The sequence below is a fragment of the Paenibacillus sp. GCM10027629 genome, from assembly GCF_042676425.1.
In the GTDB taxonomy this organism is placed as follows: domain Bacteria; phylum Bacillota; class Bacilli; order Paenibacillales; family Paenibacillaceae; genus Paenibacillus_K; species Paenibacillus_K terrigena.
Genome location: NZ_JBHTGZ010000009.1, coordinates 969125 through 1013418, shown reverse-complemented (window position 1 = coordinate 1013418; position 44294 = coordinate 969125). Strand labels below are relative to the sequence as shown.

The 44294-nt window shown below is 43.4% G+C and carries 32 protein-coding genes and 2 pseudogenes; 26 read left to right on the top strand and 8 right to left on the bottom strand.

Going from position 1 to position 44294, the window contains the following annotated elements:
• The 6 genes from ACFQZR_RS14095 to ACFQZR_RS14070 all read left to right on the top strand — a co-directional run.
• Positions 1–236 (top strand): pentapeptide repeat-containing protein (locus ACFQZR_RS14095; RefSeq protein WP_379346831.1); only part of this gene is annotated, 236 nt, incomplete at its 5' end.
• Between the two features lie 338 nt (positions 237–574).
• Positions 575–985, top strand: coding sequence for a VOC family protein (locus ACFQZR_RS14090; protein WP_379346829.1), 411 nt, complete (start codon positions 575–577; stop codon positions 983–985).
• 257 nt (positions 986–1242) lie between these two features.
• Positions 1243–1641, top strand: coding sequence for a VOC family protein (locus ACFQZR_RS14085; protein ID WP_379346827.1), 399 nt, complete (start codon positions 1243–1245; stop codon positions 1639–1641).
• A gap of 14 nt (positions 1642–1655) precedes the next feature.
• Complete coding sequence (locus ACFQZR_RS14080) at positions 1656–2009, top strand: VOC family protein (protein WP_379346825.1); 354 nt, start codon at positions 1656–1658, stop codon at positions 2007–2009.
• Between the two features lie 269 nt (positions 2010–2278).
• On the top strand, positions 2279–3274 hold the full coding sequence (locus ACFQZR_RS14075) for a phosphotransferase (protein WP_379346823.1): 996 nt from the start codon (positions 2279–2281) through the stop codon (positions 3272–3274).
• A gap of 468 nt (positions 3275–3742) precedes the next feature.
• On the top strand, positions 3743–4294 hold the full coding sequence (locus tag ACFQZR_RS14070) for a hypothetical protein (protein ID WP_379346821.1): 552 nt from the start codon (positions 3743–3745) through the stop codon (positions 4292–4294).
• A 555-nt stretch (positions 4295–4849) separates the two neighbouring features.
• Here ACFQZR_RS14070 and ACFQZR_RS14065 read toward each other — a convergent pair.
• From ACFQZR_RS14065 to ACFQZR_RS14055, 3 genes are all read right to left on the bottom strand, one after another.
• A complete protein-coding gene (locus ACFQZR_RS14065) occupies positions 4850–5680 on the bottom strand; it encodes a carbohydrate ABC transporter permease (RefSeq protein ID WP_379346819.1) in 831 nt (276 codons plus the stop codon).
• 2 nt (positions 5681–5682) lie between these two features.
• Positions 5683–6570, bottom strand: a complete 888-nt coding sequence (locus tag ACFQZR_RS14060; protein WP_379346817.1) for a carbohydrate ABC transporter permease — start codon at positions 6568–6570, stop codon at positions 5683–5685.
• A gap of 67 nt (positions 6571–6637) precedes the next feature.
• Positions 6638–7927: an ABC transporter substrate-binding protein gene (locus tag ACFQZR_RS14055; protein ID WP_379346815.1), complete on the bottom strand. Its 1290-nt coding sequence runs from the start codon at positions 7925–7927 to the stop codon at positions 6638–6640.
• A gap of 228 nt (positions 7928–8155) precedes the next feature.
• Here ACFQZR_RS14055 and ACFQZR_RS14050 point away from each other — a divergent pair, with 228 nt between their 5' ends.
• From ACFQZR_RS14050 to ACFQZR_RS14005, 10 genes and pseudogenes are all read left to right on the top strand, one after another.
• On the top strand, positions 8156–9727 hold the full coding sequence (locus ACFQZR_RS14050; RefSeq protein WP_379346813.1) for a response regulator transcription factor: 1572 nt from the start codon (positions 8156–8158) through the stop codon (positions 9725–9727).
• Positions 9724–11424 carry a cache domain-containing sensor histidine kinase gene (locus ACFQZR_RS14045; protein WP_379346811.1) on the top strand — a complete coding sequence of 567 codons (1701 nt, stop codon included), beginning with the start codon at positions 9724–9726 and terminating at the stop codon, positions 11422–11424. Before ACFQZR_RS14050 ends, ACFQZR_RS14045 begins: the two co-directional genes overlap by 4 nt.
• A 342-nt stretch (positions 11425–11766) precedes the next feature.
• Positions 11767–17115: a glycoside hydrolase domain-containing protein gene (locus tag ACFQZR_RS14040; protein WP_379346809.1), complete on the top strand. Its 5349-nt coding sequence runs from the start codon at positions 11767–11769 to the stop codon at positions 17113–17115.
• 87 nt (positions 17116–17202) lie between these two features.
• A complete protein-coding gene (locus tag ACFQZR_RS14035) occupies positions 17203–18558 on the top strand; it encodes an ABC transporter substrate-binding protein (protein WP_379346807.1) in 1356 nt (451 codons plus the stop codon).
• A 148-nt stretch (positions 18559–18706) separates the two neighbouring features.
• Positions 18707–20125 (top strand): alpha-L-fucosidase, encoded by a 1419-nt coding sequence (locus tag ACFQZR_RS14030; RefSeq protein ID WP_379346805.1) that lies wholly within the window; start codon positions 18707–18709, stop codon positions 20123–20125.
• A 219-nt stretch (positions 20126–20344) separates the two neighbouring features.
• Positions 20345–20659: pseudogene (locus ACFQZR_RS14025) on the top strand (sensor histidine kinase); the annotation flags it as partial.
• Positions 20660–20944: 285 nt separating this feature from the next.
• Positions 20945–21268 (top strand): ArsR/SmtB family transcription factor, encoded by a 324-nt coding sequence (locus tag ACFQZR_RS14020; RefSeq protein ID WP_379346803.1) that lies wholly within the window; start codon positions 20945–20947, stop codon positions 21266–21268.
• Positions 21269–21364: 96 nt separating this feature from the next.
• On the top strand, positions 21365–22366 hold the full coding sequence (locus ACFQZR_RS14015) for an NADP-dependent oxidoreductase (RefSeq protein WP_379346801.1): 1002 nt from the start codon (positions 21365–21367) through the stop codon (positions 22364–22366).
• Positions 22367–22590: 224 nt separating this feature from the next.
• A complete protein-coding gene (locus ACFQZR_RS14010) occupies positions 22591–23037 on the top strand; it encodes a GNAT family N-acetyltransferase (RefSeq protein WP_379346799.1) in 447 nt (148 codons plus the stop codon).
• 202 nt (positions 23038–23239) lie between these two features.
• A complete protein-coding gene (locus tag ACFQZR_RS14005; RefSeq protein ID WP_379346797.1) occupies positions 23240–24136 on the top strand; it encodes a metallophosphoesterase family protein in 897 nt (298 codons plus the stop codon).
• Between the two features lie 503 nt (positions 24137–24639).
• Here ACFQZR_RS14005 and ACFQZR_RS14000 read toward each other — a convergent pair.
• A complete protein-coding gene (locus tag ACFQZR_RS14000) occupies positions 24640–25254 on the bottom strand; it encodes a C-terminal helicase domain-containing protein (protein ID WP_379346795.1) in 615 nt (204 codons plus the stop codon).
• Between the two features lie 280 nt (positions 25255–25534).
• Between ACFQZR_RS14000 and ACFQZR_RS13995 the strand changes: the two genes are divergently transcribed.
• The 6 genes from ACFQZR_RS13995 (at position 25535) to ACFQZR_RS13970 (ending at position 29947) form a co-directional block, all read left to right on the top strand.
• Positions 25535–25741, top strand: a complete 207-nt coding sequence (locus ACFQZR_RS13995) for a zinc ribbon domain-containing protein (protein WP_379346793.1) — start codon at positions 25535–25537, stop codon at positions 25739–25741.
• Between the two features lie 402 nt (positions 25742–26143).
• Positions 26144–26587 carry a cell wall hydrolase gene (locus ACFQZR_RS13990; RefSeq protein WP_379346791.1) on the top strand — a complete coding sequence of 148 codons (444 nt, stop codon included), beginning with the start codon at positions 26144–26146 and terminating at the stop codon, positions 26585–26587.
• Positions 26588–26982: 395 nt separating this feature from the next.
• Positions 26983–27396 carry a VOC family protein gene (locus ACFQZR_RS13985; RefSeq protein ID WP_379346789.1) on the top strand — a complete coding sequence of 138 codons (414 nt, stop codon included), beginning with the start codon at positions 26983–26985 and terminating at the stop codon, positions 27394–27396.
• 372 nt (positions 27397–27768) lie between these two features.
• Entirely contained in the window at positions 27769–27870 is a 102-nt protein-coding gene (locus ACFQZR_RS13980) for a YjcZ family sporulation protein (protein ID WP_379346787.1), read from the top strand.
• A gap of 667 nt (positions 27871–28537) precedes the next feature.
• Complete coding sequence (locus ACFQZR_RS13975) at positions 28538–29488, top strand: phosphotransferase family protein (protein WP_379346785.1); 951 nt, start codon at positions 28538–28540, stop codon at positions 29486–29488.
• Between the two features lie 39 nt (positions 29489–29527).
• The gene (locus ACFQZR_RS13970) at positions 29528–29947 is read left to right on the top strand and encodes a VOC family protein (protein ID WP_379346783.1); all 420 of its coding nucleotides are present in this window, start codon (positions 29528–29530) and stop codon (positions 29945–29947) included.
• A gap of 122 nt (positions 29948–30069) precedes the next feature.
• Here the strand turns inward: ACFQZR_RS13970 and ACFQZR_RS13965 are convergent, their stop codons facing one another.
• Both ACFQZR_RS13965 and ACFQZR_RS13960 read right to left on the bottom strand, forming a co-directional pair.
• A complete protein-coding gene (locus tag ACFQZR_RS13965) occupies positions 30070–32061 on the bottom strand; it encodes a serine hydrolase domain-containing protein (protein WP_379346781.1) in 1992 nt (663 codons plus the stop codon).
• A gap of 40 nt (positions 32062–32101) precedes the next feature.
• Positions 32102–32194, bottom strand: a pseudogene (locus tag ACFQZR_RS13960) (ABC transporter ATP-binding protein); the annotation flags it as partial.
• A 391-nt stretch (positions 32195–32585) separates the two neighbouring features.
• Here ACFQZR_RS13960 and poxB point away from each other — a divergent pair.
• Complete coding sequence (poxB, locus tag ACFQZR_RS13955) at positions 32586–34307, top strand: ubiquinone-dependent pyruvate dehydrogenase (RefSeq protein ID WP_379346779.1); 1722 nt, start codon at positions 32586–32588, stop codon at positions 34305–34307.
• Between the two features lie 411 nt (positions 34308–34718).
• On the opposite strand, the gene ACFQZR_RS13950 is transcribed toward poxB, so the two are convergent.
• Positions 34719–36218 (bottom strand): stalk domain-containing protein, encoded by a 1500-nt coding sequence (locus ACFQZR_RS13950; protein ID WP_379346777.1) that lies wholly within the window; start codon positions 36216–36218, stop codon positions 34719–34721.
• Between the two features lie 371 nt (positions 36219–36589).
• Between ACFQZR_RS13950 and ACFQZR_RS13945 the strand changes: the two genes are divergently transcribed.
• Positions 36590–36790 (top strand): GNAT family N-acetyltransferase, encoded by a 201-nt coding sequence (locus ACFQZR_RS13945; protein WP_379346775.1) that lies wholly within the window; start codon positions 36590–36592, stop codon positions 36788–36790.
• Between the two features lie 58 nt (positions 36791–36848).
• On the opposite strand, the gene ACFQZR_RS13940 is transcribed toward ACFQZR_RS13945, so the two are convergent.
• Positions 36849–37175 carry a hypothetical protein gene (locus ACFQZR_RS13940; RefSeq protein ID WP_379346773.1) on the bottom strand — a complete coding sequence of 109 codons (327 nt, stop codon included), beginning with the start codon at positions 37173–37175 and terminating at the stop codon, positions 36849–36851.
• Positions 37176–37381: 206 nt separating this feature from the next.
• On the opposite strand from ACFQZR_RS13940, the gene ACFQZR_RS13935 reads away from it, so the two are divergent.
• Both ACFQZR_RS13935 and ACFQZR_RS13930 read left to right on the top strand, forming a co-directional pair.
• Complete coding sequence (locus ACFQZR_RS13935) at positions 37382–40735, top strand: DUF4855 domain-containing protein (RefSeq protein WP_379346771.1); 3354 nt, start codon at positions 37382–37384, stop codon at positions 40733–40735.
• 108 nt (positions 40736–40843) lie between these two features.
• Positions 40844–43894 carry an NPCBM/NEW2 domain-containing protein gene (locus ACFQZR_RS13930; protein ID WP_379346769.1) on the top strand — a complete coding sequence of 1017 codons (3051 nt, stop codon included), beginning with the start codon at positions 40844–40846 and terminating at the stop codon, positions 43892–43894.
• The last annotated feature ends 400 nt before the right edge of the window (positions 43895–44294 follow it).

Below are 44294 nucleotides of genomic sequence, written 5' to 3'. Positions count from 1 at the left end.
TTATTGACCACATCCATTTATTTGGAACGGAATTTCATAATGTGGTTCTCCCTATGGAAGGGGACGGAAATTACAATCCCGAGGGGCATTATAAACCAGTAAGTTTTCATAACTGTAACCTTTCCAATGGGCAATTAAGAAATTGTGATTTATCAAATGTTGAGATAACTGATTGCGACATTACTGGATTGAAAATAAACGGTATCTTGATTTCTGATTTAATCAAGAATAAATAAAGGTAAAGGGTACGATAAATCAATAAAAGAGAAATTCTATCCAAAGAAACCACTCCATTGTCAGGAGTGGTCTTGTCTTTATATATTGATGTATATTTTGTGGTCATCTGTACTTTGTGTTTAGATACATTACGGTGAATCGTATCATAGGTAGAAGTACGGATCATTGAGCTAACGGGACACGATAGTTCAATAAAACTTAATGTTGCGAAGGCTACCACAGTCTGCTAATTTTATTAAGCCAATGGGCAGTTTACTAAAAAGGAAAAACTTTACACAAGAACAAATGTTCCTTATACTGAGAGGGAAACATACCAAAAATAAAGGTGGTTGTTCCCTTGAGTAATGAGATTGCTTATCTTAAGAATTTCCTACAAGTAAGATTAGTTTCGGATTTCGATAAAGCAAGAACGTATTATCAAGATGTACTTGGATTCCAAGTTGACGGATGGGGACATGCCGAACGCGGTAATAATCTTGGCTTTATCCTTCAACAAGCTATTAAGCTGGAAGACGTTCGCCCTAATCCAAAGCCAGATAAACCAACCGAGGACGAGCAAACTATTGGATGGGATTCTTATTTTTATAGCAATTTTGACGGGGTTGGACAATTGTATAATGAATTTAGGTCAAAGGGAGCGATAATTGCATACGAACCAAGAATAGCACCCATGGGAAATAGTCAGTGGAAACATTTTGCTGTCAAGGACTTGGATGGATATGTCATTGTCTTTGGTGGAAGTGATTAAGTCAACGGTTAAAGTATATCGATGATATAGAAAGATAATTGAGCTAACGGGACACGATAGGGCGGCAACATCGCGATAGAGCCTTTCTTATTGGCTGCGCATGGACGCTGGGAAGTCAAGAACGCGTACTTGCAAGATCTCGACGGCTATACCATCGTATTGGACACGATGCGTGTTTTGAAGTGAACATCATGCATTAACGAGGAGGCTGCCGGAGTGATCCTGCAGGCAGTTCAACTATAACGGGAGGAACTCTAATGAGTAACGTTGTGAAAGATATTGTCTTAGGCATTCCGGTTACTAAATCAGGGAATATTGAAGATTACGAAAAAGCAATTGATTGGTATGTGAAAGTTCTAGGATTCGATCTCATTTGGAAGATGGGCATTGCCAGCCTAAAACTAGTAAACGGACAAGAAATCTTACTTTTCGGGGAAGAAGAGGACGACGAGAACAGTATATGGTACACAGGAAACGTTAAGCTGAATCCACATTATTCTATACAATTTACAACGGATAACATCGAGCAGCTGCAATCCGATTTGATTCGCAGCGGTGTAACTGTGGGAGATATTCATGACATTGGTGGTCCTGACAGAGTCATGATGTTCTTTGACCCATATGGAAATCGTTTCTGGGCATGTCAGGAGAAATAATCAAATACTAGATAATGGTGCCAGTTCAAAATCTTGAACAGTCCATTTCATGGTATGTAGAAAACTTAGGATTTGTAGTGAGATGGAGGCGCGGGGATAATAAAATGGTTATTCTTGAACTTCCATCTGGACCACACTTCTTCTTATGGGAAACGGAACATGATACATATGCTCATTTTCAACTTAGGGATGGTATACAACCTGTTATTGGAATCGAAGCAGCAGACATACGCAGTCTTTTGGATGACTTGCAGAAGAATGGGGTTCGGATTGGCGAGGTCAGAGAGGAAAGAGGGGAAGGCATGGATTTTGAGTTTTTTGACCCTAGCGGTAATATGCTCGTTGTGCACGAACCTTTTAAAGGATAGTGTCTTGAGTTGCTTATTGAAGTAAAGGGAAACGATAGTTGAACCATGATATATAGGCAGCTGGTCAAACGATCAGCTGCTGTTTTCATTTAAGTAACGGGCAGTTTAGTTCAGAAGCAAGTGAATGTAACATCCTATATGCAGTAATATAAAAATCTCCTAAAACGAGGAACGTGAGAGTAGAGGGGGATATGGTCATTTTCTTTCAGTTTTAGGTGGTTTGAGCTAAAAATGTGAGGATAATTTACTATGCTAAGGAGTGGCATTCTATGAACTATACGAAGTGTTTTAAGGAAGTTATACTGAACTATTCTTTTATCGACCCTATTGTGGAATTTATTCGCCATAATGAAAACATTACTTACAAGGTAACAGAAAAGGGATCTGAAGACACTTACTTGTTACGAATGCATAAACCAATTACAAAAAACATGCAGGGTGTACAAAACACGCGTGAGGCGATTCAATCGGAGCTAGAATATTTGTTAGCTTGGTCATCTCATTCCGAATTACCTGTTCAAATCCCTATTCCGAATATAAATGGTGAACTAGTAACAAACGTTGTCATTAAGAGCGAAGAAGTATATTGTTCCGTCTTGAGATGGATTGCAGGGGAAACCATGTCTAAGATAGATTTCACCAATGAGGAAATGGTTAGTACCTTGGGGAAGCGTATTGCACATTTACATCAGTTTTCGAGGAGTTTCGAACATGGTTTAAGTTTTATAAGACCCCATTATGAGATAGAGTGGCTTAATAACATATTGACCAAATTTCGATCAGGCGAAAATATTGGTATTATCACCACCGAGGAATTTAAAATTCTTGAAAATACATTTTCGCTGGTAACTGATCGTATGAAAGGGTTGAGCAAAAGTTCTGAAACATGGGGATTCATCCATGCCGACATTCACCATAGCAACTTAATTAGCACATCATCGGGAATCTCATTCATTGACTTTGGATTATCGGGATTTGGATATTACGCAATGGATGTGGCTTCTGCTGCCCTATTTATTAAAAGTGATTTACGGGATGATCTGCTTTCCAGCTACACAAATATAATTACAAGGAAGATAGACATTGCACAATTAGAAGATTTCATGTTTTTGGTAATATGCGAACTCTACGCATTTCGAGTAAGTAATGAAGGAATGCATGTATGGATACGTGAACATATACCAAGTCTTATTGAACTAAGTAAATCCTTGCTTAATGGCAAAATGGTTTTTTATAAAATCAATCAAAGAGGCTTAGCAAACTAGAGAAGCCCGTAATTAAAGAAAACAAAGTACGCAGCTCATCGGAACCCTCCTTACCTTAAAACACTAACAAGGTTCTTAAGCTTCATAGGGTGTTGCGCTAACGGGACACTATAGCTAAATAAAATAACTAAAACGCGGCTATCGACATGGATTGGCAGTCGCGTTGCGCACAGGTAATTTCGCCTTCAGGATGATATGCTGAACCGTATCATTTTTAAAGTTAGATCATTGCGCTAATGGGACACGTTAGTCCAGTAGTGGCAGCGAGTTTGCTAATGATTGTTGAAGTAACTGGCAGATTAGTGGAACAAAGAGGAGGAAGACTGATTACGGAGAACATAATAATTTAAGAATCACGCGACCACGTCCAAACTTAGTAAAAACTATAATTTATATACATTTAAAAAAGGGAGTAATTGTAGGGGAGGGTAGCTAATTATGAGGAGATTCCGCTTATTTTTACTTATTATGGTTATTTTGTTTTTATCGGCTTGTCAATCATCAGAACAAATAAAGCCGATAAAAGAAGAAACAATTGATTTCGACAAAAACACTGCAATTGAAATGGTTGAGAAGAAAGAAAAAATGATCATTGATTTAGCGTTGAGAGAAAAGGTGTCAAAACTGGAGTATAAGGAATTAGAGAAATCTTTTACCGAAGAGTTTGGAGACCATGCTAAGGATATTCTATCTATATTATTTATCAATAATATGGATGCCGATCCCGAGTCAGATATGTATGTACAACCGAACACATTATACCCAACTGTCTTTCATAAAGGAATAACAATAACAAATGCGGTCATTTATAAGAGTTACTTTGAGAATGAGTTTTTTAATCAAACTAGATTAAGCATTAAGGAAGAATATGTTGGTGATGATGAGAAGTTAAAGGATTGGAAAAGAGAATACATGTTTACTCCAAACAAAAATGGAGAGTGGGAATTAAATGGATTTTCTGGAGAGATGAATTTCTTAGGAGAAGATTATAATATGAATTATTTAGAGTTAAAGAGGTAAATAGTTAATCGTTGAAGACCATCTCATGTCGATATGGCAAAAGAATCTCATGGAGCACAAGCTGCAAATTACCGAGAGATCGTGCGCTCGAACCAACAATTATAATAGTGAGATTCAAATAAAAGTTAGCTTGGTGACGCCACCGTCAAGAAATTAAGCCCCTTCCATATTTTTTTGCAAATTGATACACCGAATCGGCAAATGTTTTTTTCTGTAATATGAGATAACAAGGGCCTCTCTGTCTTGAATCGGCACACTCCAATCCCTAGGAATTTCCCGAATCACTTCTTCAATAAGGTCTTTCGGTAAAGCAAGGATCTGTTCAATATATGAAGAGAGTATCGATGGATCTTCAAGCATGCCCACAGTCCAAATGTGAACGATAGAATCCTGGGCGCTGAAACTATGTTTCTCCGGATCAAAAGAAATGAAAAAGACGAATACATGAAACCTTGCTCCATCCGGATCAGGGTTTTCATGTATTCGTCTTAAGTACAGAACCTAGGAGTAGCAGTATTCAGCTTCAAAGGGTTTCTCTTGGAAAGCATTAAGCTCCTATCCCTTTAGAGAACCGGACGTGATGCCGTTAATGATATATTTTTGCATGAAAATGTAGAACAGAATGAGCGGTGCGACCGCCAGGAGCATCATCGGGAAGAAATTCGTCCAGTCGGTCGAGAATTGCCCAATATTGCGGAACACTTCTAAGAGCAATACACCCTTTGATCGGGATTGCAAGAACAACAATGGCGTCATGAAATCATTCCACACACCAAGCGTATTCAAAATCGCTACAGTGGCAATCACCGGAGTAAGCAGCGGGAATACAATCTGCCAGAATGTCCTCCAAACCCCACATCCGTCTACTCTTGCCGCTTCTTCCAGCTCAAATGGAACGGTAGAGCTAATAAAGCTTTTAATTAAGAAGATAGAGAACGGAAGGCTGTAACAAATTTCTATAAGAATAATGCCAGTGAGGGTATTCATAAGTCCAAGCTGGGCGACCTGCTTATAAAGAGCTAATATTCCCATTTGGTACGGTACCATCATCCCAACCATGAATAGAAGGAACACGATCCGATTGAAGTGATTCGTGCGTCGTACCAAGCTGTAAGCAGCCATCGTAGAAAACATCACAATACCCGCAACAGAGGAAATCGTAATGATCAGGTTGTTGCCGAGCACATGCAAGTAGTTCATTGCCTTAAAGGCGCGAATGTAATTGTCGAACGTGATGTTAACTGGAAGGCCCATCGGATCAGAGACCGCATCAGCTGGCGTCTTAAATGTCGTGATGATCAAATAGTAAATAGGGATCATAAAAATCGCCGCTAAGACGAGCATCATAATTTCCGTGACAGCAGTTTTTTTGGAATATCGATTCATGATTATCGCCGCTCCCACATCTTGATTAGTGACATGTGAATAAAGGTGATGATGCCAACGAGGATAACGAAGACGATACCGAATGCGGCTCCGTAGCTATAGAAACCTTCACTGAGCCCTTTCTTGAGCATGAGTGATACGATCGTTTCCGTAGAATACCCTGGTCCACCGCCAGTCAAGGCATAAACAATATCAAATACCTTCATGCCGTTTATCATCCCCATTACCGTATTGAACGTGATCGCCGGAAGCAGGAGAGGAAGTGTGATATAGCGGAACATTTGCAGCCCACTCGCTCTGTCAATCTTCGCCGCTTCGTAATAATCTGTTGAGATGCTCTGCAAGTTGGCCAAATAAATAACCATGGTGTAACCAACCCACTGCCATACGGAGGCGATGATGACCGAATAGAGTGCAAGATGAGGATCTCCGAGAAAATTGATGCGTTCAAATCCAAGAGCGACGACAAGTTGATTAATCAAGCCAAAGTCGGAGGGTGAGTACATAAAATTCCAGAGATAACCGATAACCAATACGCTGAACACCGCAGGAAGGAAGAACGCAGCCCGAAGCAGATTTTTTGTTTTTAATTTTTTATTGAGCAGTACCGCTAATGGAATAGCTAGTATATTCTGCCCAAGCATCGCGAGTACCGCATAGATCAATGTGTTACGAATACCTGTCAAATAGATTGATTCTTTAAATAGAGCTATATAATTGTCTAGACCAACAAATTTGACAACGACCGGATGTACATCCGACCAGTTTGTAAAGCTGTATAAAGCGGTCTTTAACGTCGGAATGATGAAAAAGGTACAATAAATAAGTAAGGCAGGAATCAGAAGCAGAACATAATTGATCTCTCGTTTGAACATGTTTGGTTTGTTCATGGACAACAACCTTTAGCTTATAGGATGTACAGGGGGCAAACGCTTTGCCCCTTGTAATTTATACGGCCTATTTAGATTTCTCTAGCAGTTCAGCTGCTTTCTTGTCTACCGCTTCTAGCACTTGATGAGGTGTTTTAATACCGGCTATGAGTTCTTGTATACCTTTTCCTAGATCTGTGAAGGCAGCACCAGCAACGCCCCAATTATTAACAGGGTACATGACATTGCCCGCCTTGAACGCTTCTTGAGCACCGTTGTACTCTGCTGGCATTTCAAAAGTAACCCCTTTCAAGAAAGATGAACCGCCTTTATTATCGGCCCAGTAAGCATTCTGACCTTCTAGTGTCGACAACAGGTCAAGCACCTTGTAGGCTGCGTCTTTGACTTCGGATTTCGCATTCAAACCAAATGATACCCCTGGACCGCCGACCATCCAACCCAGACCGCCTTTTGTCCCCAGGTTCGGGAACATATCAATCTTCATGTTAGGTGCTTTTTGCTTAAAGGTATCCATGTACCAAGGTCCTGCTTGGAACATCGCTGCCTTGCCGCTTGTAAATTCGTCAATGGCTTGTTCTTCTTCAAGCCCAAGCATATCTTTGGTGAAGACACCGTGTTTCAAGTATTCCGTCCATGTCGTCAAAGCAGGCTCCAGCGCATCGACCATTTTCGCAGTTCCTTTGCCAAAATCTTCATTCCATTTTTTTCCTTCCGTTGTACCGATATAATCATTTAATGCCAAACCGAGGAAGGACTGGCCCGCTACGTTAGGATTCTTTAGACCGATCGCTTGGGGTTTGATGCCATTCTTCTTCAACACGTCCGCGACTTGGAAGTACTCATCGAGCGTTTTTGGTATCGTTAGGTTATATTTGGCGAATAGATCAACGTTATAGTAAACGCCGTTAAACCAACTCGCTTGCGGCAACCCATACAGTTTATTATCGAATGTTACGGTGGACGTGCCGGTTTCATAATACTTGCTAGCGTAGCGTTCTGTTAAATCTTCGAAGTAACCTGCCTTGACGGTATTCGCGTCTATAATTCCACCGATAATGTCAGGACCTTCTCCTGCTGCAAGTTGTGTTTTGATGACATCTGGGTAAGTCTTGTTATCGATGAATTGATACTCCACATCTACATCGGGAAGTTTATCTTTGAATAATTGCAGAAGCGTCTTTACACTGTCTTCTTTGTTCCAATACGATAATCTGACTTTCACTTTGGTTACCGTTGCATCTTTCGGTGTTACATTTCCCACTGTGCTGCTGTTGTCTGTAGTGTTCTTACTGCAGCCTGTAAATAGGATCGACAAGGTGAGCATAGCGGACGCGGATACTAACCATGTTCTCTTCATACAAAGACCTCCCAAATTTTAGATCGTTCGTTTCATAGTACAGTGTAGTATAAATGTCATTTTCATCGAAATAACAGATTTTTTCGAAACCTAACAGAATTCATCTGGAAATAGGAACCAGATTATGTGATTTAATATTACATGGTATAAAATGGAATGCCAAGTATGCTATGCTTTGGACAGTAGTGAGTAAATAGCCATCGTATGAACGGATAGGAGGAAAAAAATATGTATCATATTCTAGTAGTCGATGATCAACAAGCAGAAATCGATGCCATTGAATGGCTTATTCATAAGCATGCTCTACCATTTTCTGTTGCTCAGGCCAATAATGGGGAAGAAGCGTTGGAATATATAAGGGGCCATCATGTAGATCTGTTATTCACGGATATTCGCATGCCATTCATGGATGGTCTAGAGTTAATTAAGCAGGCAAAAGTAGTCGTTCCGGATCTTAAGGTGCTTATTTACAGTGCTTATGGGGAATTTGAATATGCACAAAAAGCGATTCAGCTTGGAACGGTTAATTATATGTTAAAGCCGATCGATGTGAAGGAATTCCTCAAAGTATTCCATTCCATCATCGCTATACTAGAGGACGAACGACTTCAGAGGGAGAACGATGAGCGGCTGATCAAAGGCTTTCATAAAGGAGTGGCGTATGAGAAAGAAAAGCTCCTGTTTGATCTTCTTCAAGGCCGTGAGAGAGACGTCCATTACGAGGAGCGGGCAGCTTTTGCGGGTCTAAGTCATCTGGCAAATAAGCGGATGTATATGATGATGATTGGATTAGTAGATCATTTTTTTGATCTGCATCATACAGAAGTGTTCGAATTCCTTCAATCGACTTGTAAACATGAGATGCTTTTATTAAATATGAATGAATATCAGAGCATCATGCTAGTTGCAATTGATCCAGCTTCAATAGTCAGCGATAACCAGCAAGAGCTTATGGCATATGGGGACGGGGTTAGAGAATGGCTGGAGATTCGCTTCGATCGGCGAAGTTTCATTATCGTTGGTAGTCCGATCAATACGCTAGAGGGACTTCATGACGAGTTTACTCAAATGGAAGAGTTAATGAATTTTCGGTTTTTTATGGATAACAGTGTCGTTTGTTCCAAAGAGGATGCAAGCATCTATGACCATGTAGATGACGAATCGATAGAGCTTATGCTGAAGGATATTTATACTTCCATTGCACGAAAAGAATATCGTACACTTGAGCATCGAATAGAATTTCTCATTACGAGTATGCGAAATAGTAAGCGCTTCAGTTCTATGTATGCCAAACTCTTATTTACAGAGATAATGAAAAGAATCGTAGATTCTCAAGATAAAAAAAACGTCCTTTTACTTAAGGATGGTTTGGAGCGAATCGCACTTTGCAATTCGATTTCTGAGCTTAGGCAAGTCATTTTATCCGTATTTCAGGAACATTTGCTGCGAATCGAAACGGCGACAGATGATCAATGTCGCAAGGTGATAGAAGATGTACAGACGCTCATCCAGATGGAATACGGGAGTGATCTTGGGGTCGAATATTTAGCCAAGCGCGTATTTTTATCGCCAAGTTATTTAAGCTTTCTGTTCAAAAAAAGTACAGGCCAAAGCCTAGTCAAATATATTACAGCCGTTCGAATGGAGCGAGCGAAGGAACTGCTGCGTGATTCAACGATTAAAGTTGTTGATATTGCCAGTACCGTTGGATTCGCGAACACTTCCTATTTTAATTTAATGTTTAAGCAATATAACGGCTTGACTCCTGTTCAATATCGGGAGGGTGGTGGAAGGAAGTGACTCTGCTTCAATTTATCCGTAATCTCCGCCTGCGCCAGAAATTATTGCTTTCTTATGTGATTGTCATCTTCCTGCCAACCATTGTACTGGGCTTGTATGCCTACCAGAGTTCCAAATCTTCATTGGAAAGCCAGTTTATGCAAAGCGCGGATAACGAGGCGAAGAAGGTCACACTCGAGATCAGTTACCGACTTCAGAGGCAGGAAATGTCAATGAAATCGATTGCTTTCCATCCAGCGGTCATTGAGTTGATGAGTAACCCGAATCAGGATTTGTACATCCAATTTAAGACGCTGAATGATAAAATTGAGCCTATTTTTTTTAACTTGATGTATATGGTTGGAGATATGAATGAGATTATGTTGTATTCCGAGAGTCGGCAATCTGAATTAGGCAACTTCATTACTCCTTCTTCAGCCGTTAAGGATAAGGATTGGTATCAAGAGACAAAGGGCAGTGATACAACCAAGTGGTGGTTCGAAGAAGGTGAATTGTTCGCCACACGAGTGATACACAATATCGAGTTTCGGACCGTGAGCGGTGAACTTTATGTCCGATTTGATTACAATAAAATCTTCGGTGATTTCATTGGCAAGGTGAATGAAGGGAATGGCATCATCATAACCGATAGACAGAATCGGCCCGTTCTAACCGAGCATGTTGGGCAGATGGATGATGTTCAACTTCAATCACTTTCAAGCAAGGGTACGTCAAAAGCCACCATTAGTGGCGAATCCTATCTCATTGTAAACAAAGATATTCCTCAAACCGATTGGATACTTCATTATTTGATCCCCGATAATCAACACAAAACAGGCATTGGCAATATTTTAAGCGCAACGGGCATCATTGTACTCATCTGCATGGTTTTCCTCAGTATCATTATCTTCTTGTTCTCAGAAACGATGTTAAAAGGAATCGAGAAATTAAACACCAAAATGAAGATGGTGGAAGATGGTGATCTAACGGTTGTGGTATCAACGAATTCCAAAGATGAAATCGGGCAGCTTACCGAACGATTCGGTTCGATGCTTAAACAAATTAATCAGCTCATTTCGGAGGTATATCAGACAAAAATCACGCAAAAGGCGGCCGAACTCAAAGCACTGCAAGCTCAGATCAATCCCCATTTTCTATACAATTCTTTATCTTTGATTAATTCAAAAGCGCTGCGTATCGATGCAGAGGAAATTAGTGACTTGGTGAATCAACTTTCCAGATATTACAGAACGACATTGAATAAAGGGAAGCAGGTTATTTCGATTCAGGATGAATGGACAAACGTCCAAGCGTACATACATATTCAATTAGCGATGCACAGTACAAGCTTTGACGTAGAATTCGATGCAGACGACAAGGTGTTTCAATTTGACATGATACATTTGATCTTGCAGCCGATTGTTGAAAATGCGATCATGCATGGCATCGACCAGAAGCGTGGTGAGCGAGGTAAACTCATCCTGCGGGCAAGTCTTGACGGTGAGGATATTGTTTTTGTCGTGGAGGATAATGGCGTCGGCATGGAACCGTCTAAGATTGCGCGTATGCTTGAATATGAAAGTGCTGGTTATGGCATTAAAAATGTGCAAGAAAGATTGCAACTCTTATTTGGATCCGAATACGGAATCAGTATTCATAGTCAATCTGGGATCGGCACTTCCGTTATCGTACGTATCCCGCAGTATCGTCATATATGAGAAGAAGAGTCATAATTCATTAAGGGCCAATGTGATTAAAAGCACGGCCCTTTTTGTTTCCAATCGAAATCTGTTAGATTTCAAAAAATACTGTTATTTTGCATGGTTTCAAATGATACTACAATGTAATCATGAACAGACAGCTTCGCCAACCACCTTTGAGAGCGCTTTCTTAGGTTGTGTTCTGACATCAAAAAAGAATGAGAGGATTGTTGATCTATGTTCAAACGAACAATGTGTAAAATGATCTGTTTTATGATTCTAGTAAGCGTCTTTATTCAGAACTACGCTCCTCGAGTCTATGCTGACAGTAGAGAGCTGGACGTGTGGGTGGTAAATGCAATGAAAGCTGTGTATAGGACCAGCACGATCCCCGCAAATCCAGGAAACAGCATTGATCTTGTCTCAGCCAAAAACGAATATGAAAGTGAGCAAATTGCTATAAGAAGCAACAGTGACAGTGATTTTGAGATTACGGGAGTTGAATTTTCTGATCTTGCATATTCTGGCAATACGATCTCAAACAACAACTTAAGCTATCATTTTGAGGAATACGTGCTTGATGATACCGTGCAGCCCAATCAATATCGCCCGGACTTGGTAGGCACGCAAATCTACCCCTTATCCGAAATCCCCGACCCGCTGTCCAACGAGCCATCCATACATGTGGCAGCAAAATCAACACAACCCATCTTCATAACGAATTATGTTCCTGCCGATGCTGCTCCTGGCCTCTATCATGGCATGGTTACAGTGAAAACGACTTTGGGCAATTATCAAGTGCCTATAAACGTTGAAGTAGCTAACGTTGAAATCCCTCAAACCTCTAAGGCTAATTTCGTTAATTATCAGTGGGCGATGACGAATGGCTTTATGATTGGAGGTTCTCCACCTGAGATTGCTGATGATCCTTTAACGCAGTCTAGTTATGATGTTGGTCAGAACTATTACGGCGTGGAGACATATAGCGACAAATGGTTTGAGCTTATGGATAATTTCGCCAAAACCATGAGCGACTATCGCCAGAACATGATTTGGGTTCGTACAGATCTATTATTAAATGCAAAGGGCACCAAGATGGTGTCTTTTAAGGATGGGATACCGAATGATATCGACTGGTCTTTGTTCGATCGCTATGTTGAAACCTTTATAAAAAGAGGGATTACACATTTTGCGAACATTCACTTGATCCATGCATTAGAACAAATGCCACAAAGTGAAAGACCAAACAATGTTGATCCCTCAGATCCGTGGAAAACGTCCATACCCGAACCCGACTCACTACCTGTAACAGACGCTTATCTTTCTAACTACTTGACGGCATTGCACGATCATTTAGAAGAAAAAGGTTGGCTTAACGATAATGGCTTCACTTGGTATCAGCATACTAAGGACGAACCCAACGGTGCTAGCATTACAAACTATATGACGTATATCGCAAGACAATTAAAAGAAATCGTTCCGGATTTCAAAACATTGGATGCTGATGCGGCCGGAACTCTAATGAACGAAGCCATCAAACCCTATGTGGATGTTTGGGTTCCGTTAACGCCGGTTTTTCAGGACAAGAAGAATTTATATAAAGCGGAGCAAGCGGCCGGCAAAGACTTGTGGGTGTATACTTGCGATGCCAATCCGGCTCCGTGGTTGAATAGGTTCTGGACGCAGCCCATATTGACTGGCAGGCTGTTATTCTGGAATCTTAGTCAAGACGGAGTTCAAGGGCACTTACATTGGGGATGGAACGTATGGTACGTCCCTCATTATGGTGATTCCACGATCGTCTATCCGGATAAGGATCATATGACGGTTAAGAGCTCGCTGCGCTACGAGGCCCAAAGAGACGGACTTGAGGATTACGAACTGATGTACCAACTCAAGCAAACCAATCCCGACCTTGCCGACCTTGCCAAACGTATAGCTGACAGTGCTGTTAACCCGTCTGATCCAAGAAAATATACCCTTGACCCTGAATATATCAGAATGCTTCATAATTATCTGGTTAAAGCGGCTGCCGGCGAATCTATGGATGCAATTCCAATTCCCGTGCCGATTAGTCCTTACGATGGGCAGGATGTACCTATGTCATATATGACAGATAACGCGAGCAGTGAGATTACCTACAACGGTGAATGGTTTGCCAAAAGCCGGAAATACGCTTATATGGGCGGTGTTCAAGCCACATTGAACGCGGAAGACAATTTGACCTATACCTTTACAGGGTCCGGAATCGATCTTATTGCGGAGAAAAATGAAGACTCCGGTAAAGTTGCCGTATACGTCGACGATTCCGATCCGGTAATTATAGATCTCTATGAGAAGGTTCAACTCGATTCGATATCGGTATACAGCAATCATAATCTGTCAGCAGGCAAACACACGATCAAGGTTGTGAACCTGGAGAACAAAAACCTGTACGTTGACGGCTTTCGAGTAAGCATGTATGAAGGACAGAAGATCTATGACGGAACGCTGCAAAGTTTGGAGCTGACGAACGCGCCTTCGTTTCATTTTAATAAAAGTAATATTAATTACCAAGTTATCATTCCGAAAGATGTTAACGTGATCTCCATTACGCCAACGCTTTCGGATACCAATGGAACCCTGGACGTGAACGGGAAGAGTATTGGCAGCGGTACGAGGCTCGCATTTAATATCCCTACAGGTAAAAGTAAGATTCATATTCGGTCTACCGCAAGTGATGGGGAAACCACGAGTCTGTATACGTTGAACTTTCTGAAAGGCAATGTGAATGAGCCAGGCACCAATATTGCCAGAAGCTATTCAGATATTACAGCATCAGCTGCCAGGGAAGACAATAGCTATGGTGCTTCGAATATGGTTGACGGCAGTTACGGTTCCATGTTTGCCAGTATGAGAGGCTATAATGACACCCATCCATTCCCGCATGAGATTAATCTTACTTGGGATCAACAGCAGACCTTTAATACAATTGTCATGGCCACGCCATCGGGGTTATTGCAGGGAATAACAGATATTGATGTTCAGGCTACTTCAGATGGGGCGAATTGGATAACAATTGCGAAGCGGGTACCGATTGGGTGGAACAGCAGCACAGATGACAACATCATGGAATACACGTATGCCAATATTCCTACAGTTCAAGACGCGCTGAAGCTGAGGATACTGATCAATGACGCTAACTACACGTATTGGGGCATGTACGCTTTATATGAGCTTGAGCTGTATAACCTTCCAGACAACGGAGAGATTAGCCCGATTGCAGACGGAACCTTGAAAAATCTATCAATCCCTGATGTTCCTGCTTTTAAGTTTAACAACAGCACGACGACCTACCCCGTAATGGTTCCTAATGATGTAAACACGATCGCTATAACGCCAATGCTTTCGGACGAAGCGGGTACCCTACAGTTCAACGGAAAGAATGTCCCCAATAACACAGCACAGACGATTGACATTCCAATCGGTAAAAGTGAGGTTCATATCAAATCCACCGCAAGCGACGGGACGACGACAACGCTCTATACGTTGAACATTCTGAAAGGCAATGTGAATGAGCCAGGCACCAATATGGCCAGAAGCTATTCAGATATTACAGCATCAGCAGCACGCGAAGGCGAAGATTATAGTCCCCAAAAAATGGTTGACGGTAGCTATGGTACCATGTTCGCGAGTTTACGAGGCTACAACAACAGTCATCCGTTTCCGCATGAGATTAATCTGACTTGGGAACAACAGCAAACCTTTAACACCATCGTCATGGCCACAACATCTGGATTAATCCAGGGTATTTCCAATATTGATGTTCAGGCTTCTACAGACGGCGTAAACTTTGAGACCATTGCGAAGGGGGTACCGCTCCAATGGAACAGCAACATCGATGACAACGTTATGGAGTACACCTTTGCCAATATTCCTACAGTAAAGGACGCAATGAAGCTGAGAATACAGATCAATGATGCGAACTATACGACTTGGGGTATGTACGCTGTGTATGAGCTTGAGCTCTATAACCTTCCGGAAAACGGAGAGATTGGTGCGATTCATACACATACGATCACAGCGGGCGCGGGGGAAAACGGAACGATTAGTCCGAACGGCGCTGTTGTTGTCAATGAGGGTGCTGATCAAACCTTTACATTCACTCCGAACAATGGATACGAAATCGACAAGGTGAGGTTAGACGGTACCGACGTGACAGTGACCGGAAGCGTGTATACGGTTGCCAAAATAGCTTCCGACCATATGATCCATGTAACGTTTAAACGAATGGACACGGGTGGCGATAATAGTAAAACGATCACAGCGAGCGCAGGGGAAAACGGAACGATCAGCCCGAACGGCGCCGTTGTCGTCAATGAGGGTACTGATCAAACCTTTACATTCACTCCGAACAATGGATACGAAATCGACAAGGTGAAGTTAGACGGTACCGATGTAACAGTGACCGGAAGTGTGTATAAGGTTGCCAACATAACTGCCGACCATATGATCCATGTTACGTTCAAGCGAAAGGACACTGGTGGTGAGAACAGTAACCCTCCGACGAGTGGTGAGAACAGTAGTATCCCTTCTACCGGTGGTACAGCCAATGGAAATACCGATACGCGTACGCTTATCGTAAAAAAGGAAGACCTAACCGCTCCAGCATCCAATGGTGTTGTGACGATCATAGCCAAAGACAAAGAGAAAATTGTACTTCCTGCTAATGCAGCCGAACTGCTCGGACATCATCAATTCGTCATTCAAACGGGTCTATTCACGTTGGAAGTACCCACTGAATTGTTTAAATCATTAGTAGATAAATTTTCCGCAATAGATCAACAAAACAGTACGATCGAGTTGATCATGACTCCCTTATCCGAATCCGATGCTAACAACCTTCTAGCAATAGGGCAATCTTCCACACATGCACAAATTAAACTTTCTGGCAACGTAATCCATTTTAGCTTATCGATTGTCGGAAAAGATGGTAAAGCAACAAGCTTGAGCAGCTTTGACAAACCGATGACGATTCGATTTAAAGCGGATCCTTCCTTAAATCCGAAACAGACTGGCATCTACGATTTGGCAGACAATGGTGAGCTGGGATATGTAGGAGGCACATTTATTAATGGAGAATGGGTCGCTAAGATTCAACATTTCGGAAAATATGCGTTGCTCGAATTCAAGAAATCATTTACCGATGTTAAACCTACGCACTGGGCGGCCGATGCGATCGATCAGTTAGCGGCGAAGCAAATTATTGGCGGTACAAACGCGACAATGTTCGAGCCAGAGCGTTCCATAACAAGGGCCGAATTTACGGCCATGCTTGTCAAAGCGTTGAACCTGACATCCGTGGGCGAATCGAAATTTACGGATGTGTCGAAGGGTGCCTGGTACGAGGAAGCGGTTTCCATAGCGGTCAAAGCAGGCATTATTCAAGGAACAAGCACAACGACTTTCAATCCCGATGCGAGAATTACACGTGAAGAAATGGTCACCATGATGATGCGGGCGTATGTGATCTTGAAAGACGTCAAGTTGAATGAAAATACTGCTTCTTCCTTTACGGACGAATCCGCTGTGGCAGCCTGGGCACTTGATTCAGTAAGAGCGGCGGCGGCACTTCATTTGATTAATGGACGCGGTGCAAACAATTTCATTCCGAGCGGTATCACTTCCCGTGCAGAAGCAGCAGCTTTGCTCAATAGAGTTTTACAGTAATCGTGTTAACTCCCAATTTTAACATGACGAAGCTTGATTTTGATTTTCATGCATTCATAAAAGGGTAATCGAAGGGAGTTATGTCGAATGGCAAATAAAAAAGGGTTTATTGTCGTGATTGTTATGCTTTTGAACTTATTCCTTTTTGCAGCATGCGCATCGCAAGAAACAGGGAAGACGGATAGTGGCGGCAATATGCAGAAGGCGGAAGACGAGCAAGACCTGGAAAAGAATCCGGAGGCACCCGCCGTAAACATGGATGAAAACCTTACTTTGAAAATTATGCTTCCATGGGGCGATGACATGCTGAAGGAAAGAGTTACCGATACGCTGTACAAAAAATACCCGAATATCAAGCTGGAGCTGGTGCAGCAGCTGGTTAACTCGACGTCCTTGCAGGAATTGAACGCCAAAGGCATCGTTCCCGATATCATGCTGGCGCACGATGGGCTTGAGGTGCTTCAAGAAATGGATATGGCCTATCCGCTGGATGACATGATCAAAAGTTTCCGGTATGACTTGACAAGGTTCAGAGCGGGGACCGTCGAAGCGGTCAGAGCCAGGGATCCGGAAGGAAAGAATCAATTGCTAGGGCTTCCGGCGGAAGATATGGTATTTGGATTATTTTACAACAAAGAGATTTTCGATAAATTCGGCGTCAAATATCCGACTGACGGCATGACCTGGGATGAAGTCATCGATCTTGCGAAAAAGCTGACGAACGAGGTGGAGGGAGTGAAGTATCGCGGAATCAATTTTCTCAATATGCAACAAGCCCTCGCCCAGCTGTCAGCTACCGGAACCGATCCCGCGACTGGCGAAACCCAATTCGCCAAAAACCCCACTTTTGCCAAGTTTTTCGATTTGTTGAAGCGAATGCAGAGCATTCCGGGCAATTACGAGAAGGATGTCGAAGATTATTTCCAAAACCGCAATGTCGCGATGCAGGTTGATCATATTTTTAGAACGCCTTCTTTTGCGACCATCGAAGGATTAAAATTTGATATGGTCAGCTTTCCGAGCTGGCCGGATGAACCGGGAGTCGGACCGTCGAACTTCGCGTACCCTTGGGTTATTAATAAGCATAGCGAGCATAAGGAGCAAGCTTTTAAAGTGATCGAAAGTATCTTGTCGGATGAAAATCAGCTCGCACTCACTCGGATCGGGGTTCCTTCCCCACTAGCGGATACGAAAATTCATGAACAATTCGGCGCAGCGAAAGGACTGCAGGAGCTGAACTTGAATTTTAAGGGCGTTTATTCGATGAAAGACGCGGAGCCTGTTTATTCTCCGTACGGGCCTGAATCCCTATTCTTCGGAGAAGATTATGTTCGGGACCAAATGCGAAAGTTTTTGGATTCGAGCGGCGACATTCAAACGTATTTAAGAAAAATGGACGATGAGTACGCGGCTATCGTTACGGAGAAAAAGGAGAAACAATAAAGCCGCTGGCAAACCGTCATCACCATGCTGAAGAAAGTCAAGCCCGGGCTGCTCATCGTACTCGGCGGCCCGGAAGTGTCGTACAATGCCGAACAATCGTAATAATTTCACATCGATGTGACGCGGAGAAACTGAAGGAGGCAATTCGATGAATGATATGGAAATCAAGGAATCTCAGCAAGCCGAAGCGCAGGAAGTGAAAGAAGGCGTCCACGGATACAGCAGCGAGACGAATTGGGTGAAGCCAGAAAATCCAATTACGCTGGAAAGATTGGAATGGTTCAAGGATCAGAAATTGGCTCTGATGATGCATTGGGGACCTTATTCGCAGATCGGGGTCGAGTCCTCCTGGATTCTCAGTGACGAAGACGGTGATTGGGCGCGTAAAGATGTCGACTGGATGAGCGACTACGAAGAGATGAAGCGCGAATATTTCGGCCTGAACCGCACGTTCAATCCTTTCCGCTTCCAGCCGGAGCTATGGGCGGAAATCGCCGCCGAAGGCGGGTTCAAATATTTGATTTTTACGACAAAGCATCACGACGGATATTGCATGTGGGACACGCATACGACGAATTACCGAATTACTGGCTCCGAAACGCCGTTTCATGCACACCGCTATGCCGACATTTGCAAGCATGTGTTTGATGCTTTCCGCAGCAAGGGGCTTGCGATTGCCGCTTATTTCTCGAAGGCAGATTGGCTAACACCATATTACTGGGCGCCAGGAATGGAGCGGGGGCGCGATACGTGGAGAGGGCCTTCGTACTCCCCCGAGGAATATCCGTGGTTGTGGGAGCAATTCGTCGATTTCACCCATGAGCAGATCATGGAACTGATGACCCGATACGGTCGGATCGATATTTTGTGGTTGGATGCGGGATGGGTAAATAATCGTGACCAGGTTAAGCAAGACATTCGGCTCAGCGAGGTCGTCGAGCGCGCCCGTCAAACGCAGCCGTGGCTGCTGTCCGCGGATCGTACAGTCGGAGGGCCTTACGAAAATTATGTGACGCCGGAGCAAACGATTCCGCAGCGTCCGCTGAACGTGCCGTGGGAAAGCTGCATTACGATGGGCACACAGTGGGCCTTTAAATACGAAGACCAGTATAAATCGGGGAGGGAGCTCGTTCACATGCTGATGGAAGTCGTATCAAAAGGCGGCAATTTGGCGCTGAACGTAGGTCCTCAGCCCGACGGAAGATTGCCGGCCGGGGCGGTCAAGAGTATCAAGGAATTGGGCGCATGGATGAAGGTTTACGGTGAGGCAGTATACGGCACACGCGTGTGCGGGCCATATTTTGTCGGCTCCTGCGCGTTCACTTCTAAAGGTAATACCGTGTACTGTACATACTTGTATGAAAGCGCAGATGTTGCCGTCTCCAAGGTGGTTCATATTCCTTATTTGGAGCCCGTTTCTGGTATCGATCTTGTTGGAAGCGACGCCTTGCTGCAGGTTGAGCATACGCCAGAAGGAATATCGATCACGCTTCCAGATTGCGAATTGAACGGGCTGGCTCCCATCGCCCATGTTTTCCGTATGCAGAAGGGCGAGGATGCATATTGACTCCAACGGTATTGGCGCGGAGCTATCCGACGTTGATGACGGTTGGTTCGGAAATCGAAATAATGGAAAACTAGAGCTAGTAGAAGCGATTCTTCATGATGAGGGATCGCTTTTATTATGCTGCAAACAACTAAGTCGTAATCTCCATTCTTACGAAAAAGTAAGATAGTAGATTAAAATGGTTAGACTAGAGTCATTCATTTGCATAAACATCTCGTCGATAAAATGTGGATGCAAGAAGCGGTGCTGAACCTGCTGAAGAATGCGATTGAGCATTCCAAACCCGGCGGCAAAATCATCATACCGATTTATACGGAACTGGTGATTCAAGATTTTGGAGAAGGGATTGAAGCCCAGGAACTGCTGCATATCTTTGATCGATTCTACAAAGCAAGCGGTTCTAAAAAACATGATTCGGCAGGAATTGGCTTGGCGCTTACCAAAGCCATTATCGAAGCACATCAAGCCATGATTAAAGTTGAGAGTGAGAAAAATGCCTATACAAAATTTACGGTTACCTTCATAAAATTTTAAAGGGAGGAAGCCGCTCTATGTTCTTATCAGCTTAAAAAGGTCGCATAGTTGCGGCTTTTTTGTTTTAAGTAAATGAGGAAGTTCAATCCTGAAATCATCGTAATGTGTTGTGATATTGATATGTCAATTGGGTGTCGATTAGCTAAGGTTAATTGAGCTAACGGGTCACGAGAGTATAAACCAGCTTGTAAGTATGAAATCCTCAACCTTGTACTTGATTTTATTAAGTGGATGATTATAATTATGTTTAAATGATTAAACAAATGAACGGAAAGGGTAAATCTTATGAGCCAGAGAAACGAGCATGTCCTGCAACAATTTAAAGCGTGCATCCCTCTATTGGAAGTGCTGACCGATGAGAACCGTCAAGCTATTATTATGCTGTTGGCACAGAACAAGCCGGGACTTAATGTTAACTCAATATCAGGCCATATCAGTTTATCTAGACCGGCTGTATCCCATCATTTGAAGGTGTTGAAACAGGCTGGTTTTATTAAATCCGAAAAAAAAGGCGTAGAAAATTATTATGTATTGACTGTCCGCAAACCGCTTGAACAACTCAAATCATTAATTACTTCCGTAGAAGCCGAGTGCGATGGTTCTCAGTGACGATCAAAAGACAAAAGGGGAGTAATGTAGTACAAATTTATTTTGCATAATTGGTTTATTTGTTTAAACGAATAATCATAGTTGAGGTGATTTTAAATGAAGGCCGTAATCATTGAGAAATACGGGAAAAATGTTCCATTCGTTATGACAGAACAACCAATGCCTAGTATTGGAGAACACGATGTGCTGGTGGAAATTCATGCAGCCAGCTTAAATCCGATTGACTTTAAAATTAAGGAAGGAAAAATGAAATTTCTGTTGAATTACAGGTTTCCTCTCATCTTGGGGAATGATTTCTCTGGCGTTGTCGTCAAGGTTGGTACACGGGTGAATACATTTAAACCCGGAGATGAAGTTTATGGGAGACCCCGCAAAAACCGGATCGGTACATTGGCCGAATTTATTGCTGTTCATGAGGAAGATATTTGGCTGAAACCGCAGAATCTAACTTTTGAAGAAGCTGCATCGATACCGCTGGTTGGACTTACGACTTACCAAGCTTTTGTTGATATTCTAAATCTTCAAAAAGGACAAAAATTCTTGATTCACGCAGGTTCGGGAGGTGTAGGCACCTTCGCCATACAACTTGCCAAGCTGATGGGCGCTTTTGTTGCTACAACAGCAAGCGATAAAGGCCATGAATTAGTCAAATCCATGGGGGCCGACCTCATTATTAATTATAAAACAGAGAATTTTGAAGAAATGCTAACCGGGTATGACGCTGTTTTTGATACCTTAGGAGGAGAAGTCTTGGAAAAATCATTCCGCATACTGAAGCCAGGCGGACAAATTGTATCCATCTCCGGCATGCCAAACACCAGTTTTGGAAAAGAAGCAAAATTGGGTTGGATGAAAACGGCGATTTTGTCCATCGCGAGCCGTAAGATCAAAGCGCTAGAGAAGAAGAGTCAAACGAGGTATCACTTCCTTTTTATGAAACCGAGCGGAGCGCAATTGAAGGTTATAAAGGAATTTATTGAAGAAGGTCGCATTAAGCCCGTTATTGATAAAGTGTATCCTTTGAAAGATGCTGGGCAAGCATTTCATTACCTGGAAAGCGGAAGTGCCAAAGGAAAGGTAGTCATTCGAATAAAGTAATTTAAGGAAAAGTCCAACTGATCCGTAATAACCCAAATAACCTTACTCCGCTTTTGGTGTAAGGTTATTTTGGTTGAATTCACCTAAAGATATCTTCTAATTTAATGAAATTGTAGCTGCTCTTTGAAGCTTACTCATCAATCCTTACGATATTCGGTGACTTGCACTGTGAAATATGCTACACTCCGTACAACAATATATACATTTGATGGGGCGGTGAGTAGATGTACTATCGTAAAGCAAATATGAATGATATTAATCAATTGATTCATTTAAGAAAGAAACAACTAGTAGATGAAGGAATCGAGCCAAATCAAGATATTGACAGTGAACTTAAGAATTTTTTTCACAACAAAATGAGTGATGGTTCGTTAATTGAGTGGATCGTTGAAGACAATGAAGAAACTATTGCTACGGGTGCAATTATCTTCTATGATTTCCCGCCTTCATTCACAAATATGAGTGGTAAAAGAGGCTATATAACGAATATGTATACGAAAGAAAATTACCGCGGACAAGGGATCGCTACGACTTTATTAACTAAATTAGTTGATGAAGCTAGAAACGTAGGTATATCAAAAATTTGGCTCGGGGCTTCAACATTAGGTAGACCGGTATATACAAAGTTTGGTTTTCAAGAAGCAGATTATTGGATGGAATTAAATCTCTAGGCAATTACATACACTCTAATGCCGCGAAAATCGCGGTTTTTTTGTTTCACTTACATGGATTCCAACTCGGAATTGAACCTTCAGCAGCTGGACATGAACAGTGTCGCATTGGGGCGTAATTCGAATAAAACCTATTTGAAAAGCGGATGAATAGGGAAATTAGAATGGCTTGAGATGATATTTTTAAGGAGGAGGAGATCGTATGGGACGCAAGCAATTGAAATTTAGAGAAGATGGCAAGTTTACCATTGTTCAAATTACAGATCTGCATATTAACGGGGTTTACCCGAAGAAGGATATTCAATCACTGACGCTAATAGAGCAAATATTAGCGGATCAACAGCCGGACTTGATCGTCTTTACCGGTGATATTATATCTAGCATGGATGTGGAAGATCAAGAGGGAACTTTCCGCCGGGCCATTGACGGAGCTGTGCAATCCGAAATTCCATTTGCTGTTATATATGGTAACCATGATTCGGAGAAGGGGATTACTCGTGAGCAGCTTAATCACATACTAACTGAATTCGATAACAGCCTCTCTGAGAATGGACCTGAGGACATACACGGCATAGGCAATTATGTACTTACTGTAGCTGGCTCTGCTAGTGAAGCGGATGCGGCGGTGTTGTACTTTTTGGATTCGGGCAATTGTGCACCGGAGTCCATCGGTGGATACGAGTGGATTCATCCGGATCAGGTTCAATGGTATCGCCAGGAATCCACCAAGTTAACCGAAAAGAATGGTGGCCCTCTGCCGGCACTTGCATTCTTCCATATTCCTATACCAGAATATAATCAAGTTTGGCTTCAGGGTAGAGTAGAAGGTATTAAAGGTGAGGAAGTATGCTGTCCTAAGCTGAATAGCGGTTTATTCACAGCCATGCTTGAGATGGGTGATGTTATGGGGACCTTTGCCGGACATGATCATGATAATGATTATGTTGGTGAGCTTCATGGGATTCAGTTATGCTATGGGCGCGTTACGGGTTACAGCACCTATGGTGAGCTGGTACGGGGAGTGAGAGTTATCACCCTTCTGGAAGGAAAGCGCAAGTTCGATACTTGGTTAGAGCTAGACCAACGATCAAAAAAATGATGAAGGTAAAGGGTTACTATTGATCCTGAATGTAACGGCGATATCAAGAACTTTGCAACATTCCCGATATGATCTCATCGGCAGCAGGCAAACCATACCGTAAATGGATTTCTTGATGCATACATATGGGTAGATGATGTAGATACCGTGTATGAAGACTTTAAGGCAAGAGGAGCCATATTGGAGTCCGAACCAATTTGATTACGAAAACCGGATTCCCTTGTAGGAGTAAAGGGGCCGGTTTTTTCATGCAATGAATTGCTTAGCGTACGATTATTTTCGTTTCGTGAGGCGATCCATCTTTAGGCAGTTTAGCGATATGTAGACTGCGTATGTTCTTGAATGGATCCCTGACCAAGACGAGGAAACGTTCTTGATTCTTGTCGACAATAAAATGATAATTTGTATTCATATCGATCGCAATACAAACAAAGATTGAGTAGAATCATACAACAGCTTGAGGCTGCCGCGGAATTGATTGGCAGCCTTGCTGTAGCGTTATACTATGGGTTCCGACATTCCCGATATTCGAACTCGTCGATTTTGCCCGACGTTAGGAGATAATATATGGTCGCTTCTTTATGAAATGAAGTTTGTCTCGATATGCGGTTGTTGCGCTGCAGCATATCAGAGTAGCGGGCCGGATAATCATAGTGTACAAGATGATTTGCCGCCGTAAGGTCGAGACCGGTGCTGACGGAATCCGTAATAAGTAGAACGGTGAATTCCGGGATTTTATTAAATCTGTCAATCATCTCATTGGCCTCATGGATGGAAAGATGTGCCGTAATATTAAGAACGCCCTTGATGTCCTCGTCCGTAGAAAGCTCGTCTAATAACAGGGCGGTGACGGCATTCGATTTGGAAATGACGATCGCCTTTTCCCTTCTGTCACTCACATCTCGGATGATGGATCTCAGCATGTTCATTTTTTGCGGATTCTGGTCGCACATTAGCGCCATTTGCTCTTTAATCGCCATGAGCTGTTTTTTTTCATGAATGGAGGATGCCCGGCTATTTCGCTCGGAAGCCGTAAAGTAATTATTCAAAAGCTGCAAGTATTCGGTTTCATATTCGGGCTCCAAGGATACGACGATCTGTTTTTCAGTAATGTTCATGATATCAGTCATCCTTCCTGTTCTTCTTATTGTTTGAATAATAGCAACGTAACTTATGATACGGTTCTCTCGACGAAACGGCAAGCTTCATAAAATGGAATTTTACAACGCGACGGCAAGAAATCCGCATAAGAGAAGGCTTTCGGATATTTCGGTACATTGAAGGAAACACGTTATGATAGGCATTCATTGAGCTAAATATAGTAAATTTGTGGTACTGTTATCAGGATAATGCGTACTAAAATACAGTTTCGTAAAAAGAGATGAGGAGAGATACTAAATGAGAGATAAGGGTTGTATCAAATGCGGAAGTAACGACGCAGGCACAAAAGAAGTAGCAATGACTGGAACAGGTTTATCTAAAATGTTTGATATTCAAAAAAACGAATTCGTCGTCGTTTTCTGTAATAATTGCGGCTATTCGGAATTCTACAATCGAGAATCATCAGTCGGTTCCAATATTCTCGATTTATTTTTCGGCGGATAACATATCTTAGAAGAGTCATCGTATGAAATTTTTTAAAATGGCGTCTTAATCGATACTCAGTATAGTACAACTAAAATGCGTTGGTTTTTTAAGTATGAGTTTATCATGATGCTTGAGAAGGTCGGATTCAAAGATGTTTCTGTATATGGCGGCTAATTTTTAGTAGAAGTAAATGAATATCAAAATTTTATGATTATTAGGGCAAGAAAGTAAAACTAACGGGTAACGTTAGTTAAACGAAACAAGGAGTAGATTGCCGCGGCAGCTGCTTCTTGTTTTATTAATCTATTGGGCAGAAGAGTGTGGTGGAACGGCTATTTATTATCGCTCTCTATTTCGCCAGAGTAACACATCCGCTTCACCTGCAATATGATGAGTTTAGAAATCTAAAGAGGTGAGCCAATGGCAGTCGTAAAAGCCAGGAAACGGGATATTGATATGTTGGCAAGGTTGCTTCGAGCTGAAGCTGAGACCGAAGGCGAGACGGGCATGCTCCTTGTTGGAAATGTTGGCATTAACCGAGTAAGAGCGAATTGCTCCGATTTTAAAGGAATCCGGACGATTCCCGAAATGATCAATCAGGCGCATGCGTTCGAAGCATTGCAACATGGTTTGTACTATCAAAACGCAAGAGATAGGGAACGCCGTCTGGCGCAACGGGCTGTGAATGGGGAGCGGGCTTGGCCAGCCAAATTCTCCTTATGGTATTTCCGTCCAGGATCGTTCGAAAATCCCGGACCATGTCCGCCAACTTGGTATAATCAGCCGCTCGCAGGACGATGGAAGAAGCACTGTTTTTATGAACCGACCGCGGAAGAATGTGAAAGTGTATATGGTACGTTTTAAGAGCTGTTTAACGGATGGGAAGGATAGTTGAATTCACCAGAAAGGCCATCGATGACTTCGACGGCCTTTAGGCATGATATCAGGTGGTTCCAATTTCAGTCCATACATGTCGAGTGACAAAAACATAGTAACATTAGAAGCCGCTAATTATGCGGCTTTTTATTTTTATGATATCAAGATCTTGTCAAAACTCAATGACAAGAACTTTGTTACATTCCCGATAGGATCTCATCGTCAGCAGACAAGTTGAAAAGATACTTTTTGTTAAAATACTGAAATTCTCTTGAAGCGAGAAGGAAATACAATCATTGGGTTGAATTACTAAATAATGGTCTTTCGTATTGTTTGAGTATCAATCTCGGGGAAATCACCCATCTAAGGAGAAAATCGAAATTATGACTAAACAGATTGGCAGTATATTTATTCCTGTGAAGGAGTTGGAACGATCGATTTCATTCTATACGGAGATGTTGGGGCTTGTGTGCCGAGGCATTGAGGATTGGGGGGGAGGCAATCGTGGGGCTACGCTTTTTTTCCAACCGCATCCTGAGAATGGAACTTTGTTGACCTTAGCGGAGTTGAAAGAACCAACCCCTGTTATTTCCTTCCCAAGCTTCAACATTAAATGTGAAGATGTTAGGACGCTTCAAAAAGACTTGCATTCACGGGGTTGTCGTGTGAGCGATATTGAAACTTGGGATTCAGAATGGAATCATCATGTACTGTTCGATCTTTTTGATCCAGATGGTCATATGATAAGTTTAATTGAGATAACCCCTATCGCGGCTACTACTGTTCTTGAAAGTTAGTTCGACAATCGATGTAAAAATTACTGTGCTAACGGAACACGATAGTTGAATAATAAATGGATAAACCCGGTTATGCCGGGTTATTTAATGCAGAAATTCATGTGTAAAAAATGTGTATAGTGTAAAACAAAAAGCCGAAAACCCTTAATTATCAAAGGTTTACGGCTTATTATCTATACAATCAATTTATGTAAAATAAGAATTGTTGGCGTAGTTGCGATCCGTTGTGAAAATAACCGTAATTTCTGCACCGAGGATCAGACGATGATTATCTTGATTCCAAAATAGTGAAATAACCAGTAACGATTATCCAAACAAAGTGAGATCAGCCTTCATAATATAACGTGTACTCAAAAACAGGGAGGTGTTAAAATGTCCGATGTACGTGGAAGCTTTTTTACAAGCACAGGTACTATCCTTGTATTGTTCATCTTGTTAGTAATTGTCTCTTGTGCATGTATTGGTTTTGTATAGCACAGAACAATTAGCGCCTAATGTCGATAATTATTAATAAGAGTAGTCCGGGCACACTTAACACTTCTTTGCATAATATATCTAGTTCATACAGTTACCTCTTTAAAGCATGGCTGCCAATCTTTTGTGGCACTGTGCTTTTTTAGTGCTTAAAAAGACATCGAAGAGATCAGGGGTTATTTTATCCTTCGGGAAATTTTCGACATGTTACTTGGTGGCCGCTGGCGCCGCTGCATAACGAGTGTATATCGTTTGGATTACGAATAACGTAAAATGCCGTAGTGGCGCGGATCGATCGAGGTTGTATGAACGATGTATAACGTCTTTACCGTTGATTAACGGAGAAGCCCGTCGTTATGCGGTTTTTACATTGCGTTAGGGGCAACGGTTTGATAGGCCGTTGGTCGTCCGGATGCATAAACGTTATATACGGATCGGAACGAAGGAGGCGGGGGCGGCGAAACCCCAATGGGATCGATTTAGGGCCGGCATCAACGGACACGAGAGTTGAATAACACACATTATCGAGCAGGCTGCTTAAGTCTGCTTATTTTATTGAACTAGAGGACAGATTAGTATAATTATTCTTTACCTTCCTTTAAATAGTAATAAAGTGATATGATCTTCCTAAATGTTGAACGTAAGAAAAGAGACGAAGGTAAAAAGGATGGGAAGAGAAGAGATGACTGCGTATAAAAAACCAACAGTGGAAATTTCCGAAGTGGAAGTTGTATTACGTAAGCACTTTAGTTCGGATGTGACAGGGATGACGCCATTAGAAGGAGGGGGGAATATAAGCACTGTATTCTCCTTCACGTCTTTTGACAAGGAATATGTAATTAAATTCTGCGATTTAGCAGGGAGTTTTGAAACTGAAAAATTCATTTCAACCCTCTTATCTTCTCAGGGAATTCCGTTTCCTCTCTGTTTGGAGCTAGGTAATTTTAAATCATTGAACTATATAATTTCAGAAAAGATAAATGGACACAATCTGAACAGTTGCTCTTACGAGCAACAACACAGAATGCTTCCAGAGGTCATTCAGATTCTGACACGAATGAACCATGTGAAGTTAGGAACAACAAAAGGTTATGGCATGATAAATTTGAGTGGTAATGGTACTTATAATTCTTGGATGGAACATATTATTGCTACCCATGCTGAAGATCTAGCGGATGGCTTCTGGGAAGGTTGGCACAGCTTATTCAAAACATCCTGTCTAGAGAAAGATGTGTTTGATGAATGTTATAACAGATTGTTAGCTTACTCAACCTACAATGAACCACATCGTTATTTTATTCACGGTGATTTCCACCAGTATAATATACTATCTAATGGACAACGAATAACTGGAGTTATTGATAGTAATGGTAAATATGGAGATTTTCTTATCGACCTGGCAACTTTAGACTGGCACATAAAGACACACTTGAAGCTCGATGTGGTCCAAAGATACCAAAATTATCAGCAAGAAATGGGTATTACCTTACCAAATTTTAAAGAAAGATTAATTGGGGCTAAATATTATAATGGATTGATAGGATTACGCTTTTATGCAAAGATGGGATGGAATGATTCTTATTTCGAGCTCCGTGATGAGTTATTAAGTTTAATATAATACAATCACGATTTATTTCTCTTGAAGGAGGGGTTTCAAATGAACACCACATCAAAGAGTAAAACACTTGTTCATACTGTAGTTCAGGTTAGACTGCCAGTTAGAAATATCGATGAATCCGTAGCATGGTATGAAAAGTATTTCGGCTTTACACATTGCTGGAAAACCGAAGAAGAATCAGACCTGAGGCTTGAACCAGGACCCTATTTGTTTTTTAAACGAGTAGAACAACCCATTCCAATACATATTGTATCGGACGGAAAACCTTATGCGGTACTTTGTATAAAAACATCTGATGTTTTTGAATGTTACCAAAGATTCGTCGACGCAGGTGAAGAGGTAACCGAAATAACGTATACTTGGGGTATTGATCGATTTCCTGAATTCAATGTTACAGACCCTTCTGGCAATATTATAAATATAGCGAACTATCCCGATTTACATATTAATGGCTTTTGAGCTATCGGTCCGCGTTCACCGACAGCTGGAGTGGTTGTTCGTTTAACCTTAAACTCGGATGAAATGTTGGTGACTTTTTCTAGTATCCCCTTTGATTTAGCTCTGAAGATCGATCTTTGTGATCAGGGTGCTAACTTATAAATAGCTTCAGAAATTAATGCAGCGGCTTCTTTTCTAAGCATATTTTGTTTGGCATGGTAATCGACGCCTGTTTTGGTTGTAGTAACTTCAGGCCCAAATAATTCTAGTGCTACCATTGCCTTAACTCCCTGTTTCGATGAGTCGTTTACTTCTCCTGTTATCTGTGCATTTAACGTATCTATCTCTGGCATTCTAAGTTTTTTGGCTGCTTTCATAAAAAAAGTTGCAGCTTCTTGTCTTTGGATAGGCGCATCTATTTTGACAGGGGCGTTTATAATCCCGTTGTCCTTTGCTTTTTGTACCTCTTCTGCGATGGATCCATTCTTTCTTTGTTCTGGTTCAATCGTAGGGGAGACTTCTAGTACTAGCATCGTCATGGTTATAAATTCTCCCCACGTTATAGGTTTATTCGGTTCAAACCGATCTTTCCAAGTTGAAGGCAACAGTTTTGACACTTGCACATTACGGATTTGTTGTGCGTAGGCATCATCCTTTTGGACATCAGAGAAATATGGAAGTTTACTTTTTTGAGCATAAGACAAAAGATTTTTCATATAGGCAATCGAACCATCTGGATTTTCTTTAAAAGCTAGCATCTGCCCTTCATCGTTGATAAATAGTAATGGATCAATCTGCCTATAAATATTATTGCCGTTAATGAAAGAGATATTATTTTCAAGTACTAACTCCCCATCACCATGTGGCGTAATATGAGTGATTAAAAAGTCCTTGCGCAAATCTATAAAAGTTCCTGCAAAACGCTGCAATTCTTCCTGAGGGGTTTTCAAATACGTTGGCTGTTTCTTGGTAGGATAAAAATGATCCATGAACTGTTTATAAAACTCTTGGCGTATGTCAGAAGGCTTGTTTCCTACAATGAAGAAGCCCACTTTTTGTTCAGGTAGCAGTGTTAGTAAGTTGCTGAAACCTTCCCCATCGCCTCCTTTAGAAATGACGAGCTGATTATGGTGGTCTTGCGTGAGTATCGAATTTTCAAACCCTAGTGTTGTATCTGGATATTCTGGATGAATTTTGGATTGATATTCTTGCATCGCATGAACAGTTTTTGGTTGAAGAATATGTTTATTTTTGAAAAAGCCACTATTCAGTTGGGCAATCATAAAATGGGCAATATCATCAGGTGTTGCATTGAGCGCTGCCGCTCCATCAATCGTAGGTGTCCAAGTATAGGGAGGGATTACATGGCCGTTTGGGTCATATTCGAGGGAGCGTTTTTTCTGAATTTCAGGAGATAAATAGAGACTGCTATTTTTCATCTCCAAGGGTTGAAATACATGTTTTTTCATATATTGTTCAAATGGCATACCTGATACTTTTTCGACCATGTAACCCAACAGAGTATAATTAAAATTATTATAAACGTACACTTCCCCGGGCTTTCGCACAACTGGAGGCATATTTGATTGCAAAAAAGGTTTCATTGGATGGATTTTTGATAAATCTTCTTCAAAATCAACCTTTTGAGTTTCATTTGAAGCAAAACCTGCTGTATGATCTAGTAAATGTTTCACATTAATTGGTTCTTTATATGGATTGTCAATTTTGACATCCTTTAAATAGGTTTGGATATTTGTGTTTAGGTCAATCTTTCCTTGTTCAACTAACTGCATGATCGCGGTGGCAGTAAACGACTTTGTAGTAGAGGCCATTAGGAACACCGTTTTTTCTGGGTTAACGGCTATTTTTTTATCTAGATTTGCATAACCAAATCCTTTTTCATATAAGATTTTATCCCCTTTGACTACAACTACAGCCCCCCCGGGTACATTCATCTTCTTGATTTTATCCTGCTGTAAAAATTGTTCTACAAATTTACTAACCTCTTTAGTAGATAAAGGTCTTGTTGGTACTTCTGCAGCTTCTACAGTCCTTCCTATGGTTTGGCAGCCTGAAAGTAGAAATTGAAATGCTGTAATAGATACAAGTATCAATTGCAATACTCTTCTTTTCATTTAATGACAATCCTTTCTTTATGAAATCAAAAACTTATTCTTCACCCTTCCGGATGTTCATGCTGACACTCGATACGACTTCATTTACATGATAGGTTTTTGTTAACTGATGTGTACGAAGAATATAGGTCATATACATGTTTCCTGCTCTTGTCAACCTGTTTCAACTTTAACAAAAGCCCCTGTCTTTTTTATTACTTCAATCTTAAGTAATTCTTACTTTTAGAGTCACCGCAGCACGAAACGAAAAATAAAGTACATTAAACTCGTCGATATGTCCATTAGGCTCATGAACCGGTGAATGACCCGTCAGAAAAAGGAGAAATAGACCCTATCATGACGATTTTGAGACTTGTAATAAGGAATGAAATGACCGAAATTTGACTACTTAATCTAAGATTGAGCCCAACAATCCCGAGATGTGGATTGCCGGGCTTTCTTCTTGTTTCAGGCTTAAATCGTTGTGAAAAGAATAGGCTGCTCGTATTATGGCAATATAATAAAAACAAAAAGGAGAGATTCCCTTGAAAAGAACGATTGCGGATTCCATTGTGGAATCCCTTCTGAACTCCGGCGTGAAGCGAATTTACGGCATTATCGGCGATTCGCTCAATGCCTTAATCGATGCGATCCGTCGTTCCGGAAAAATAGAATGGATCCATGTCCGCCACGAAGAGGTTGCAGCGTTCGCGGCGGGCGCGGATGCCACCCTCAGCGGAGGAATCGCCGTATGTGCGGGTAGCAGCGGACCAGGTAATTTGCATCTCATTAACGGATTGTACGATTGCCATCGAAACCGGGTGCCAGTACTTGCGATTGCCGCTCATATTCCGAGCAGTGAAATCGGCAGTGGCTTTTTTCAAGAGACCCGTCCGGACATGTTATTTCAGGAATGCAGCTTCTTTTGTGAAGTCGTAACCGGACCGAAGCAAATGCCACGAGCGGTTACGATGGCGATGCAAACCGCGACGGCAAGGTCAGGAGTGTCTGTCTTAGTTCTTCCGGGTGATGTAGCCGCTTTCGAATACGACGAAAGCCCCGTTCCGGAACGCGTCATCCATTCCACCCGGCCGATAGTCTGCCCTTCTACAGATGAATTGAAGACGCTTGCCGACTACCTAAACAAAGGCAAGAGGATCACCTTGCTGTGCGGTGCCGGCTGCGCGGGAGCTCATGCTTCGCTCATGAAGCTGTGCGAGAAGCTGCAATCCCCGATGGTCATAGCGCTGCGAGGAAAAGAATATCTGGAATACGACAATCCATATTCCGTCGGATTAACCGGACTCATTGGATATTCTTCCGGATACCACGCCATGATGGAATGCGATGTCTTACTCATGCTGGGTACTGATTTTCCATACCGGCAATTTTATCCGCAAGAAACGACCATCCTTCAGGTAGATTTGGATTCCTCCCGACTAGGCCGGCGAACGACGCTCGCATACGGGGTGTGCGGAGACGTGAAGACGACGGTCGAAATGCTGTTACCCCTGTTAAAGGAACCGCACTCCCCTGATCATCTGCAGCACTTTGCCGCACATTATGCCAAAGTCCGCGAGGAACTGGACAATCTTGCAGATCCCGGCCGAGCGCCTATTCATCCGCAATACCTCATGAAGGTAATCAGCGATCTCGCAGATGAGGATGCCGTTGTGACTTGCGATGTTGGGACGCCGACTGTGTGGGCTGCCCGATACTTGAAAATGAATGGAAAAAGAAGGCTTATTGGCTCGTTTAACCACGGGACAATGGCGAACGCCATGCCTCAGGCGATTGGGGCGCAGGTTGCACAGCCGCGACGCCAGGTCGTATCGCTGTCGGGGGACGGGGGACTCACCATGCTGCTCGGAGATCTATTGACCCTTCGTCAGCATAAGCTCCCGATCAAGATCGTTGTCTTTAATAATGGTGCGCTTGGATTCGTGGAATTGGAAATGAAAGCAGCCGGCTTTTTAGAATTCGGAACGGAACTCGACAATCCAAACTTTGCGGTACTGGCTCAAGCCATGGGAATCGAAGGAATCCGGGTCGAGAATCCGAATGACTTGGAAAGCGCCGTTCGCCGAGCGCTCGAACACAGCGGTCCGGTAGTGTTGGACGTCGTCGTCAACCGTCAGGAGCTGGCTATGCCGCCGAAGATCAACTTCGAGCAGGCACGCGGATTTACGATGTGGATGCTGAAAGCCGTTTTGAACGGGCAAGGGAACGAAATCATCGAACTGGCGAAAACCAATCTTCTTCGGTAATAAATAGGAGTACTTTGAAGTGGTCTCAGAAGTCAGAAATATTGTCCCATTCCCTTTTGCAAAGACGAAATTAATCCATCTACAGGAATCCTAATTGATTTGTCTTGCAACTCGGAACGAAGCATTGTTCAAGAGCGTCATGAATCGGGATTAAGAGGAGGAAGAGATAGAGGTAGAACCCGAAGCGTTTTCTGCTGAGGATTTCATTCGACAAGTCAATCTCAAAGTATGGATCAAAATCAAGAGCGCAGCAAAGGGCAAGGCAATAGAAGAAGTCCTTTATGAATAAATCCGCATGGTAATCTTACAAAAGTGAGGTGGCCATGCGGATTTATGTATAATCGAGGAATGAATGGATAGCTGGTGAGGGATATAAAACAGCGGGTGGCCAGAGGCCATCCGCTGTTCTGCTTAATGTACTTGCACCTGTGTATTCATCCGTAACTGCTGCAGCTGTGAATCCCATGTGATCGAAAGGCCGAGTCCCTTCTCGAAGAGTTGATAAGGAGCAGCGACAGCACCTGTTAAAGAAGATACAGATTCAGGGAGCTCGATAGCTTGGTCATCCACTAGAATAATACTTTCCCCGCCGCGAAACGTGAAGGATCGGCCTTCATATTCAATCGTATAGGAAAGTGTGCCCGATGGATCTTGATTGGTCGCAAACTGTGCTCCAAGTGCTCGGGTAATCGTAGTTATCGGAATATGAACTGTATTTGTACTCACTCGCGGAGCAAATATCGAGTTGATCACTTGTCCATCAATCATGATGTCTACTGCAATATTGGTCTTAATCGGGAGATAGATCATGCCATCGGGTGAAGCTGCCGTTGCTCCAACTGAATTAAAATGGTTACCGCCCCAACCCCATACTTCGCCGCGTTCCGAGATCGCCTGATTGTGGTAGGTTCCAGCGCTGATCGATTTGATCTTAGGTAAGCCGTTAACCTTGCCTTGCTTGCCTATAACCGTTCTTCCATAGCTATATACATCGCCTGCTGTCGTTAGGAACAGCGTGTAAAAGCTAGCTGCTCGTACTTCTTTAATAGTCAATTTAGGTTGAACGGCAGTTGGCTTACCCTTGGCGTCCAAAGTCCAGACCTTGCCTTTCTTGTCTAGTGCATATGAGGCTTGCTCATTGGAAGTGACGGAACGAATATTGGATAATCCTTTCATCCGTACAGGCTTAGTAGGAGTCTTGATATTGGAATTGAACATGAGTGATGGTTCATTCCAACTCCATACGGTGCCATCACGTTTCACGGCATAGATTTGGTGGTTGGATACATGTATCTGCACCACATTCGCAATGCCGCTCACAGCAGCAGGTTTCCGAACGCTGTTTGTATCATTCTTGTTCAACTCACGCTGCCACGACCATACGCTCCCGTCTTGACGAAGCGCTACACCGAAGTCCGAGCCTGATGCAACAGTGACTGCATTTGCAATTCCTGCCACCTGCTGAGGCAGTACAGAATGAATCGTATAGTCATCTGAACGCGGTGCTGTTCCCCATGTCCATACCGTTCCATCCGCCTTAACAGCGAGATTGTGTCCGTCTCCGCTAGTAGCAATATGCTTAATATCCGACAACAAGCTCAGACGAACAGGCCCGTCTGTTTGCGATACGGTAACGGTTTCTTGTATCCCTATTTCGCCCAATAGATTGCGTCCCCATGTCCATACCGAGCCGTCCTTGCGAAGAGCGATCGAGTAATAATTACCTGATTCAACTTGCGTGAATTGCAAGGCATCATGGATTCCTTTCTCCGAAGCAGAAGCGGATACAGGAATCGCTGTCCCGACAAGCATAATGATCATGGCGATGATCAGCGGCTTAATGGCAATTCTTGCTGCGGAATGCCAGATAGGTGAAGACTGAGTCTTATAGATAGAATTAGGCGATCTCATGGATTATTCATCCCTTTCGTAAGATTAGTATGAGTAGATATATACTAGATTGACGCAGGTTGTTGCTAAAAAGTTCCAAGAAGTATTTTGGGGTGAATGAACATTGATCCAAGTAGCGGCAGTAATCATTGAGAACGAGGAAGTCAGATCCTCATCGCTCGACGTCGACAGGTAAGTCGTAAGCGAGTATGTAGGAGTTTTTCTGGCGGTAAGTTGAAGTACGGGGTATCCGTTGAAGTGTGCTTGAAGCGAGTTTATTCAATTCGATGCGGCTGGATTCTTGTACGGCAATTTCCGCGGCCGTTTGTTTAAGTATGACTACAGCGGTGAGTGCTTCGAAGTACTGGAGGATGATGCGAAGCTGTTCACTCGTGATCAGCAAGGCAACCTGTACTTTGCGCACGGGGCAGACTTGTATCTTTAAAGGGGTTCGGACGGTATCTTCAGAAAGGGGAAAAGGCATTGGGAGCAAGTTAATTCTATGGGCAATTGAGCGTGTAAAAGAACGAGGCTGTCATATTATTCAGCTAACGACTGATAAAAAAGCGAGTAGATGCGTTGCTTTTTTATGAACGTTTAGGATTAAAAGCTACTCGTGAGGGTTTAAAAATGAAGCTTTAATTCAATAGTTCAATCGAAGCACGAAGGCAGTTGGTCATTACGATCATCTGCCTTTTCTAATCTAATGGGTTGTTGGCAAGGCGGGCGAGTAGATGGAGCGGACGCGGTCGGTGGCCGTGAACTCTGCGAATTAGCAGGCGCAGCGGACGATTGAGAACTTGCCGGGCCAATAACAATCGGCCGAATGCTCGCGAATCGGCCAAGCGAGAACCGAATCCCGCCAATGAGAACTAGGCAGATCTGTTGCGTGAATGCTACGATGGCTCCGTTCGAATATGTGCGAAGTGATTGGTTGGGCTGTACTACTGCTGTTGCCCAATGCAAACTCAGCGCCACTGGCGGCAACGGACGCGGCCTTGATGGCTTCCTCTCCGGAGGGAGCCGATCTTATACACCCTGCTTCTGAATATTTTTTCAAGATGGCTTATACCAGATTTCGCGAAAGGGGGGATCAAAATTTAGCGTTCACCTGGAGCAGAAATAAGGGTTTACAGTTTTTTGAAATTTCTGTACTTGAGAATTAAGTAAAGGAGCTGGCCTTGTTGAATTTGTATAAAAAATGGGTATCCGGATTAATGGCGGCCGTATTACTAATGGCTCCAGTCACTGCGGTGCAGGCGAAATCACCTGTACCGGATGTGACTGTACTGGAGGAGGCAGGAGCAGACCAGATGGAAGCAGGAAATGATACAGGTAATTCAGCAGTGCAGGAGACGCAATTCCGAAATCTTGCGGCAGGTCTCCCGTATGAATGGTCTCAAGGTCCGGAAGCTTCGCATCCCGATAACGGATACAAGCTTACGGACGGAAAATACGGCGCATTGGATTTGAACGATCCGGCATGGGTAGGACATTTGCGCGGACAAACGCGCGAAGTCGTGTTTGATCTCGGTGCGGAAAAGTCAATTGGAAAGATCACGGCTAATTTCTTTCAAGATTATCCTACTAACTCGATCCTCGTGCCGCTGTCGGTATCGATGTATGTCTCCGACGACAAACAAAATTGGGGGCTGCTTTCCCATAACGCGACGCAACTGCTTTGGGGAGGAGGACCGCCCAGACAGGAGACTTTTGAATGGGATGGCAACCGGGATGGAATCAAAGGCGGGAATAAGGAGGGCAAACTGGCTTTTGCCCGGTATGTGAAGGTAGCTTTTTCAATGCATCCTTCGTTAAGGGAATTTATTGACGAAGTCGAAATTATGGGTAAAGACGGCAAGGTTGAGGGGGCGGTAAAGGTTCCTGCCGAGCAGCCTCAATTTTTGAAGCCGGGGGAAACAACGGCGGGTATCCGGAATCTAAATCTGCTCTATAACGGACAATACGCGAATGGTTTGGGCAATTGGAACAAGAAACGAATTATCCCGAACATCAGTTATGTAAATAAAGATGGCGAGCCGGTCGATTGGCTTTTTGACGGCGTTCTATATCTAGGGATTGCTTCGCCTGCCGGCCGCGATTTCGGTCTCGGACAAACGAACCTGGAAGATTGGAAATGGTATTTGGATAAAACATTTGCAGCCTCTGGCGATATGCAGCAGTTGAACGAAGCAGCCAAGGAAGTTGGGGCTAAGCTGAAACAGCCAAATCATCGAGTCAAGGTTGTGTTAATGATTCCGGATCCCGGGGAAACCTTAACCGATTTTGGTGATATTGACGGCAGCGGTTCCTTAAACTTTAACGCTTCCGTCGTAGGCAAAGAAAAAGCGTTTGAAAACAGGAAAAAAGCGGTGCAGTGGTGGCTGGATCAAGCCCAACAAAGATGGCATGCTGCCAACTACTCTAATCTTGACTTTGTCGGCATGTACTGGATGCCGGAACAAATCGATATATCCGAATCGGGACCGGATATGGCTCGCGCGATGACGGAAAAAGTGCACGCCATGAACATGAAGGCTTTCTGGATTCCTCACTCTTTAGCTTATAAAATGTTTATGTGGAAAGACGTCGGGATGGACGCCGCGGCTTACCAGCCGAATTACTTCTTTGGCGGAATGGATTCCGACCGTTTGGAAGATGCTGCGAATAATGCAAAGCGTTACGGGATGGGGAACGAAATTGAATTTGATGACGGGATGCTGACTGATCTCGAACTCCGCAAGCGTTATATCGAATACTTGGACAGCGGCGTCAGGTCTGGCCTGATGCAAAATGGCTTCAGAGCTTACTATCAAGGCAATAATGCAGTATACAACTTAGGGGTAAGTAAGGATCCGGATTTGCGTTTAATGTATGACTGGCTGTACCAATATTTGAACGGAACGTACGCCATGGACAGCAGCCCGGCGCCAGAGATGATGGCTGAGCTTGTACGGGGTTATGTCGCGTCGAACGAAATCGATTCGGTTTTTGGCAGTGACTTGTCGAATCGTTTGCAGTCCATCAAGCTTCTTCTGGAACAAAACAAGCCGAAGGATGCCGTAACGCATATGCAGGATTTTCTCGCGCACATCCACGACCCAGCCGTGCAAGCGCAAGGGCTGATCTCCGCTCCGGCAGCAACCATACTTGGTACCTACGCTCAAGTTCTCATTCATACCTGGTCTGACGGCTCGGGGCTAAGCAATCTGGTTCTTGGCAAAAATTACACGGTTTCGAAGCCGCCTAACAGCTACTATTCCGATTCCGGGAACGAACTTACGAACGGACAATTCGGCGGGACGGATTACGGCAACAAGCAGTGGCAGGGCTATGCAGGGAGCGACTACCCTGACGAACGAAGCCGCACAATCACATTTGATTTGGGCAGCAGCAAATCGATCGGGCAAATTAGAGCCCATTTTCTTCAGGATAGAGGACCCGGCATCTATTTCCCTCAGAACGTCACTTTTTCTGTTTCATCTGACGGCCATTCCTGGAGCCGGCTTGCAACCGTTACTCCGCCACCAGCACAAGATGCAGCCGCGGCCGAGTTCGTAAGCTGGAGCGGAATAATTGACGGCGTGCCGGGGGAAGCGGGAGCCGATAAAGTGTACGCCCGCTACGTCAAAGTTGAATTCCCGGTCAATGTCTGGGTCTTCCTTGATGAAATCGAAGTTCTCGGCATTGACGTTGATAAGAGCAAGCTAAAAGCGGATATCGATCAAGCGAAGAAGCTGTATGACGATACGAGCGTAGGTACAGCACCGGGGCAAGTATCCGAAGCAGCTCAAGCGAAGCTGGTTACTGCGATCGCTGCTGCGCAGGCGGTGAACGATAACAGCGCGGCGAAGCAAGTCGAAGTCGATGCAGCAGTGAACGCACTCAGCGACGCAGTGAAGGAATTTAGAAGTGCGATCGTTCCGCCGAAGCCGGATACACCTGCGACGACGCTAACCGGTAATAGCTCAGTTGCGGCAGGAGAAGAGTTTACGGTTACGCTCGGACTCGATAGAGTGAGCGGTTCCGTATACGCACAAGATCTATCCTTGCAGTACGATGCGGCTGCGATGACGTATGTCGGTGCAGAATCCATCTTGCCAGGCGTGAGCATCGTGGATAAAATAACAACGTCAGAGGGCAAGCTCCGGTTCATCGTCGCGAGTGAAGGGGCAGCACATGGCATTCGCGATAAAGCGAACGTAATGAAGCTGACATTCCGGGCCAAGAATGTGACGGTGCCGATAACGGGGACAATTGCAGTATCGAATGCGCTTGTCGCAGACGAGAAAGGGACGGAAGCAAGCATTAGGGCCGCATCGCTGACGGTTCAAGTGACTGTCGTTACGCCGGGCATTCCTGGTGATGTGAACGGTGACAGCAAGGTCAGCATCGGGGATTTGGCCATCGCGGCGGCAAATTATGGCCGAACTAGCCAAGATCCGAACTGGGCGGCGATTAAAGCATGCGATATCAACAACGATGGCAAGATTGATATCATGGACTTGGCAGCTATTGCGAAGTTGATTGTGAAGTAGACGGGGATATAAGGAAGCAAGGCACCCGAGGCTTGGTCTGTTCTTATACCGACTGTTGCATTGGGCAATCCGGACGAGAATAAAATAAAAGAAAGGATGATATGTTCAATGAACATCTCTTGGTTTCAAAAGTCGTTGGTAAAGCTTTTGTTTTTGTTTACGCTCGTCATTGGTTTGCTAGGGTTCAATCATTCGCAAGCCTATGCGCTTGACAATGGGCTTGCGGAAACGCCTCCAATGGGCTGGAATGGTTGGAATGCCTTTCATTGTGACGTGAATGCCGTTCTCGTGAAGGAAACAGCTAAAAAGATGGTTGAATCCGGGATGAAAGAAGCGGGCTATCAATACGTTAACCTCGATGATTGTTGGATGCTTAGTCAGCGCGATGAAAACGGCAATTTGGTTCCCGATCCGGCAAAGTTTCCAGACGGGATTAAGGAAGTCGCCGATTATGTTCACTCTCTCGGTCTGAAAATGGGTATCTACGCAAGCGCAGGTACCACGACTTGTGCGTGGTACCCGGGGAGTCTCAATCATGAAAAGGAAGATGCCCAAAGTTTTGCCGAGTGGGGAATCGACTATTTAAAGTATGATAATTGTGGCGACCCTCAGGGTCGACCGATACAGGAACGCTACGAGAAGATGCGTGATGCGCTTGCGGCTACAGGACGGGACATTGTTTTCAGTATGAGCGTTGGAGGAGGCGATGATCCGTGGTTATGGGGCAAGCAGGTGGGCAATCTGTGGCGGACAATCGGTGATATTAGTGATTCGTATGTAAGAATGTTAGTCGTTTTCCTTAAGAATGTTGAACTGTATCCGTATGCCGGTCCGGGCTATTGGAATGATGCTGATATGTTGGAAATCGGTAACGGGGGCATGAGTCTAGAAGAATATCGTACCGAATTTAGTCTTTGGTCCATAATGGCTTCGCCATTGCTCGCGGGTACCGATTTACTGAATGCCTCCAAAGAAATTATGGATATTTACACCAATCGTGAAGTGATTGCGGTGAATCAGGATCCAATCGGACTACAGGGACGTCCCATCAAGCAGCAAAACGACGGTAGTATGGTATTGTTGAAACCGATGGCCAATGGGGACAAAGCCGTGGTGTTCTTCAACTCAAGCAATGCTGCGTTAAATGTGGAGATAAGTCTTAGTCAATTGGGCATACCATTCTCTGTCGACAAGAAAACTTATACGGTTCGGAATCTCTGGGCACATGAAACGGTATCGACCACAGACAAAATCAGTGCTTCTGTTCCGCCTCACGGAATTATGATGTATCGCATCAGTCCGGGAACGAAAAATGAGGTTTCAACTGACGGATTTAAGCGTGTTATCAATAATGACGGCAAAGAAATTTGGGTGAAATCGTTATCTGACGGAAGCAAAATGATTACTTTGGTCAACCGGACTACTGCCGCGACAACAATCAGTGCTGAGCCGGAAAAATTAGGTTTCAAACATGCCTCGGTTTATTTGGCTGAAGACTATTGGACTGGCCAAAAATTGAGTTATGCCAGCAAAATCGTCTCCGATGTTGAACCATTTTCAGCGGTCACCTACCGTGTTACACCGGGGACACCGAACGAGGTGCCTGCCGCTGTTAGTATATCGTTTGATGGTCCTTCTTTAATAGCCCCAGGTGAAACCAAAACGATCATAACAACGATGACCAATTATGGTAGAAACGCTGTTCATAACCTGAATCTCAAACTAAATGTACCGGAAGGATGGAAAGTTATCTCCGGTTCGGACACCACATTTAAAACCATGCCACCGGAAGGCAAAAACAATTCCGTTAAGGTGAGTTGGAAGGTGACGGCGCCTCAAGACGCTGAGGCTGGCTGGAGTCATCTTACAGCGGATGTCATGTTCGATTCTGGTGGGGGAAATCAGGGGCATGTACGCTCAGGATTTTCCGTACAGATCCCGTCCGCCCCTCCGACAGAAAATGCATTTCTCAGCGACATGCAATTTTTTGGCAACGTTTCAAACGGCTGGGGTCCGATTGAAAGGGATACAAGTGTCGGTGGGAACTATCAAGGAGATGGCAAAATGATCACTCTGAACGGTAAAGGGTATGAAAAAGGATTGGGTGTCCATGCATACTCTAAAGCTTCATTTTATATTGGTAAAAACTTTTCAAGGTTTATTTCTGATATTGGACTAGACGGTGAAACTCAAGGGGGCTCTGTCATCTTTCAGGTGTGGGGAGACGGGAATAAGCTCTATGATAGCGGTGTAATGAAAGATAACGCGGATGTACAGCATGTCAATGTAGATGTTTCCGATGTCGATGTTCTTATGTTGGAAGTAATGGACGGTGGCGTCGGCAATGGTGCGGATCATGCTGATTGGGCTGGAGCGAAGCTGTTGAAAGAGGTGTTAGTAGATGACATCAAGATCAACGGGGAATCCTTATCAGGTTTTGATCAAGTAACCAAAGATTACTACATGACATATTTGGAAGGTACGATATCGGATGTACCTACGGTGGAAGTCATTCCGGCCAATAATGATGTTAAGGTAGATATTTCACCGGCTGAACAACTTCCGGGTACTACCGTGATTACCGCCACCTCGGCAGATGGATCAGTGACGAAAACGTATAAGATTCATTTTAACGTCACTCCACAATTGTATGTAAGCGACCTTCCGTGGATTTATGCGACGACTGGCTGGGGAACGATTCATCGAGATGCTAGTGTCGGAGAGAACCCGATAAAATTGTTAACTGATTCGGGCATTGTTACCTATGATAAAGGAATTGGAACGCATGCTATTTCAGAAATCATTTACGACATTGCCGGGAGAGGGTATGGTCGCTTTCAAAGCTACGTAGGCCTTGATCACGAATCACACAATAACGATAGCGGATCCATAGTTTTTCAAGTATGGGCCGATGGTGAATTATTATTTGACAGCGGGACGATGAAAAGAGACACTCTGGCCAAGTTTGTTGATGTTGATGTTAGTGGCAGAAAACAATTAAAGTTAATCGTTACCGATGCCGGCGATGGAATTGGCAACGATCACGGCGATTGGGCGGACGCCCAATTTATTGCTGACAACACGGCTCCCGAAATCCATACAAAGATGAACGATAATGATCTTCAAACTGAAGTGACTATACCTGATTCAAATCGTTGAGTTCACGTGGCTTGTGAAAGAAAAGAAATCGAAATAACCAAAGTGTCCGCAACATTCGACTGCAAAGAGTACAAAAAGGGCAGTTCCCTAGATTTGGCAGGGAAACCTGATAAGCATGAGTTGGTTGTGACGGCCATGGACAAGGCGGGCAATGTTCATATGGTTAGGGCAAATCCTATTGTCGTAAATGATACGAAATTTCAGTTCCTGGAACAAAGCAAAGCTCCCAGCTAGTGAGTATGAGTGTATATATCCCCTAGAAAAAGTCGGCCAGAATGGTCGACTTTCTCTAGGGGATTGAAACTTATTTTTTATTTTTTATTCCCCAAAAAATACATCTTAAATTGTGAGGCATGTATCATGCCGATACGGCCAGTGATGGCGACGTAAATAACAAAGC

Excerpts from the sequence above, each read along its gene's own strand:
- ACFQZR_RS14085 (WP_379346827.1), top strand. The coding sequence starts at position 1,243 with ATGAGTAACGTTGTGAAAGATATTGTCTTAGGCATTCCGGTTACTAAA.
- ACFQZR_RS14080 (WP_379346825.1), top strand. The coding sequence starts at position 1,656 with ATGGTGCCAGTTCAAAATCTTGAACAGTCCATTTCATGGTATGTAGAA.
- ACFQZR_RS14075 (WP_379346823.1), top strand. The coding sequence starts at position 2,279 with ATGAACTATACGAAGTGTTTTAAGGAAGTTATACTGAACTATTCTTTT.
- ACFQZR_RS14070 (WP_379346821.1), top strand. The coding sequence starts at position 3,743 with ATGGTTATTTTGTTTTTATCGGCTTGTCAATCATCAGAACAAATAAAG.
- ACFQZR_RS14065 (WP_379346819.1), bottom strand. The coding sequence starts at position 5,680 with ATGAATCGATATTCCAAAAAAACTGCTGTCACGGAAATTATGATGCTC.
- ACFQZR_RS14060 (WP_379346817.1), bottom strand. The coding sequence starts at position 6,570 with ATGAACAAACCAAACATGTTCAAACGAGAGATCAATTATGTTCTGCTT.
- ACFQZR_RS14055 (WP_379346815.1), bottom strand. The coding sequence starts at position 7,927 with ATGAAGAGAACATGGTTAGTATCCGCGTCCGCTATGCTCACCTTGTCG.
- ACFQZR_RS14050 (WP_379346813.1), top strand. The coding sequence starts at position 8,156 with ATGTATCATATTCTAGTAGTCGATGATCAACAAGCAGAAATCGATGCC.
- ACFQZR_RS14040 (WP_379346809.1), top strand. The coding sequence starts at position 11,767 with ATGAAAGCTGTGTATAGGACCAGCACGATCCCCGCAAATCCAGGAAAC.
- ACFQZR_RS14035 (WP_379346807.1), top strand. The coding sequence starts at position 17,203 with ATGGCAAATAAAAAAGGGTTTATTGTCGTGATTGTTATGCTTTTGAAC.
- ACFQZR_RS14030 (WP_379346805.1), top strand. The coding sequence starts at position 18,707 with ATGAATGATATGGAAATCAAGGAATCTCAGCAAGCCGAAGCGCAGGAA.
- ACFQZR_RS14020 (WP_379346803.1), top strand. The coding sequence starts at position 20,945 with ATGAGCCAGAGAAACGAGCATGTCCTGCAACAATTTAAAGCGTGCATC.
- ACFQZR_RS14015 (WP_379346801.1), top strand. The coding sequence starts at position 21,365 with ATGAAGGCCGTAATCATTGAGAAATACGGGAAAAATGTTCCATTCGTT.
- ACFQZR_RS14010 (WP_379346799.1), top strand. The coding sequence starts at position 22,591 with ATGTACTATCGTAAAGCAAATATGAATGATATTAATCAATTGATTCAT.
- ACFQZR_RS14005 (WP_379346797.1), top strand. The coding sequence starts at position 23,240 with ATGGGACGCAAGCAATTGAAATTTAGAGAAGATGGCAAGTTTACCATT.
- ACFQZR_RS14000 (WP_379346795.1), bottom strand. The coding sequence starts at position 25,254 with ATGAACATTACTGAAAAACAGATCGTCGTATCCTTGGAGCCCGAATAT.
- ACFQZR_RS13995 (WP_379346793.1), top strand. The coding sequence starts at position 25,535 with ATGAGAGATAAGGGTTGTATCAAATGCGGAAGTAACGACGCAGGCACA.
- ACFQZR_RS13990 (WP_379346791.1), top strand. The coding sequence starts at position 26,144 with ATGGCAGTCGTAAAAGCCAGGAAACGGGATATTGATATGTTGGCAAGG.
- ACFQZR_RS13985 (WP_379346789.1), top strand. The coding sequence starts at position 26,983 with ATGACTAAACAGATTGGCAGTATATTTATTCCTGTGAAGGAGTTGGAA.
- ACFQZR_RS13980 (WP_379346787.1), top strand. The coding sequence starts at position 27,769 with ATGTCCGATGTACGTGGAAGCTTTTTTACAAGCACAGGTACTATCCTT.
- ACFQZR_RS13975 (WP_379346785.1), top strand. The coding sequence starts at position 28,538 with ATGGGAAGAGAAGAGATGACTGCGTATAAAAAACCAACAGTGGAAATT.
- ACFQZR_RS13970 (WP_379346783.1), top strand. The coding sequence starts at position 29,528 with ATGAACACCACATCAAAGAGTAAAACACTTGTTCATACTGTAGTTCAG.
- ACFQZR_RS13965 (WP_379346781.1), bottom strand. The coding sequence starts at position 32,061 with ATGAAAAGAAGAGTATTGCAATTGATACTTGTATCTATTACAGCATTT.
- ACFQZR_RS13950 (WP_379346777.1), bottom strand. The coding sequence starts at position 36,218 with ATGAGATCGCCTAATTCTATCTATAAGACTCAGTCTTCACCTATCTGG.
- ACFQZR_RS13930 (WP_379346769.1), top strand. The coding sequence starts at position 40,844 with ATGAACATCTCTTGGTTTCAAAAGTCGTTGGTAAAGCTTTTGTTTTTG.